The organism is Streptomyces cinereospinus (assembly GCF_042430725.1).
Taxonomy (GTDB): domain Bacteria; phylum Actinomycetota; class Actinomycetes; order Streptomycetales; family Streptomycetaceae; genus Streptomyces; species Streptomyces cinereospinus.
In genome coordinates this window covers 1-56,740 of sequence record NZ_JBHMCY010000044.1, presented here as the reverse complement: position 1 = coordinate 56,740, position 56,740 = coordinate 1, and the positions used below count along the sequence as shown (strand labels likewise).

Below are 56,740 nucleotides of genomic sequence, written 5' to 3'. Positions count from 1 at the left end.
TCGTCTGTGACCTCTGCCAACGTTGCGGGCTGCACTTCGACGCGGAGCATGGGCCAGGGAGTTGGGCCCTCAGCGCTCCCACCCGTCAAAAGCATGTGGCGAACAAAGGCACCTACCAGGAATTCGCGCTCAGCTAGACGGCTGATGTATTGCTGAAGGGTCTTCTCTGCATCCCGATTCTCTCGGACGCTTACAAGTTCCCCGGCTATGTCGAGGTAATCACGCAACAGATCCATGAATTCGATGATCAAATCTTCGTCGTCGTCATTCAGATGATCTGGCAGGGCGTACTCAAACGTGACGCTTTCCTTAACCATGTTCCAGAGCGGGTTTCCCCGCGTAATTAGCTGCAACACCTTGGGCTGAGGGAACAACGGATCAGGCACCAGCCTCATGCGGGTTTCTTCGGCTTCCGCCCTGGAACGCACCCACGCCTCATGCTCCGTTTTGATTAGCCGGAGCCGCTCCACAGTGAAATGGTTTGGCTGATCGTCCACCCGCTTGTGATCCTTGCTGCACAAGAGAATCAGGTTCGTGTGGTGGTTAATCAGATCCTCTGCCAGACCTCCTGCCCGGGGGCCGCCCTCTGAGCGTGCGACGATGTGCGCTTCCTCGCCAAATACAGAGGGGTCATCCGATGCAGTCCCAGGCGTGATCACCTGCGCTTTACAGATGGCGCAGAGGCCACCAGCCTGAACCCACAGAATCTTTCGGGTCTTCTCCGAAACGCCCATGCTTCAACCTCTCGCAAGAGAATGAAAATTCTGTCTGCCCCGTGCCCGCCGCCTGCCTGGTGGCCGGTGCGGGGCCTTTTTGTGTCCGTTGGCGGTCGAAAATGGGCACCTTTCGCCGGCTGAGGGTGGGTGGTGCTCTGACCTGCGCGTTTCCTGGGTGGCCACTTTGCGTCTGTGTGCGCTGCCGTGAACTAAGGGGGTGTCGGCTAAGCCGCCTGGTGCCCAGCGAGCAAGGCAGCGACTTCTGGCACTTCGGCGTACTCCTGCAACCGGCTGAGAATGACCCGCACTCGCTCCGCCACTCTTTCTGACGGTGTGTCAGCTCCCAGGGAAATGACCCGCTCGGCTACGGCTGCCGCCTCTTCTGGTTCGTTGGCATCAGCGAGCGCCACGGCCAACCAAGAGAGGTACAGCGCCATTTCCCGGGTATGCGTGGCGTCATAGGCGCTGAGGACTTCCCTGAGCAACGGCACGGCGCGCAAAGGCCGGTGAAGCTCCGTGTAGACGCGCGATTCCATAACCCTGAGTTCGCCAGCGTCCACCCAATACAAGTAGGCAGGTGATTCCGTCCCGGGGCTGTCTTCGCTGAGCGCCTGCCCAGCTTCCCCCAGTGCCCGCATGGCCTGTTGCCCGTGCTCGATTCCCCCGGCTTTCGTGTGCGCCCATGCCACCCGGTCCAGATACAGCGCACGGGCTTTCGGGGGTGCGTCGCTGCCAGCGTCATGCAGGGCCGCTTGTGCCAGCGTCACGCCTTCCGATTCACGCCCTGTGTTGCTGAGTTGGTAGGCGAGTGACCCGGCAATGTTCCCGGCAAGGGTGTGGTCTTCCGCCTGTCGAGCAGCGCTGATTCCTAGCCGGTAAATGCGCTCGGCTTCCGCGTGCTGTCCGGCATCGCTGGCAATCCATCCGGCAATCTGTGCCAACTCTCCGATTTGCCGCAGAAGTTGTCGCCCTACTTCTCCACTGAATGTGTTCTCTCGGTACAGCTTTACCGCGCGCCGAAGGTCCCGGAGTGCCGGGCGGATTAGGTCCCCGCCTGCCAACACATCATCAGCCAACCTGAGCCCATGCACGCGCTGTTGTAGGTCATCCACTTCCCCCATGCCGACGCGACGCCCTGAGCGCCCCTCTAGCGGGCTAAGGGGGTCCCCTTCGGGCAGGAAGTCATCCAGGGTCGGCAAAGGGGCCTCAGCGGGCTTCTGGGGCTCCCTGAGTGCTTCCACGGACACGCCTAGGGCGGCAGCGAGGAACGGCAGCCATTCGCGGGGCGTGCGCTTTCCTGTCTCCCACCGACTGACTTCCTGCCGTCCGACCGGATCACCGATCACTCCGGCTGCCCGACAGACCTCATGCGCTAGCCGTGACTGGCTCCAGCCGCGCGCTTCGCGCAGACGTTTGATGTTGGCCCCGATGCTGCTGCCCATGTGCCCATTCTGGCCGACAGTTGGCCTACAGGGGGCCGCTAGTCAGTGATCAATCCCCGAAGGAGTGTGGGACGCCGGACAGGCGACGTGAGGGGATGGCATGGCAGCGACCACAGCGACCAACACTGAGGCGGATTACGTGACCTACGCGCCTGACGGGTCCAGGTGTGCCGACTGCAATAAGGAGATCAGGCGACTTGAACCTTGCCGCCGCTTCACTGCCGAACGGCAGTCAGGTTCACCGGCCGCCGTTTACCGGCATTTTGAGTGCCCGGCATGACAGCACCAGCGAAGCGCACCAGCGCCCGTGTGAGCGCCTTACCGGACCCGGAGCTAGTCAGCCTCATAGACGACCCATCAGGGCCGTACGCGCACTCTCCTGACGGCTGGTGGGCGGAATACGGCGGAGCGCTCGACTCGGCTTCCGGGGTGGTCTACTTCCCGCCGACCGCTGAGCTTCCCGCCTGCCCGTTCCCGTGTACCAAATGCCGCGCCAAAGGGAGGCAGCGTTGAGGGATGTTGACCGCTGGCTGAGAGAACCCCGGCGCGGACCGGTCGACCCTGAGACATGCATTGTGTGCGCGTCACTTCGGGGGCAAGTCAAGGCAGCCGCCCGTACGGAAGATCCGTTGTTGGCAGTGGCGACGCTGTCAGCGATGCAAGTGCACCGGGAATTCGGTCATCAGAATTGGGTCAAGACGCCTGAGCCTGCCGCATGAGGCTGCTACGTGGGGCGCTGGTGGCGCTGGCTGCATTGGCATGGGCAGGGACGGTTGCATTCATCGTTGCGCGAGGGTTCGCCGCCTAGGCTCCCGCCCCTCCCGTGACTGTGGCGGCGCAGTGCGGGAGGGGCGGGCACAGCCGCTGGTCAGACGTGCGCGGTAACCTGGGGTTCCCTTGGTTCACGGGCAGGCGATGTCGCTCCAGATCTCGACACGCAGGGTCACGGCTCTCTCCGGCTCGTACGGCGGCGGAGGCTCTCCCCGCAGGTGCGGGAACGTCCGCGAGCGCGCGTTCATTCCTCGCCCGTTGTGCCGTCCCGAGGGGCGCGGCCGGCCGTGGCGGACCGCGGCCGGGCGTGCCCCTGAGGTGTCACCGCTCCAGCCGGCCGTTGAACCGCCGGGGCAGCCCCAGCGGGTTGTCGTCGCGCAGCTCCGGCGGCAGCAGCGCCTCCGGCGCCCCCTGGTAGACGACCGGCCGCAGCCACCGCTCGATCGCCGTCCCGCCCACCGAGGTCGACGTGGACGTCGTGGCCGGGTAGGGCCCGCCGTGGTGCTGGGCCGGGGCCACCGCGACACCGGTCGGCCAGCCGTTCACCAGCACCCGCCCGGCCAGTGGTGTCAGCTCCGCGAGCAGCTGCGGACCGCGTCCCTCGCCCGCGGCCTCCCGCGCCGACAGGTGGACCGTGGCCGTCAGGTTGCCCGGCAGCCGGGACAGCACGGCCGTCGCCTCGTCCTCGTCCGCGTAGCGGGCCACGACGGTGACCGGTCCGAAGCACTCCTCCAGCAGCAGGTCGTACGCCCCCTCCTCGGCCAGCTTGCGCGCGGGCACCGTCAGGAACCCCGCGCTGACCGTGTGCTCCCCGCCCGCGCCCGGCGTGACCGGCGACTCCACGCCGTCGAGCGCGGTCCGCTCGGCGACCCCGGCGAGGAAGTCGTCCCGCATCCGGTGGTCGAGCAGCACCCCGGCCTCGGTGCCGCCGACCGTCTCGGCCAGCGACTTCACCAGACGGTCCCCCGCCGCGCCCCGCGGCGCCAGCACCAGCCCCGGCTTCACGCAGAACTGCCCGACGCCCAGCGTCATCGAGCCCGCGAGCCCGCTGCCGATCTGCTCGGCGCGCTCCGCGGCCGCCGCCTCGGTGACCAGCACCGGGTTCAGGGAGCCCAGCTCGCCGTGGAAGGGGATGGGGACCGGACGGGCGGCCGCCGCGTCGAACAGGGCCCGCCCCCCGCGGACGGAACCGGTGAACCCGGCCGCCGCGACCAGCGGGTGCCTGACCAGCTCCACGCCGGCCTCGAAGCCGTGCACCAGGCCCACCACGCCCGCGGGGACGCCGTGTTCCTCGGCGGCCCGGCGCAGCACCTCGGCGACCAGCCCGGACAGGGCCGGGTGGTCGGGGTGGGCCTTGACGACGACCGGGCAGCCGGCGGCCAGCGCGCTGGCCGTGTCGCCGCCGGCCACGGAGAAGGCGAAGGGGAAGTTGGAGGCGGAGTAGACGGCGACCACGCCCAGCGGGACCTTGTAGCGGCGCAGGTCCGGGACGGGCGGCGTGGCGGAGTCGTCGGGGTGGTCGATGACGACGTCGAGGAAGGCGCCCTCGTCGACGATGCCGGCGAAGGCCCGCAACTGGTAGCAGGTGCGCGCGAGTTCGCCGGTCAGCCGGGCCGGGCCGAGGGCCGTCTCGGCGTCGGCGGCCTCGACGAGCCGGTCCCGGGCCGCCGCCAGCCGGTCCGCGGCGGTGCGCAGGAAGGCCGCGCGGACCGTGCGGCCGGCCAGGGCCCGCCGGGCGTCGTGCGCGGCCCGGACGGCGGCGTCCACCTGCTGGGCTGTGGCCTCCACCGCAACCTGTTCCCGCCGCTTCCCGGTACGGGGGTCGACACTCCAGACTGGTGCTGCTGCCACCGCGGGTCCCTCCCCATGGCTTGCCGTATGTCCTGCCGCCGTACGGATGTCGTCCACCGTGCGACGCGCCGACGTCGTTCGATATACTGAACGCCGTCTCGCAGGGTGAATGCGATGCGGAGACTATTTCCCGGCGAACGAAGGGGTCAAGGGCTATGCCGGCAGGCGAGACGGGCGGCGGGGCGCAGGTCAAGTCCGCGGTGCGGACCGTTGAATTGCTCGAGTACTTCGCGGGAAGCCCCGGCATGCACGCGCTGGCCGCCGTCCAGGAGGCGGTGGGATACCCCAAGTCGAGCCTGTACATGCTGCTGCGCACCCTCGTGGAGCTCGGCTGGGTGGAGACGGACGCGACGGGCACCCGGTACGGCATCGGCGTCCGGGCGCTGCTCGTCGGCACCTCGTACATCGACGGCGACGAGGTGGTGGCGGCGGCCCGGCCGACCCTTGACCGGCTGTCGGACGACACCACGGAGACCATCCACCTGGCGCGGCTGGACGGCACCAACGTGGTCTACCTCGCCACCCGCCAGTCGCAGCACTACCTGCGCCCCTTCACCCGGGTCGGCCGCCGCCTGCCCGCGCACTCGACCTCGCTGGGCAAGGCGCTGCTCAGCACCTGCTCCGACGAGCAGGTGCGCAAGATGCTGCCGGAGACCCTGCCCGCGCTGACCGAGAACACCATCACCGACCGGGAGCGGCTCATCGAGGAGCTGCACCAGGTGCGGGAGCAGGGGTACGCCGTCGACCGCGAGGAGAACACCCTCGGTCTGCGCTGCTTCGGCGTGGCGATCCCCTACCGCACCCCGGCCCGCGACGCGATCAGCTGCTCGGTCCCGGTGGCCCGGCTCACCCCCGCGCACGAGCAGATGGTGAAGGACGCCCTGTTCGACGCGCGCGACCGGCTGACGCTCGCCACCCGCAGACTGTGAGCCGGCGCCGCGGACGGACGGCTCACCGAGGGGTCTCCGAGGCGTTCCTGAGGCGTTCCTGAGGAAGGGATGAGAAAACGGACGGAAGGGAACGTTCCGTCCGGTGCCGGTCGTCTTCGGTGCGGGATGAACAAGACGATCAGGCGAGCCTCGGTCTTCACGCTGCTGCTGGTGCTGGTCCTGCTGGTCAGGGCCACCTGGGTGCAGTTCTACGAAGGCCGGGCCCTCGCGGACGACCAGGACAACCGGCGGAACACGATCAAGCTGTACAGCGAGCCGCTCGGCAACATCGTCGTGGCCGGCGAGTCGGTGACCGGCTCGGCCCGGACCACCGGCGGCGACCTGCGCTACAAGCGCACCTACGAGGACGGCGCGCTGTACGCGGCGGTGACCGGCTACAGCTCGCAGGTGTACGGCGCCACCCAGCTGGAGGGCGTCTACCAGGACCTGCTGGACGGCACCGACACCCGGCTGCGGACCGTGATGGACACGGTCACCGGCGGGCGCGCCGACCCCGGTGACGTGATCACGACGATCGACCCGGACGTCCAGCGGGCGGCGTACGAGGCGCTGGGCGACAAGAAGGGCGCCGCCGTCGCGATCGACCCGGCGACCGGGCGCGTCCTGGCGGTCGTCTCCACCCCCTCCTACGACCCGTCGCAACTCACCACGGGCGACTCGGACGCCTGGACGCGGCTCACCGAGGACGAGGACAAGCCGATGACCAACCGCGCGCTGCGCCAGCCGCTGCCGCCGGGGTCCACGTTCAAGCTGGTGGTGGCGGCGGCCGCGCTGGAGGACGGGCTGTACGCGTCGGTGGACGAGCGGACGGACAGCCCCGACCCGTACCCGCTGCCGCTCTCCTCCGACGAGCTCACCAACGAGAACCCGGACGCGCCCTGCGAGAACGCCTCGATCCGGGTGGCGCTCCAGTACTCCTGCAACAACGTCTTCGGCAAGATGGCCGTCGACCTCGGCCAGGACAAGGTCCGGGAGACGGCGGAGAGGTTCGGCTTCAACGACGCCGAGCAGGACATTCCGGTGCGCGCCTACCAGAGCGTGTACCCGGCGGACATGGACGACGCGGAGACCGCCCTGTCCGGCATCGGCCAGTTCGACGTGACCGCGACCCCGCTCCAGATCGCCCTGGTGTCGGCGGCGATCGCCAACGACGGCGAGCTGGTCCAGCCGCACATGGTGGCGCGGATCACCGACCACAGCGGCGACGTGCTGGAGGACTACGACGGCAGCGCCGCCACCCGGCGGATCGTCAGTTCCTCCACCGCCGAGCAGCTCCGGTCGGCGATGCAGACGGTCGTCGAAGAGGGCACGGGGTCGAACGCGCAGATCGCCGGGGCCACCGTCGGCGGCAAGACGGGCACGGCCCAGCACGGCGAGAACAACAGCGAGACGCCCTACGCCTGGTTCACCTCCTACGCCACGTCCGACGCCACGGACCGGCAGGTCGCCGTGGCGGTGGTGGTCGAGCAGTCGGACGCGGCGCGGTCGGAGGTCAGCGGCAACGGCCTGGCGGCGCCGGTGGCCAGGGCCGTGATGGAGGCGGCGCTGCGGTGACGCCCTCCCCGGGGGCGCGGGGGGACCGCGCGGCCGGCCGCCGCGAACCCGCACCGGCCGCGCAGCGTCCCGCGTCCCTCACTGCACGCCGAGGACCTGCTCGACCGGGTCGATCGCGAAGTACACCAGGAACAGCGCCGCGGTCCCCCACAGCAGCCAGTGCACCTCCTTCGCCTTGCCCAGCACCGTCTTGATGACGACGTAGGCGACGAAGCCCGCGCCGATGCCGTTGGTGATGGAGTACGTGAACGGCATCACGGCGATGGTGAGGAACGCCGGGACGGCGATGTCGTACCGGTCCCAGTCGATCTGCTTGACCTGGGTCATCATCAGGAACCCGACGGCGACCAGGGCGGGAGCGGCCGCCTGGAGCGGCACGATGGTGAGCAGCGGGGTGAGGAACAGGGCGAGGGCGAACAGGCCGCCGGTGACCAGGTTGGAGAAGCCGGTGCGCGCGCCCTCGCCGACGCCGGCCGCCGACTCGATGTAGGACGTGGCGGAGGACGCGGACGCGGCGCCGCCCGCGACGGCCGCCGCGCCGTCGACGAGCAGGACGCGGCCGAGGTTCGGTACCTTGCCGTCCTGGTCCAGCAGCCCCGCCTCGGTGCTGATGCCGACGACCGTGCCCATGGTGTCGAAGAAGTCGGACAGGATCAGGGTGAAGACCAGCAGCACCACGGTGATGACGCCGACGCCGGGCTCACCGAACGCGCCGAACAGGTCGAAGTCGCCGATCAGCCCGAAGTCGGGGGCGGCGACGACCCGGTCGGGCCAGGCGGGCGTGGTCAGGCCCCAGTTCTCGACGTCGGCGAGGGAGTTGACGACGATCGCGACGAGCGTCATGGCCACGATGCTGATCAGGATGGCGCCCCTGACCCGGCGGGCGAGCAGGGCGACGGTCAGCAGCACGCCCAGGCAGAAGACGAGCATCGGCCAGCCCGTGAGCGTGCCGGAGCCGCCCAGCTGCACCGGCACGGTGGTGTTCGCGGCGTCCGGGATCCGGCTGACGAAGCCGGCGTCGACGAAGCCGATGAAGGCGATGAACAGTCCGATGCCGACGCCGATCGCCTGCTTGAGGGCCTGCGGGATGGCGTGCATGACGGCCTCGCGCAGGCCGGTCACCACCAGGACGCAGATCAGCAGGCCCTCGACGACGATCAGGCCCATCGCGTCCTCCCAGCTCATCAGGGGAGCGATCTGGAAGGCGACGACGGCGTTGAGGCCCAGTCCGGCGGCGAGCGCGAGCGGCAGATTGCCGCCGACGCCCATGACGACGGTCATGACGGCGGCCACCAGGGCGGTGGCCGTGGTGAGTTGGGCGGGGTCGAGCCGCTCGCCGTACTTGTCCTCGGCGCCGCCCAGGATGATCGGGTTCAGCACGAGGATGTAGGCCATGGTGAAGAACGTGGCGAGGCCGCCGCGTATCTCCCGGCCGAAGGTGGATCCCCGCGCGGAGATCCGGAAGAACCGGTCGACGCCATTCGCCGCCGGGGGCGGGGCACTTGACCGGTCGGTCACCTTCTGCAAGTCGGACATGGCGGGTGCTCCCTGAGTCCTGATGATCGGTGCGCGGATGCTGGCTGGATTGTTCCCGCGTCGAACCGGTTTCAGGTGTTCCCCGTGTTACGGAATCGGGTTCGGCGTGTCATGCCGCGGCGTTCGGCCGCCGCACCGACCCATCGCTGACGCCGGCGCTTCCACGGCAGCGGCGAACGCGGCGGCACCGGCCGGGGCGAGGGCCAGGACCCGGTCTTCCGGCTCGCCGACGGCGCGGTCCTGGAGAACGCCGTCCTGGGCTCCGCCGACGGCATCCACTGCCGGGGCGGTTGCACCCTGCAGAACGTCTGGTGCTTCCGGCGGAGGAAGCCGGGATCGCCCTCTCGGGGCGGGTCTCACCGGCCGGGGCGCCACCCCGGGTCCCGGCCGCTCAGCCCGACCGCCCGGTCCAGCAGCGGCGCGTCCGGCGCGACGCCGACGACCGGGCCGAACAGGCCGCCGTCGCGGACCGGCTCGTCCGCGGCGGCGAGCAGGAGGGCGTACGCCGAGGACAGTGCGGCGGGGTCGGACGTGCAGGGCTGCCCGGTGGCGCGGGCCAGGTCCCAGGCGTGGATCACCAGCTCGTCCGCGGCGACCGCGCCCGCCGCGGCGCCGGACAGGTCCACGCCGCCGGCCCGGGTCGTGCCGGTCCAGGCGGCGGGGTCGCGCCAGGCTTCGGCGAGCTCGCCGAGCACGCGGGGCAGCTCCTCGCGCCAGCCGGGGCCGATGTCCGGCACGGCCGCGTCCGGGCTGGTGTCGGTGGTCGGGCCGAAGGCCTTGCGGCCGGCGTCCCGGAACGCGACGGACAGCCCCACGAGGTGCCCCAGCAGGTTGCGCACCGCCAGGTCCGGGCAGGGTGTCGGGCCCGCGAGCTGCTCGTCGGTCACCCCGGCGGCGAGGCGGGCGACGATCCTGGTCTGCGGGCCGAGGTCGAGGGGGGCCGGGTCGGTCATCGGTACTCCTCCGTAGACGGTCTCGTGAGAGGTGGACCGCCGACGGCACCGGAAGTCATCGACCCGCGGGCCCCTTGACGGACACGGCCGGGCTGCTTACCGTGTCCACGGATGTGAATGTCATGCACACATAGGACTGTTGGCCGATGGAGTCCCCCGCAAGGAGACCCGAGGATGCCCGCTCCCCGCACCGTCCTGCTCACCGGCGCCGCCGGCGGGCTCGGCACCCTGATGCGGGAGCTGCTCCCCGACCACGGCTACGACCTGCGCCTGTTCGACCTGCGCCCGGTCGAGGGCGCGCCGGACGCGATCGTCGCCGACCTCGCCGACAAGGAGGCGGTCCGCGAGGCCGTCCGGGGCGTCGACGCGATCGTCCACCTCGCGGGCATCTCCCTGGAAGCCCCCTTCGAGAAGATCCTGAAGGCCAACATCGAGGGCACCTACAACCTGTACGAGGCCGCCCGCGCGGAGGGCGTCCGGCGGACCGTGTTCGCCTCCTCCCACCACGCGGTGGGCTACACCCTCCGTCCCCAGGGCGACGACCCGCTCATACCCGTCGGCACCCCGCGCCGCCCGGACACCTTCTACGGCCTGTCCAAGTCCTTCGGCGAGGACCTGGCGCAGTTCTACCGGGACAAGTACGGCATGGAGACCGTCTCCGTGCGCATCGGCTCCTGCTTCCCGGAGCCGACCAGCGTGCGCATGCTCTCGGTGTGGCTGAGCCCCGCCGACGGCGCCCGCCTCTTCCACGCGGCGCTGACCGCCGAGGACGTCGGCCACACGGTGGTCTACGGCTCGTCCGCGAACACACGGCTGTGGTGGGACCTGTCCACCGCGCGGGCGCTCGGCTACGAGCCGCAGGACGACTCCGAGCCGTACGCCGCGCAGCTCGTCGCCGAGCAGGGCGAGCTCGACCCGGGCAACCCGGCGCACGCCCGCCTGGGCGGCCACTTCGTGACCGACCCGCCGATCTGGCCGTACTGACGAGATTCCGACCACAACAGAGCCGGTCGGGCACCGAACGGGCCCGTCCGCCCCCGCACTCGGGCACGGCTCACCATCACCGTCCCGCACCCCCCTCAACGGCGCGGAAACCCGCGTGACCAGCCACGACGCACCCGCGGACAGTGCGCGACCGCTCCCCGCACACCGGGGCGGACCCGCGACCGAACGGGCACACCCGGGCACTATCGCTTGCCTGACAGACCTGGTCACCGCCCCGTACCCGCTGTAGAACTTTCCCCCACAGGGCCCGAACGGGCAGTGCGGCGAGAAGGCGGGTGACAGGGATGAGCCGAACCGCGGAAGAGCGGCAGCGCGAGATCGTGCGCGCGGCCCGCGCCAGCGGGTCCGTCGACGTCACCGCGCTCGCCGCCCGGCTCGGCGTCGCCAAGGAGACCGTACGGCGGGACCTGCGCGCCCTGGAGGACCACGGGCTGGTCCGCCGCACCCACGGCGGCGCCTACCCGGTGGAGAGCGCCGGCTTCGAGACCACCCTCGCCTTCCGCGCCACCCGTCACGTACCCGAGAAGCGCCGGATCGCGGCCGCCGCGGCCGAGCTGCTCGGGGACGCCGAGACGGTCTTCGTCGACGAGGGCTTCACCCCGCAGCTCATCGCCGAGGCGCTGCCCAGGGACCGGCCGCTGACCGTGGTCACCGCGTCCCTGCCGGTCGCCGGCGCGCTCGCGGAGGCGGAGGGCTGCTCGGTGCTGCTGCTCGGCGGCCGGGTCCGCCCGGGCACGCTGGCCACCGTCGACCACTGGACGACGAAGATGCTCGCCGGCTTCGTGGTCGACCTCGCCTTCATCGGCGCCAACGGCATCTCCCGGGAACACGGCCTGACCACCCCCGACCCCGCGGTCGGCGAGGTCAAGGCGCAGGCGGTGCGGGCCGCGCGGCGCACGGTCCTCGCGGGCGCGCACAGCAAGTTCGGGGCGGTCAGCTTCTGCCGGTTCGCCGACGTCGGCGCGGTGGAGGCGATCGTCACGAGCACCCTGCTGCCCGCCGCCGAGGCGCACCGCTACTCCCTGCTCGGCCCCCAGGTCATCCGCGTCTGACCGCACCCACACCCCCTCTTCTCGGGCGCCCCCACGCCCGGCGGTATCCCCTATTTCACCAATTGTTCAGGAGCGACCCATGCGAACCCAGAGCCGACGGAGGCCGCGAGCCACACTCGCCGCGGCCGCCGCAGGGACGCTGCTCGCCCCGCTGCTCGCCGGCTGCTGGGTCGGGGCGGGCGGGGCCGGATCGGGCGGCGACTCGATCAACGTTCTGATGGTCAACAACCCCCAGATGGTCGAGCTGCAGAAGCTCACCGCCTCCCACTTCACCAAGGAGACCGGCATCAAGGTGAACTTCACCGTGCTGCCGGAGAACGACGTCCGCGACAAGATCAGCCAGGACTTCGCCAACCAGGCCGGCCAGTACGACGTCGCCACCCTGTCCAACTACGAGATACCGATCTACGCCCGCAACGGCTGGCTGAAGGAGATGGACCCCTACGTCGCCCGCGACCCGGCCTACGACGAGCAGGACGTGCTGAAGCCGATGCGCCAGTCCCTGACCGGCGACGACGGCAAGCTGTACGGCCAGCCCTTCTACGGCGAGTCGTCCTTCCTGATGTACCGCAAGGACGTGTTCCAGAAGGAAGGCCTGACGATGCCCGCGCGCCCCACCTGGACCCAGGTGGCGGACCTCGCCGCCCGGGTCGACGGCGCGGAGCCCGGCATGAAGGGCATCTGCCTGCGCGGCCTGCCCGGCTGGGGCGAGGTCATGGCGCCCCTGACGACGGTGGTGAACACCTTCGGCGGCACCTGGTTCGACCAGGACTGGAAGGCCCGGCTCGACTCCCCCGAGTGGGAGAAGGCGACGAATTTCTACGTCGACCTGGTCCGCGAGCACGGCGAGTCCGGTGCCGCCCAGTCCGGTTTCGCCGAGTGCCTCAACAACATGACCCAGGGCAAGGTCGCCATGTGGTACGACGCCACCTCCGCGGCCGGCTTGCTGGAGGCCGCCGACTCCCCCGTCTCGGGCAAGGTCGGCTACGCCCCCGCGCCGGTCGAGCGGACCGAGTCGTCCGGCTGGCTCTACACCTGGGCCTGGGGCATCCAGAACGCCTCCCGCAACGCCGACAAGGCCTGGCAGTTCGTCTCCTGGGCGTCCGGCAAGGAGTACGAGCGGCTGGTCGGCGAGGAGATCGGCTGGTCGAACATCCCGGCGGGCAAGCGGGCGTCGACCTACACCAGCCCCGAGTACCGCGCCGAGGCCGCCGCCTTCCAGGAGATGACGAAGGAGGCCATCGAGGGCGCCCGGCCGAACGACCCCGGCGTGCAGCCGCGCCCCGCGCCCGGCATCCAGTTCGTCGGCATCCCCGAGTTCACCGACCTCGGCACCCAGGTCTCCCAGGAGATCAGCGCGGCCATCGCCGGACGCCAGTCCGTCGAGCAGGCCCTGAAGAAGTCCCAGCAGCTCGCCGAGCGCATCTCCGAGGAGTACGAGGGACGATGACCGCCACCACCACGGCCCCCGTGGCCGCCCCGTCCGTGCACCCGGGCCCGGCCCGGCAATCGGCCCGGCTGCGCGCCTGGGCCACCCGGGCGCCCCTGCTGCCCGCCCTGATCTTCATGGTCGTCGTGACCCAGCTGCCGTTCGTGGCCACGCTGGTGATCTCCTTCTTCGACTGGAACGCCCTCTATCCCGACGCCCGCCGCTTCACCGGCGTCGACAACTACCGCCAGGTCCTCACCGACGCCGACCTGCGCGACTCGGTGTGGACGACGGTCCTGCTGACCGTGACCGTCGTCCTGGTCAGCCTGCTCCTCGGCCTGCTGCTGGCGCTGCTGCTGGACCGCCGGTTCAAGGGCCGCGGCGTGGTCCGCACCCTGCTGATCGCGCCGTTCCTGGTCGTCCCGGTGGCGGCGGCACTGCTCTGGAAGCATGTGCTCTACAACCCTGAATACGGCCTGCTCAACGGGTTGCTGCACTATGTGGGCGGGCCCCAGCCGGACTGGATCTCCTCCACCCCGCTGCTCGCGGTCGAGGCGTCCCTGGTCTGGCAGTGGACCCCGTTCATGATGCTGATCATCCTGGCCGGGCTGCAGAGCCGTGACCCGGAGCAGATCGAGGCCGCCCGGGTGGACGGCGCGAGCGGCTGGCAGATCTTCCGCCACCTCACGCTCCCGCACCTGCGCCGCTACCTGGAGCTCGGCGCCCTGCTCGGCTCGATCTACATCGTCCAGAACTTCGACGCGGTCTTCACCCTCACGTCCGGCGGCCTCGGCACCGCCAACCTGCCCTACACCGTCTACCAGAGCTTCTACCAGGCCCACGAGAACGGCCTCGCCTCGGCCGCCGGCGTCCTGGTGGTCATCGGTTCCATCGTCATCGCGACCTTCGCCCTGCGCGTGGTGTCGTCCCTGTTCCGTGAGGAGGTGAGCCGCGGATGAGCGGTACCGCCGTACGCGTCCGCCGAGTTCCCCGCAAGGGCGCCGGCCTGGGCCTGCTGGCCTGGCTGGCCGGCATCGTCTTCTTCCTGCCCGTCGCGTGGATGGCGCTGACGTCCTTCCACTCCGAGCAGGACGCGGCGACCAACCCGCCGTCCTTCGGGGCCGCGCTCACCCTCGACGGCTACCGCGAGTTCTTCGGTGCCGGCGGCGGGGCCAGCCCCTGGCCGTCCCTGATCAACTCGACGGTGGCGTCGGTGACCTCGACGCTGCTGGTCCTGCTGCTGGCGCTGCCGGCGGCGTACGCGCTGTCGATCCGGCGGGTGCGCAAGTGGACGGACGTGCTGTTCTTCTTCCTCTCCACGAAGATGCTGCCGGTGGTGGCGGGCCTGCTGCCGATCTACCTGTTCGCCAGGAACGCCGGGCTGCTGGACAACATCTGGCTGCTGGTCGTCCTCTACACCTCCATGAACCTGCCGATCGCGGTGTGGATGATGCAGTCGTTCCTGGCCGAGATCCCGGTGGCGGTGATCGAGGCGGCCCGCGTGGACGGCGCCCGCCTGCCCACCGTCCTGGCCCGGGTGATCGCCCCGATGGCCCTGCCCGGCATCGCCGCCACCGCGCTGATCTGCTTCATCTTCAGCTGGAACGAGCTGCTGTTCGCCCGGGTCCTGACGGGCGTGGTCGCCGAGACCGCCCCCGTCTTCCTGACCGGCTTCATCACCAGCCAGGGCCTGTTCCTGGCCAAGGTGTGCGCCGCGTCGCTCGTCATCTCCCTGCCGGTGCTCGCCGCGGGGTTCGCCGCCCAGGACAAGCTGGTCCAGGGCCTGTCGTTGGGAGCCGTGAAATGAAGGCCGCCGTCATCGAGTCCGTGGGCAGGGCCGTCGTCGCCGAGGTCCCGGACCCGACGCCGGGCCCGCGCGAGGTGGTCGTGGAGGTCGCCGCGTGCGGCCTGTGCGGCACCGACCTGCACATCCTCCAGGGCGAGTTCGCGCCGAAGCTGCCGATCGTCCCCGGGCACGAGTTCGCCGGCGCGGTGGTCGCCGTCGGCACGCAGGTCACCGAGGTGGCGCCCGGCGACCGGGTGGCGGTCGACCCGTCGCTGTACTGCCACGAGTGCCGCTACTGCCGTACCGGCCACAACAACCTGTGCGAACGGTGGGCCGCGATCGGCGTGACGACGGCGGGCGGCGCCGCCGAGTACGCGGTGGCGCCGGTGGCGAACTGCGTGAAGCTGCCCGAGCACGTCCGCACCCAGGACGCCGCGCTGATCGAGCCGCTGTCCTGCGCGGTCCGCGGCTACGACGTACTGCGCTCCCGGCTGGGCGCCCACGTCCTGGTCTACGGCTCGGGCACGATGGGCCTGATGATGCTGGAACTGGCCAAGCGGACGGGCGCGGCGAGCGTGGACGTGGTGGACGTCAACCCGGCGCGGCTGGAGACCGCCCGGCGGCTGGGCGTGTCGGCCGCCGCGGCGCACGCCGACGAGCTGGACCGCCCGCAGGGCTGGGACGTGGTGGTGGACGCGACCGGGAACGCGGCGGCCATCCAGGACGGCCTGGACCGGGTGGCCAAGGCCGGTACGTTCCTCCAGTTCGGCGTGGCGGACTACGCGACGCGGGTGACCATCGACCCGTACCGCATCTACAACCAGGAGATCACCATCACCGGCTCGATGGCGGTGCTGCACAGCTTCGAACGGGCGGCGGAGCTGTTCGCCAACGGCGTGCTGGACCCCGAGGTCTTCATCAGCGACCGCCTGCCGCTGAGCGACTACCCGCAGGCGCTGGAGCAGTTCGCGTCGGGGGTGGGCCGGAAGATCGTGGTGGTGCCGTAGGGAACCCGGACGGCCCGGGGGCGGGACGCCCCCGGGCCGTCCGGGCCGGGCCGCCGGTGACCCGATCGGCCGCACGGTAAGGGAACGGTAAAGCGGCCCCGGTCGTTCTCGGGGCATGACAGCTATGACCCCCGGCTCGAACATCCCTCTGTCCGCCGCCCGCGTGACGGTGGACGTCGCCGCACCGGTGCGGCTCGACGTATCGGGCCTGCTGCTCACCGCCGACGGCAAGGTGCGCTCCGACGACGACTTCATCTTCTACAACCAGCCCAGTGGCCCGGGCGTGACGTACCGCTCCGGCGGCGGCACCGCCCCGGACGCCATCACGGTCGACACCACCGCCCTCCCCCCGGGCATCGAGAAGATCGTCGTCACCGCCAGCCCGGACGCCCCGGGCCAGACCTTCCAGGGCATCGAACCGACGGCCACCCTCCGCAACGCCGACGACAACGGCGTCCTGGCCACGTTCACGCCCCCGCAGCTCGGCACCGAGACGGCACTGGTGGTCGTCGAGATCTACCTGCGCAACGGCGCCTGGAAGGCCCGCGCGGTCGGCCAGGGCTACGCCGACGGCCTGGCCGGCATCGCCACGGACTTCGGTGTGAGCGTGGAGGAGCCGGCCGCCCCGGCCCAGCCGGTCACCCCGCCCCCGGCGCCCGCGCGGCCCCCGGTGGCGCCGCCCGCCCCGGCCACGGACCCGCGCCTCACCGCTCCCCCGGCACCCGCCGCGCCCCCGGCCGCCCCGCCGGCCCCGGCCGCCGCCCCCGGCGCCGGGAAGATCAACCTCGACAAGGGCCGCGTCAGCCTCCAGAAGAACCAGACCGTCTCGCTGGTCAAGGGCGGCCGCCCGCTGCTCTCCCAGGTCAAGATGGGCCTCGGCTGGGAGCCGGCCTACCGCGGCCGGGACATCGACCTGGACGCCTCCGTCATCGCCTACGGTCCGCAGCGCAACCACATCGACAGCTGCTACTTCGGCAAGCTCCAGATCGTGGGCGGCGCCATCCGCCACTCCGGCGACAACCTCACCGGCGAGGGCGGCGGCGACGACGAGGTGATCACCGTCGACCTCGGCCGGCTGCCGCAGGAGGTCACCGGCCTGGTCTTCACGGTCAACTCCTTCTCCGGGCAGAAGTTCACCGAGGTCGCCAAGGCCTACTGCCGGCTGATGGACGCCGCCAGCGGCGAGGAGCTCGTCCGCTTCGACCTCACCAACGCCGAGGCGCAGACCGGCGTGCTGATGGCCAAGCTGATCCGCCAGTTCTCCGGCGAGTGGGAGATGACGGCCATGGGCGACTTCGTCAAGGCGCGCACGGTGCGCAACATGGTGAAGCCGGCGGCGCAGGCCCTGTGAGGGCCGGCAGACCGCCCCGCGCGACGGTCACGCGGGCACCGGCGGCGCCACGAGGACGGCGGCGGGTGCCCCGGCCGGGGAAGCCCCCGCCGCCCCGCCCCACGGGCTCTCCGCCGGCTCGCGGCAGATTGGCACGCGTTCCCTCAGGGGGCCGCGCGCAGGCCGTCCGTCAGCAGTGACAGGTAACGCCGGACGTCCGTCCCTGCCCCGCTCGCAAGTTCCGACGCCGTCGCCACCCCGTGCGTCAGCCGCAGCACCTCGATCGGCTCGACGTCGCCCCGCAGGGACCCCTCCGCCTGCGCCGCCCGCACCAGCCGCTCCGCGGCGCCCGTCAGGCGGCTCCCGCAGGCGGTGGCGACGGCCGAGCCGTCGTCGGTGACGGCCGACCCGAGCAGTGACTTCAGGCCGCGGACCCGGGTCAGGCCCAGGGCCAGCTCGTTGAGCCACTCCACCAGCGCCTCACCCGGCGGCAGCTCCCGGGCGATCGCGTCGGCGCGCTGCGCCAGCGCCTCGATCCGGTCGAGGTAGGCGGCCTCCAGCAGGGCCCGGCGCGTGGGGAAGTGACGGTACAGCGTGCCCGACCCGACCCCCGCCCGCTTGGCGATGTCGTCGAGCGACGCGCCCTCCCCGTGCTCGGCGAAGGCCTCCACCGCCGCCCTCAGCAACCGCTCGTAGTTGCGCCGGGCATCCGCACGCATGGGCCTGGCCTGCGTCATCCAGCAACTCCTCGCCTACCGGAGACTCTCCCCGCATGTTACGTCGCCCCGACCCGGCGACGCCTTCCTCCGGACGGCGCCGGGGACCGGCCCGGCACTGCCTGTCACCCCTCCCCGCCGGCTGCCGCCCACGGCCGGCCGGCGTCGCGCGCCGCCTCCGGCAGCGGCACCCTCCGGAACGCCGCGTCCGACAGCCCGCCGAACGTGTGCCGGTTGCCCGTCCCGGACGGCCCGTGGCCCGCCCGGTACCCGGCGAGGTTCCAGGTGCAGACCGGCCCTGTGCCGGGACCTGCCCGGTCGGGTCGCCGTGGCGGCTGTGGGCGTACTGCTCGTCGGTGACGATCAGCACCCGGTCGTGCTCGCGGTAGTGCCGGCGCACCGCCCCGGTGGTGTCGGTGCCGCCCAGGTCGCCGAACGTCTCCAGCACCCTGAGCACCGACTCCCCCGTGCGGAACGGCACCGGGTCGCCGCTGGACCGACGACGGGATGCGAACCCGCAGCCGTCCGGTCCGGAAGACGTGACCGTCGCCTGCGCACCGGGCGGGCACCCACCACGAGCTGCGCCTCCCGGGATCGAGCCGGCGGCGGCATCGGATTCCTCTGGCAGGAGAAGCAGCCGCCGCCATCGCACCGGGAGGTGCGTGACGTCGTGTTCTCACCGCGGGAGACGCAGCGCGGGACCGGCGAGTGAACGGGTCAGCGCTTCTGCCGCTTCCAGGGACCGGTGATGGCGAGCATGACGCCCGGCTCCTGGATGTTGGCGTAGAGGGTCCTGCCGTCGGGCGAGAAGGTGACGCCGGTGAACTCGCTGAACTCGGGCTCCTCAGCGGTGCCGATGTTCAGTTCGTTGCGGGCGATGGGGTAGGTGCGGCCGCTGTCGGTGGCGCCGAACAGGTGCTGCACGCCGTCGCCGTCCTCGGCGATGAGCAGGCCGCCGTACGGAGAGACCGTGATGTTGTCCGGGCCGTCGAAGGCGCCGTCCGCGGCGGGGTCCGGGTTGACGCCCAGCAGCACCTTCAGGGTGAGGGTGCGGCGCTTGGGGTCGTAGAACCAGACCTGCCCGTCGTGCTGGACGGGGCTCTCCTCACGGGCGTACGAGGAGACGATGTACGCGCCGCCGTCGCCCCACCACATGCCCTCCAGCTTGCGGGCGCGGGTGACCTGGCCGGGCCCGAACTGCTCGCGCACCGGGACGGACCGGGCGTCGCGGTCCGGGACGTCGACCCAGTCGACGCCGTAGACGGTGCCGATCCTGGTGGCGCGGGAGAGGTCGTCGACGAAGTGGCCGCCGGAGTTGAAGCACCTGGGCGCCTGGAGGACTCCGGCGTCGTCGGCGAGGGCGCGGAACCTCCCGGGGCCGTACGCGAAGCCCTGGGGCGGGGTCCAGCGGTAGAACAGGCCGTTGGGCTCGTCGGCGTCCTCGGTGAGGTAGGCGTGGCCGCGCCTGGGGTCGATGACGACGGCCTCGTGGTCGTACCGGCCGAAGAACGTGAGCGGCTTGGGGTCGCGGTTGGCGCGCCGGTCGCGGGGGTCGACCTCGAAGACGTAGCCGTGGTCCTTGGTCATGCCGTTCTCGCCGGCCCGGTCGGAGTTCTCCTCGCAGGTCAGCCAGGTGCCCCACGGGGTGGAGCCGCCGGCGCAGTTGTTGGCGGTGCCGGCGATGCCCACCCACTCGGCGACCTGGCCGTCGGGGCGCACCTCGACCACCGTGCAACCGCCGGGGGCGGCGGGGTCGTAGACCAGGCCCTCGGTGAGCGGGACCGGGTGGTCGTAGTCGGAGCGGGGACCGTCCATCTCGTGGTTGTTGACCAGCAGGGTGGTGCCGCGCGGGCCGGGGAAGGCCGCGGTGCCGTCGTGGTCGGCGGGGGTGAACTCGCCCGTCTCCAGCCTGGTCCGGCCGGCGTAGGTGAGGATCTTGTACGAGAAGCCGGCGGGCAGCGCGAGGATGCCGTCCGGGTCGGGCAGGAGCGGGCCGTATCCGACGCCGCCGTGCCCGGCCGCGGACTCCTCGCCCGTGGTCTCCGTCTCGGCGGACGCGAGGGCGCCGGGGGCGCTGGCGAGCGCGCCGACGGTGCCCGCCAGTGCCACGGCACCGGCACCGGTGATCGCGGTGGTCCTGGCGAAGTCCCTGCGGGTGAGCGACATGCTGTCTCCTGTGACGGGGGATACCGTGGAGGGCGGCGGACCTCGGTCGGCGCAACGGTGTCGCCCGGCCGTGAACGCCGCTTGAACACCGGGCGACACCGCAGGGCCCGCTTCCATGAATCCGTACGCCCCTCCCGGCGCTGCCGCCCCCGGCCCCGGACGGCGCGTCAGCCTCCCTGCTGGGACCGGGCCTTGAAGGCCGCCTTCCGGGCCTCCTTGGCGATCCTCTTGTCCGGGTGGATCCGCCCCATCGCCTCCAGCACGTCCGCGGTGGCCGGGTGGTCGACCCGCCAGGCCGCCGCGAAGAAGCCGCTGTGCTGCTCGGCGAGCCCCTCCACCAGGGCGCTCAGCTCCTCGGAGTTGCCCTCGGCGGCCAGCTGCGCGGCCAGGGTGTCCACGGTGAGCCAGAAGACCATCGCCTCGGACGGGACGGGCACGTCCGGGCGGCCGTGCTCGGTCAGCCAGACCCGGGCGAGCCCGCCCAGCTCCGGGTCGCCGAGGACCTCCCGCAGGGCGGGTTCGGCGTCGGCGCCGACCAGGGACAGGGCCTGCTGGCAGCGGAGCCGGCGCAGCGGGGCACCGGGGTCGGCGCCCCGGGCGGCGGCGAGCAGCTCCCGGGCGGCGGCGAGGGGTTCCCGGCGGGCCAGCCACTGCTCGGTCTCGGCCTGCGCGGCCCGGGGACCGAAGCCGGCCGTCCCGTCGAGCAGCGCGTCGGCGCCCTTGTCGGCCAGCTCGCCCACGGCGGGCGCCGCGAAGCCGGCCTCCAGCAGCCGCGCCCGCAGCCCGTACAGGCCGAGCGGGGTGAGCCGGACCATGCCGTACCGGGAGACGTCGGTGTCGTCGGCGGCCGCGGGTTCCCCCGCGCCCTCCACGCCCTCCGCGTCCTCCGCGTCCTCCTGGGCCTCCGTCAGCAGCGCCTCGTCGACCGGCCGGTACTCCACCAGCCCCGTCGGCTCCAGCACCCGGAACTGCTCGTCCAGCCGCACCATCGCGTCGGACACCTGCTCCAGCACGTCGTTGGTGGGCTCGGCCATGTCGCTCGGCACGAGCACCGACGCGGCCAGCGCGGGCAGCGGCACCGGCGCCCGGCCGGGGCCCTCCTCGCTGATGGTGAGCAGGTAGAGGTTGCCGAGCACACCGTCGAGGAACGCGGACTCCGCCGCAAGGTCCCGGCCCAGTGCCGCGTGGTCGATCCGGCCGTCGCCGTCCACCGCGCCGGCCAGGTCGTCCGGCTCGGGCACGCTCGCGTCGGCGAGCACCGTCTCCAGCACGCCCAGCCAGACGCCGAGCACGTCCTGCGGGGAGCCGGTGAGGTGCGCCAGCTCCTCACCCGCCGCGACCGTGCCGGCCGCCTGGTCGACGACCTCGACCAGCCCGGTGTCCACGGCCACCCGCCAGGCCTCGCTCACCAGCGCCGCCGCGTCGTCCCCGCGCAGCCCGAGCGCCTCGGCCGCCGCGGGCACCTGCTCGTCGGCCAGCAGGCCCCCGGCGTCCACGCGGGTGCCGGGTCCGGCCCAGCGGGCGAGCCGGGCGGCCCGGGACAGCAACGGCGTGGACAGCGCGTCGCGCGCCAGCTCCGCTTCGGAGGTCAGCCGCACCGGCGGCAGGGGGGAGCTGTCTGACATCGGGAGGATCTCCTAGGGCGCCTTGAGGGCCGTACCGTCTGCACGCCGTACGACCCCGGAAGTCGTCGTACGACACAGCCGCTCAGCCTAGACGGGTTTCACCCCATGCCGCCCGGTTCATCTCTCCGACGGGTGCCGTACATGGCCGAAACCTTGACAAGTGCCCTGAGGACACAGGAAATTGACGCGCGTAGAAGCCGGGGGGACAGGTGTTCACTCGTTCATGGTTTCTACGCGCGTCGTCACTGATCGCTGTTCCACCCTCGTCCCGGCGCTCACGTACGTCCCCGGAGGGATCCCGTTGCCGAGCAAGTCTTCCGCGCGCCTCGCCGCGCTCACCGTCGCCGCCGTCTGTTCCACGGCGTCCACCGTCGTCATCGCCTCGCCCGCGCACGCGGAAACGGTGCGCATCCATGACATCCAGGGCAGTACGCGGATGTCCCCGTACGCCGGCCGGCAGGTCACCGACGTGACCGGAATCGTCACCGGCGTGCGCGCCTACGGTTCGTCGCGCGGCTTCTGGATCCAGGACCCGGCCGCCGACGCCGACCCGGCCACCAGCGAGGGCGTCTTCGTCTTCACCAGCTCCACCCCGAGGGTCGCCGTGGGCGACGCGGTCACCGTCTCCGGCACGGTCACCGAGTACGTCCCGGGCGGCACCTCCTCCGGCAACCAGGCGCTCACCGAGATCACCCGGCCCACGGTCACCGTGGTGTCCAGCGGCAACCCGGTGCCCGCCGCCACCGTCATCGACGCGCGGTCCGTGCCGGACGCCTACACCCCGGCCGGGGACCCCGCGGCCAACGGCTCCGTCAACGGCCTGACGCTCCAGCCGCGCACGTACGCCCTGGACTACTACGAGTCCCTGGAGGGCATGAACGTCCAGGTCGCCGACGCCCGCGTGGTCGGCGCCACCGACCCGTACACCGAGCTGTGGGTGACGGTGAAGCCGCACGAGAACACCAGCGTCCATGGCGGCGCGGTCTACGGCTCCTACGCCGCGCAGAACACCGGCCGGCTGCAGATCCAGTCCCTCGGCGCGGTCGCCGACTTCCCGGACGCGCACGTCGGCGACACGCTCGCCGGCACCACCACCGGCCCGCTGGACTACAACCAGTTCGGCGGCTACACGCTGGTCGCGAGCGAGCTCGGCGCCCTGGCGCAGGGCGGCCTGGAGCGCGAGACGACCCGCAGGCAGGGGCGCGGCGAGCTGGCGGTGGCGACGTACAACGTCGAGAACCTCGACCCGTCCGACGCCACGTTCGAGGAGCACGCCGCCGCGATCGTGCGCAACCTCCAGTCGCCGGACATCGTGTCCCTGGAGGAGATCCAGGACAACAACGGCGCGCAGAACGACGGCACGGTCGCCGCCGACCGGACGCTGACCAAGCTGATCGACGCGATCGTCGCCGTGGGCGGCCCGGCGTACGAGTGGCGGGCGGTCGACCCGGTGAACAACGCCGACGGCGGCGAGCCGGGCGGCAACATCCGCCAGGCGTTCCTGTTCAACCCGGAGCGGGTGTCCTTCACCGACCGCGCGGGCGGCGACGCGACGACCGCGGTGGGCGTGACCAAGGAGCGCGGCAGGGCGGCGCTGACGGTCTCCCCCGGCCGGATCGACCCGGCGAGCACGGCGTGGGCGAACAGCCGCAAGCCGCTGGCCGGCGAGTTCGTCTTCCGCGGCAGGACGGTCTTCGTGATCGCCAACCACTTCACCTCCAAGGGCGGCGACCAGGGTCTCACCTCGCAGTACCAGCCGCCGGCCCGCAGCTCGGAGACCCAGCGCCACCTCCAGGCGACGGCGGTCAACGCGTTCGTGAAGCAGATCCTCGACACCCAGAAGAACGCGGACGTCGTCACGCTCGGCGACATCAACGACTTCGAGTTCTCCGACACGGTGAAGATCCTCGAAGCCGACGGCGCGCTGTGGTCGGCGATCAAGTCGCTGCCCCGCAGCGAGCGTTACTCGTACGTCTACCAGGGCAACAGCCAGACCCTGGACCAGATCCTGATCAGCCCGTCGATCCGGCGCGACTGCGACTTCGAGTACGACAGCGTGCACATCAACGCGGAGTTCCACGACCAGATCAGCGACCACGACCCGCAGGTGCTGCGGTTCCGTCCGTAACCGGACGGGAGCACGCGGAAGGCCGGCCGGTGTCCACCGGCCGGCCTTCCGGCTCGTAGGGACGTGGGACGTCGGCCGTCTACCGCCCGCCGTGCCGCCCGCGCAGCAGCATCGCCGCGACCAGCACCGCGCCGGCCGCCGCCCCGGCGACCACCAGCGGCCGCGGGTTGCGCAGCCCGGCCTGGACGACCGTGCGCACCGGCTGCGGCACGCCGTCGCGCTCGACGATCTCGCCGGCCTGGGCGGCCTTGCCCTGCACCGCGTGGGAAGCCTTCGCGGCCGTGCCCTGCACCGCGTGCGTCGCCTCGGCCGCCTTGCCCTGCACGACGTGGCCCGCCTTCGCCGCCTTGCCCTGCACGACGTGCCCGGCCTGGACGGCGGAGCTGCGCAGCTGGACGGTCATGGCGCCGGCCCTGTCCTTCAGGTCGGCGGCGCGTGCCCGGGCCCGGCCCTTGACGTCCGCCTTGGCGGCCAGTTCCTCCACCGTGTCGCCGAGCCGGCTCCGGGTCTGCTCTATCTGTCGGCGCAGCTCGTCCGGCCCCTTGGCGCCGGTCCCCTGCGTCGTCCCGTCTGTCATCGATGTGCCCTTTCCCTGATCTCCTCGACATCGGCCCTGACGCTGCCGAGGGTCGCCTCGGGCGTGGGGGGTGCTGCGCGGCGCAGCTGGGCGCGGCCGGTCGCGGCCAGAATCCCGGCGATCACGAAGAGCACGCCGGTGACGATCAGCGCCGCGGCCCAGACGGGCAGCGTCAGCGAGAGTGCGGCGGTGGCCGTGGCGGCGAGGGCGAGCAGCCCGGCGTAGGCGACGGCGCCCGCCGCGCCGAGGAGTCCGCCGCCTCGACCCGCGCGCCGGCCCTTCTCGGCCAGTTCCTCCTTGGCCAGAGCCACTTCCTGCCGTACGAGCTGGGAGAGTTGTTCGCTCGCCCGGCCGACGAGTTCGCCCACCGAGTGGTGGTCCTCGCGGACGGGCTTGGCGTCCGGGATCCCGGTCACGGTATTCCGCCTCCTCTCGGTTCGGAACACCCGGGTACCCGCGCCCGCCTCGGCTATCCCTGTCCGCGTGCGCCGGGCGGCGTCCGGCGCCGCCCGCCCGCTCCGCCGCAGTATGTGCAGAACTGCTTACGGATACGTCGTAGGAGATTTAAGTAGATCTGTATGATCGACGGGCCGACACTACTGCCATGACGACCACGCCCTCCCCCGTTCCGCCCTTCGGCCGCACTCTCTGCGCGATGATCACCCCCTTCACCGAGGCGGGCGCGCTCGACCTGGACGGCGCGCAGCGGCTCGCCGACCGGCTCGTCTCGCACGGCTGCGACGGGCTGGTGCTCAACGGCACGACGGGCGAGTCGCCGACCACCTCCGACGCCGAGAAGGCGGCGCTGGTCCGGGCGGTCCGCGAGGCGGTCGGGGAGCGCGCGGCGGTGGTCACCGGCGTCGGCACCGCCGACACCCGCCACACGGTCGAGCTCGCCCGGCAGGCCGGGCGGGCGGGCGCGGACGGCGCCCTGGTCGTCACCCCCGCCTACAGCCGGCCCCCGCAGGACGCCGTGGAAGCGCACTTCCGACAGGTGGCCGACGCCTCCGGCCTGCCGCTCGTGCTGTACGACATCCCGGCCCGCACCGGCACCCGCATCGAACCGGAGACCCTGCTCCGGCTCGCCGGCCATCCCCGCGTCGTGGCCGTCAAGGACTGCTCCCACGACTTCCTCGCCGCCCAGAAGGTGCTGGCCCGCACGGACCTGGCGTACTACGCGGGCTGCGACGAGCACAACCTCGCCCTGTACGCGGTGGGCGCGGCGGGCTGTATCAGCACGGTGGCGAACGTGCTCCCCCGTCACGTCCGTTCCGTGCTCGACGCCTTCGACGCGGGCGACACCGCCGGCGCGGCCCGCCGCCAGCACCGGGCCGTGCCGCTCATCGAGGCGATGATGTGCGCCGGTCTGCCCGGCACGGTCACCGCGAAGGCGCTGCTGGCCGCGCGGGGCCTGCCGTCGGGCCCGGTCCGCCCGCCCCTGCGCCCCGCGGGCCGCGCGGCGGCGGCCCGGCTGCTGGCGGCGTACGAGGAGGCGGCGGCCTGCGACCCGGTCCCCGGGTGAGGACCGGCGGCCCGCGCGAAGGCCGCGGCAGGAGGAGCCGGCGCCCGCGACGACGCGGGCCCGGGGCACCACCGCCCGCCGTGGCTCCACGGTCCGTGCGCGGTGGGGCCCCGGGCCCCGGTGCTCGCGGCGCGCCGGATCAGCTCGCGCCGTTCTCCGTCGTCCGCTCGTCGCCGACCAGCCGGAAGTGTTCCAGCACGTCCTCCAGCGGGTCGTCGACCTGGCCGACGTTGACCAGGCCGATCCGCGGGCCGTTGTGCGAGGCCGTGTTGGTCTCGTCGGCGTGCGCGACGCCCGCCGGCAGCCAGCACACCGTCGCCACGGCGGTCGCACCGGCCAGTCGACGCGCCACGCTCCTCGCCCGCTCGTTCGTCATTGCTCAGTCCTCGTCTCACCGCTGCGGCATCCGACCGGACACGGGGTGTCCACCGCATTCATCTGCCGGGGGCCGCCCGAGGACACGGAGGGTAATCCGTTCAAGTGATCGTCGTGAGCGACGGCGGACGTCAGTTGTGGCTGTGCAGTACGTCGTTCAGGCCGCCCCAGTCCGCGTTGTTCGGGCGGGCCTCGACGGTGCCGGTGACGGAGTTGCGGCGGAAGAGGATGTTGGAGGCGCCGGACAGCTCACGGGCCTTGACGATCTGGCCGTCGGGCATGGTGACGCGGGTGCCGGCGGTGAGGTAGAGGCCCGCCTCGACCACGCAGTCGTCACCGAGCGCGATGCCGATACCGGCCTCCGCGCCGACCAGCGAGCGCTCACCGATGGCGACCCGCTCCTTGCCGCCCCCGGACAGGGTGCCCATGGTGGAGGCACCGCCGCCGATGTCGGAGCCGTCGCCGACGACGACGCCCTGCGAGATGCGGCCCTCGACCATCGAGCTGCCGAGGGTGCCGGCGTTGAAGTTGACGAAGCCCTCGTGCATGACCGTGGTCCCGGCGGCGAGGTGGGCGCCGAGGCGGACCCGGTCGGCGTCGGCGATGCGCACCCCGGCGGGGGCGACGTAGTCGGTCATCCGCGGGAACTTGTCGACCCCGAAGACGCTCAGGTGCAGGCCGCGGGCGCGGGCGGCGAGGCGCACGGTCTCCAGGGTGTCGACGGCGACCGGGCCGAGGGAGGTCCAGGCGACGTTGGCGAGCAGGCCGAAGACGCCGTCGAGGTTCGCCTCGTTCGGCTGGACCAGGCGGTGCGAGAGCAGGTGCAGGCGCAGGTAGGCGTCGTGGGTGTCGAGCGGCTTGTCCTCGACGGAGGAGATGACCGTGCGGACCGCCACGACCTCCACGCCGCGCACCTCGTCCTTGCCGACGGCGGCGACGCCGTGCTCACCGAGCAGCTCGGCGGTGCGCGCCTCGTCGAGGCGCTCGGTACCGGCCGGTCCGGGCTCGGCGGCCAGCTCGGGCGCCGGGAACCAGGTGTCGAGAACAGTGCCGTCAGCGGCGATCGTGGCAAGGCCGGCGGCCACGGCGCCGGTGGTAAGAGGAGCAGTCGTGTCGGTCATGAGGGCAACCTAACCGGCGGGGGGCCGCCGATGCGAACCAGCGCGCGAACGTCTCAGGTGCCGGGCGGCGCGCCAGGGCGCGGCACCCGCCCCGGCACCTCCCGCAGCCACGCCCCGTCGTACGCCCGGCCCGTCAGCAGCACGTGCGGGCGGATGCCGTCCATCGTGGCCATCAGCGGGCGCCGCCCACGTCGAGCACCACGGGCCGGCGACGATCAGCGCGATCCCGGCGGCCTTGGCGACGGTCATGCCGTCGCCGAGGGGGAGCATGCCGGTCACCGCGATCGCCGCGGTGCCGGCGCCGGACCGGACGGCACAGGTGGCTTCCGCGGTGCGGCCGGCGTCCGGACACGGCAGTGGCCCCCGGCGGGGTGCCGGAGGCCACTGCCGTGTCCGGACGAGCGGTCAGACGTTGAAACCGAGCGCTCGCAGCTGGTCCCGCCCGTCGTCCGTGATCTTGTCCGGACCCCACGGCGGCATCCAGACCCAGTTGATGCGCAACTCGTTGACCAGGCCGTCCGTGGCGGACTTGGCCTGGTCCTCGATCACGTCGGTGAGCGGGCAGGCCGCCGACGTCAGGGTCATGTCGACGGTCGCGATGTTGGCGTCGTCGATGTGGATGCCGTAGATCAGGCCGAGGTTGACGACGTCGATGCCCAGTTCGGGGTCGACGACGTCCATCAGGGCCTCGCGGAGCTCCTCCTCCGAGGCCGGTTTCATCTCCACGGTCTCGCTCATGCCGTCTTCCTTTCGGCGTCGGCGTCGGCACCCAGCGCCTGGGCCGTCGCGTCCTTCCACGCCATCCAGCTCAGGAGGGCGCACTTGACCCGGGCGGGGTACTTGGAGACACCCGCGAACGCGACCGCGTCCTCCAGGACGTCCTCCATCGCGTCGTCCGGTTCGACCTTCCCCTTGGACTGCATCAGCTCCAGGAAGGTCTCCTGGATGCGCTGCGCGTCGGCCAGTTCCTTGCCGACGAGGAGGTCGTTCAGCACGGAGGCCGAGGCCTGGCTGATCGAGCAGCCCTGGCCCTCGTAGGAGACGTCGCTGATGGTCGTGCCGTCGTACTTCACCCGCAGGGTGATCTCGTCGCCGCAGGTCGGGTTCACATGGTGCACCTCGGCGTCGCCATCCCGCAGACCACGCCCGTGAGGGTTCTTGTAGTGGTCCAGGATGACCTCCTGGTACATGGAATCCAGTTTCACCGTTTCAGCACGCCCTTCAGCCGAAGAAGTTCCGTACGTGCTCCAGGCCGTCGACCAGAGCGTCGATCTCCGCCGGCGTGGAGTACAGATAGAACGACGCTCGCGTGGTCGCAGGAATTCCGTACCGCAGGCAGACCGGGCGGGCGCAGTGGTGGCCCACGCGGACCGCGATGCCCTGCTCGTCCAGGACCTGGCCCACGTCGTGCGGGTGGATGTCACCGAGGGTGAAGGAGATCGCGGCGCCGCGCTCCTCGGCCGTGGTCGGGCCGATGATGCGCAGGTCGGGAACCTCCGCGAGCCGCTTGACCGCGTACTCGGTGAGGGCGTGCTCGTGGGCGTGGATCCGGTCCATGCCGATCGAGTTGAGGTAGTCGATCGCCGCGCCCAGGCCGACCGCCTGCGCGATCGGCGGGGTGCCCGCCTCGAACTTGTGCGGCGCCGGGGCGTACGTCGAGGAGTGCATCGACACCGTCTCGATCATCTCGCCGCCGCCGAGGAACGGGGGCAGGTCCTCCAGCAGCTCCTGGCGGCCCCACAGCACGCCGATGCCGGTCGGGCCGCACATCTTGTGGCCGGTGAAGGCCACGAAGTCGGCCTGGAGGGCCTGCACGTCCAGCGGCATGTGCGGCGCGGCCTGCGAGGCGTCGACGCAGACCAGCGCGCCGACCTCCTGCGCGCGGCGCACGATCGCCTCGACGGGGTTGTGGGTGCCCAGGATGTTGGAGACCAGCACGAAGGAGACGATCTTCGTCTTTTCCGTGATGACCTCGTCGATGGTGGACAGGTCGAGCCGGCCGTCGTCCGTGAGGCCGAACCACTTCAGCTTCGCGCCCGTGCGCTGCGCCAGCAGCTGCCAGGGCACGATGTTGGAGTGGTGCTCCATCTCCGTGATGACGATCTCGGTGTCGGCGTCCACCCGGTAGGGCTCGTCGGCCCAGCCGAGCATGTTCGCCACGAGGTTGAGCGACTCGGAGGCGTTCTTGGTGAAGATCACCTCGTCGCGGCTGGGCGCGTTGACGAACTCCGCGACCTTGTCGCGCGCGCCCTCGTACAGCGCCGTGGCCTCCTCGGCGAGCACATGCACACCGCGGTGGACGTTGGCGTTGTAGCGCTCGTAGTACTCACTCAGGGCGTCCAGCACCTGGCGCGGCTTCTGCGAGGTGGCCGCGTTGTCCAGGTACACGAGCTTCCGGCCGTCGTGGATCTGTCGGTCCAGGATGGGGAAGTCCTTGCGGATCGCCTCGGTGTCGAGGAGGCCCGGCAACTGTGTCACGCGGATACGCCGCCCTTCGTGTATGCCTCGTAGCCCTCGTTCTCCAGCTTGTCGGCGAGCTCGGCGCCACCGGACTCGACGATGCGGCCGGCGGAGAACACGTGGACGAAGTCGGGCTTGATGTAGCGCAGGATGCGCGTGTAGTGGGTGATCAGCAGGGTGCCGACCTCGCCGGTCCCGCGGACGCGGTTGACGCCCTCGGAGACGACGCGCAGCGCGTCGACGTCCAGGCCGGAGTCGGTCTCGTCCAGGATCGCGACCTTCGGCTTGAGCAGCTCCAGCTGGAGGATCTCGTGGCGCTTCTTCTCACCGCCGGAGAAGCCCTCGTTGACGTTGCGCTCGGCGAAGGACGGGTCCATGTTGAGTCGCTCCATGGCCTCCTTGACCTCCTTCACCCAGGTGCGCAGCTTGGGTGCCTCGCCGCGGACGGCGGTGGCGGAGGTGCGCAGGAAGTTGGAGACCGAGACGCCGGGGACCTCGACCGGGTACTGCATCGCGAGGAACAGGCCGGCGCGGGCGCGCTCGTCGACGGACATCTCCAGGACGTCCTCGCCGTCGAGGGTGACGGTGCCGCCGGTGACCGTGTACTTCGGGTGACCCGCGAGGGAGTAGGCGAGGGTCGACTTGCCCGAGCCGTTGGGGCCCATGATGGCGTGCGTCTCGCCCTGCTTCACGGTGAGGTCGACGCCCTTGAGGATCTCCTTCGTGGCGTTGTCGGCCTCGACGGTGACGTGCAGGTCTCGGATTTCAAGCGTTGCCATGGGTGCCTCAGGACTCCTGGGTGAGGGAGACGAGCACGTCGTCCCCTTCGATCTTTACGGGGTATACGGGGACGGGGCGCGTCGCGGGGAGGCCGGACGGCTCGCCGGTGCGCAGGTCGAACGAGGAGCCGTGCAGCCAGCACTCGATCTGGCAGTCCTCCACCTCGCCCTCGGAGAGCGAGACGTTCGCGTGGGAGCAGATGTCGTGGATGGCGAACACCTCCCCCTCGGTACGGACGACCGAGACCGGCGTGCCGTCGAGTTCCACCCGCTTGGGGGTGTCCTCCTCCAGCTCGCTCAGCCCACAGGCGCGTACGAACGTCATGCGACCGACGCCTCCAGCTCCTGCTCGATCTTGGCGATCAGGCGCTCCTCGATGTCCGGGACACCGATCTGCTGGACCAGCCCGGCGAAGAAGCCGCGGACCACCAGGCGGCGCGCCTCGTGCTCCGGGATGCCGCGGGCCATCAGGTAGAACAGCTGCTCGTCGTCGAAGCGGCCGGTGGCGGACGCGTGGCCGGCGCCGACGATCTCGCCGGTCTCGATCTCCAGGTTCGGCACCGAGTCGACCCGCGCGCCGTCGGTGAGGACGAGGTTGCGGTTCATCTCGTAGGTGTCGGTGCCCTCGGCGGCGGCCTGGATCAGCACGTCGCCGATCCACACCGCGTGCGCCGCGTCGCCCTGGAGGGCGCCCTTGTAGACGACGTTGGACTTGCAGTGCGGCACGTTGTGGGTGACCAGCAGGCGGTGCTCCTGGTGCTGGCCGGCGTCGGTGAAGTACAGGCCGAACAGCTCGGCCTCGCCGCCGGGCCCGGCGTACTCGACGCGCGGGTGCAGTCGCACGACGTCGCCGCCGAAGGTGACGACCGCGGACTTGAAGGAGGCGTCCCGGCCGACGAGGGCGTTGTGCTGGGCCACGTGCACGGCCTTGTCGTCCCAGTCCTGCACGGAGACGACGGTCAGCTTGGCTCCGTCGCCCAGGACGTAGTCGACGTTGGCGGCGAGCACGGCGTCACCGGTGTGGTCGATGACGACGACGGCCTCGGCGAAGGCGCCCAGCTCGATCACGTGGTGGCCGTAGGCGACCCCGCCCTGGCCGTGCACGGCGATGCGGATCGGCTCGGTGAGGACGGTCTCCTCGGGGACGGTCACGACCGAGGCCTTCTCGAAGGCGGAGTACGCCTGGGCGGCGATCCGGTCCACCGGGGTGCCGGCCCTGCCGAGCCGCGCGTCGTCGCGGGCGACGGTCTCGACCACGACGCCCGCGGGGGCCTCGACCTCGACGCGCACACCGTCGCCGGTGGCGACGGCGGTGCCGTCGTGCAGCCCGCGCAGCCGCTCCAGCGGGGTGAACCGCCACTCCTCCTCACGGCCGTGCGGGACCGGGAAGTCCGTCACGTCGAAGGACGGGGGCGCGCTCATGCGCGAGACGACGGTCGACTCGGCGGCAACCGCGATCGAGCCGGCGGTGGTGGAACCCACCGGGATGTTCTGAGCCTCAGCCATGGCTGTCGGTCTGCTCTCTTCCTACGTCAGAAAAATCTGCTGCTGCTTCTCGGGCGGGCGGTCAGCCGACCGCGCCTTCCATCTGCAGCTCGATCAGCCGGTTGAGTTCGAGGGCGTACTCCATGGGCAGTTCCTTGGCGATCGGCTCGACGAAGCCGCGCACGATCATCGCCATCGCCTCGTCCTCGCTCAGACCGCGGCTCATCAGGTAGAAGAGCTGGTCCTCGGAGACCTTCGAGACGGTCGCCTCGTGGCCCATGGACACGTCGTCCTCGCGGACGTCGACGTACGGGTAGGTGTCCGACCGGGAGATGGTGTCCACGAGCAGCGCGTCGCAGAGCACGTTGGACTTCGCGCCCGGGGCGCCCTCGCCGATCTCGATCAGACCGCGGTAGGAGGTGCGGCCGCCGCCGCGCGCCACGGACTTCGAGACGATGTTGGACGAGGTGTTCGGCGCCATGTGGACCATCTTGGCGCCGGCGTCCTGGTGCTGGCCCTCGCCCGCGAACGCGATGGACAGGGTCTCGCCCTTGGCGTGCTCGCCCATCAGGTAGACGGCCGGGTACTTCATCGTCACCTTGGAGCCGATGTTGCCGTCGACCCACTCCATGGTCGCGCCCTCGTAGGCGACGGCGCGCTTGGTGACCAGGTTGTAGACGTTGTTCGACCAGTTCTGGATGGTCGTGTAGCGGCAGCGGGCGTTCTTCTTGACGATGATCTCGACGACCGCGGAGTGCAGCGAGTCCGACTTGTAGATCGGGGCGGTGCAGCCCTCGACGTAGTGCACGTAGGCACCCTCGTCGACGATGATCAGGGTCCGCTCGAACTGGCCCATGTTCTCGGTGTTGATCCGGAAGTAGGCCTGGAGCGGGATCTCCACGTGCACGCCCTTCGGCACGTAGATGAAGGAGCCGCCCGACCACACGGCGGTGTTCAGGGCCGCGAACTTGTTGTCACCGGCGGGGATGACGGTCCCGAAGTACTCCTTGAAGAGCTCCGGGTGCTCCTTGAGCGCGGTGTCGGTGTCCAGGAAGATGACGCCCTGCTCCTCCAGGTCCTCGCGGATCTGGTGGTAGACGACCTCCGACTCGTACTGGGCGGCGACACCGGCGACCAGGCGCTGCTTCTCGGCCTCCGGGATGCCCAGCTTGTCGTAGGTGTTCTTGATGTCCTCGGGCAGGTCCTCCCAGGACTCCGCCTGCTTCTCCGTGGAGCGCACGAAGTACTTGATGTTGTCGAAGTCGATGCCCGACAGGTCCGAGCCCCAGTTCGGCATGGGCTTCTTCTCGAAGAGCTTCAGGCCCTTGAGGCGGAGCTTGGTCATCCACTCCGGCTCGGACTTCTTCGAGGAGATGTCCCGGACGACGTCCTCGTTCAGGCCGCGCTTCGCTGCGGCGCCGGCCTCGTCGGAGTCGGCCCAGCCGTATTCGTACTTGCCCAGGCCCTCGAGTTCGGGGTGGGCAGTCTCCGTGGGGAGAGTCATGCGGGGTTCCTCCCGGCCGTGCTTGCAGTGTGGTGGGTCTTGGAAGTCTTGGGAACGAACGTCGTGCAGACACCGTCGCCGTGCGCGATCGTGGCCAGCCGCTGGACATGGGTGCCGAGCAGCTCGGCGAAGATCTCCGTCTCGGCCTCGCACAGCTGGGGGAACTGCTCGGCGACGTGGGCGACCGGGCAGTGGTGCTGGCACAGCTGCTCGCCGGTGGGCGCGCTGCGCGCCGTAGCAGCGTACCCGTCCACGCTGAGGGCCTTGGCCAGTGCTTCCGTCCGCTGCTCGGGGCCGGCCGACTCGACCGCCCTGCGGTACGCGCCGGCCTGGGCGGCGATCCGGGCGCGGGCGAAGGCGGCGACCGCCTCGCTGCCGCCCTCCCGCTCGGCGATCCAGCGCAGCGCGTCGACGGCGAGCTTGTCGTACGACTGGTCGAAGGCGTCGCGGCCGCAGTCGGTGAGGGCGAAGACCTTGGCGGGCCGGCCGCGCGTGCGCGCTCCGTAGACCCGCTGCTCGCGCGCCTCGACCACGTCGTCGGCGACCAGGGCGTCCAGGTGCCGGCGGACGGCCGCCTGGGTGAGCCCGAGCCGCCCGGCGAGTTCGGCGACGGTCGACGGGCCGTGGTCCAGGATGGACCGCGCGACCCGGTTGCGCGTCGAGCGCTCACCGGTCGCGAACTCCTCCTGAGCGGCCCCCGTGGGGGTCTCCCGAGCCTCGCCGACGTTTTTCACAACGCCATTGTTGCGTAATTCCTCGGAGGCAGGCAAGCGGCGTCCGGGGCGGCGAGGGGTGCCCTGCATCACTTAGGTAAGGCTCATCTGACCTGCGGAAACGATCTTTGATCGATCAGCCGTGCGTCCGCGGCGCACCGCACCGTGCAGAGGAGTTCCCGCACCCGCCCGCCGGACGGACCCGGCGCGAACCTAGACTCTGGACCCATGCGAAGTGAGCCCGTCGTCCAGGTGCAGGCCCTGGTGAAGCGGTACGGCGACAAGACCGCGGTGGACGGCCTGGACCTCACGGCCCGGGCGGGCGTCACCGCCGTCCTCGGCCCCAACGGGGCCGGCAAGACGACCACGGTCGAGACCTGCGAGGGGTACCGGAGGCCGGACTCCGGCACGGTGCGCGTCCTGGGCCTCGACCCGGTGCGCGACTCCCATGAGCTGCGGCCGCGGATCGGCGTGATGCTCCAGTCCGGCGGCGTCTACTCCGGTGCCCGCGCGGACGAGATGCTCCGCCACGTGGCCCGGCTGCACGCGCACCCGCTGGACGTGGACGCCCTGATCGAACGCCTCGGCCTCGGCTCCTGCGGCCGTACCCCCTACCGCCGCCTGTCCGGCGGCCAGCAGCAGCGGCTGGCGCTGGCCATGGCCGTCGTCGGCCGCCCGGAGCTGGTCTTCCTGGACGAGCCGACCGCGGGCCTGGACCCGCAGGCCCGCCGGGCCACCTGGGACCTCGTCCGGGACCTGCGCGCGGACGGCGTCTCGGTCATCCTGACGACCCACTACATGGACGAGGCCGAGCAGCTCGCCGACGACGTCGCGATCATCGACGCCGGCCGGGTCGCCGCCCAGGGCTCCCCCGAGGAGCTGTGCCGCGGCGGCGCCGAGAACACCCTGCGCTTCACCGGCCGCCCCGGCCTCGACGTCGCTTCTCTGCTCAAGGCGCTGCCCGCGGACTGCGCGGCCGCCGAGCTCACGCCGGGCACCTACCGGGTGGTCGGCAAGGTCGACCCCCAGCTGCTGGCGACGGTCACCTCCTGGTGCGCCCAGCACGGGGTGATGCCGGACCGCATCTCGGTGGAACGGCACACCCTCGAAGACGTGTTCTTGGAACTCACGGGTAAGGAGCTGCGCTCATGACCGGGCTCGGCGCATGGGCCGGCCGGGGGCCCGGGGGGCGCCCCCCGGGAGGTCACAGCCTGGAACTCACGGGTAAGGAGCTGCGCTCATGACCGGCACCGGTACGTACGTCCCGAGGCCCGGCGCGGCCCCGCTCCCCCGCATGATCGCGACGCAGGCGGCGCTGGAGACGCGGATGCTGCTGCGCAACGGCGAGCAGCTGCTGCTGACGGTGATCATCCCGACGCTGCTGCTGGTGCTCTTCAGCACCGTCGACGTGGTCGACACCGGCGAGGGCGCGGCCGTCGACTTCCTCGCCCCCGGCGTCCTCGCGCTCGCCGTGATGTCGACGGCCTTCACCGGCCAGGCCATCGCCACCGGCTTCGAACGCCGGTACGGCGTGCTCAAGCGGCTGGCGTCCTCCCCGCTGCCCCGGTGGGGCCTGATGACCGCGAAGACCGCGTCCGTGCTGGTCGTCGAGGTGTTTCAGGTGGTCCTGGTGACGGTGATCGCCCTCGCGCTGGGCTGGTCGCCGCAGGGCAACCCGTTCGCCGTGCTGCTCCTGCTGGTCCTCGGCACGGCCGCCTTCTCCGGCCTCGGGCTGCTGATGGCGGGCACGCTCAAGGCGGAGGCGACGCTGGCCGCCGCGAACCTGGTCTTCCTGCTGCTGCTCGTCGGCGGGGGCGTCGTGGTCCCGCTGGAGAAGTTCCCGGACGCCGCGCAGGACGTGCTGGGGCTGCTGCCCATCGCGGCGCTGTCGGACGGGCTGCGGGACGTGCTCCAGCACGGTGCCGGAACGCCGTGGGGCGACCTGGCGATCCTGGCCGTCTGGTCGGCCGTGGGGCTGACGGCGGCGGGCCGTTTCTTCCGCTGGGAGTAGCGCGCGGGAGCCCGGAGCGGACCCCTCGTGAACGCGTGCACAAGCTGCCCCCTACGATGGTGGGCGTGCCAAAGCTGACCCGCGCCGACGCCACAGCGGCCCTGCGCAACCCGCTCGCCTTCATCGCCGCACGCTGGACCCCCACCACCAGGACGGTTCGGCGGGCGGCCCTCGCCGCACTCGTCATGTCGGTGGTCATCGTCGTCACCGGCGGCGCCGTGCGGCTGACCGGCTCCGGCCTCGGCTGCCCGACCTGGCCCAAGTGCACGGCGGACTCCCTGGCCACCACGCGCGAGATGGGCCTGCACGGCGTCATCGAGTTCGGCAACCGCCTGCTCACCTACGTGCTGTGCGCGGCGGTCGGCTGGGCCATCGTCGCGGCCCGCGCGCAGAAGCCGTGGCGGCGCGGCCTGACCCGGCTGGGCTGGGCGCAGTTCTGGGTCGTCATGAGCAACGCCGTACTCGGCGGCATCGTGGTGCTGGTCGGCCTGAACCCGTACACGGTCGCGGCCCACTTCCTCGCCACCACGGCGCTGATCACCGTCGCCGCGCTGATGTGGCAGCGCACCCGCGAGGGCGACTCGGAGGCACGGCCGCTGGTCGGCAAGGCCGTGCGGCAGCTGGTGTGGTCCCTGGTCGCCGCGAGCGTCCTGCTGATCATGGTCGGCACGGTGGTCACCGGCGCGGGCCCGCACGCGGGCGACTCCAGCGACGTACCGCGCATGCCGGTGGACTGGGAGACGGTCAGCAAGGTGCACGCGGTGCTGGCGTGGATCGTGGTGACGCTGACCTTCGCCCTGTGGTTCGTCCTCAAGGCCGTCGACGCCCCGCGCGGCCCGCTGGACCGCACCCGCGACCTGTTCCTGGTGCTGCTCGCCCAGGGCGTCATCGGGTACGTCCAGTACTTCCTGGACCTCCCCGAGCTCCTGGTCGGCCTGCACATGCTCGGCTCCTGCCTGGTCTGGATCGCGGTGCTGCGCGTCGCCCTGTCCCTGCGCGAGCGCCCGGCCGAGCCCCCGTCCACCGCACCGGCCCCCGCGGAGTACGCCGCCACGCGCGCGTAGCGGCGCGCCAGGGCCGCCTCACTCCAGCCCGTACACCCGCCGCGCGTTCCCCGCCGCGATCAGCCCCGCGACCCGCTGGGCGTCGCCCAGGGACCAGGCGCCCTCGGCCACCCAGGTGCCCAGGACGCGGGCCAGGGCCTCGCGGAACAGGCGGGCGCCCACCACGTGCAGCTCGGGCAGGCCCTGGGCGCCGGTGGAGAACAGGATCTTGCCGAAGGGGGCCAGTTCCAGGATCTCGGCGAGCACGGTGGCCGCGCGGGCGCCGGTGCGCGCCAGCGCGGCGCCGGAGTCGGCGTAGACGTGCGGGAAGACCCCGGCGAGGTGGGCTGCGTGCCGGTGGTACGGGTAGCCGTGCAGCAGGACCAGGTCGGTGCCCAGGCCGGCGGTGGCGCGCACGAAGTCCGTCAGCAGCACCGGGTCCGTGCGGTCGATGCGCAGGCCCGGTGCGCCGAGCCCGGCGTGCAGCTGGAGGGGCAGTCCGGAGGCGACCGCGATCCACAGCAGGTGCCGCAGCAGCACCGGGTCGCTCAGCTCGCCGCCGACCCGGCGGCCGGCCAGCCAGCGGCCCGCCGCGCCCCGCACCTCACCCGCCCCCGGCGGCTCCGGCGCGAGGGCCAGACCGTGCCGGACGCCCGCGACCGAGGTGAAGGCGACGGCGTTCACGGCGGCCCCGTGCACCGACTCGGCGAGGTTCGCCAGGAACGACTCGACGGTGCCGGAGGTGTCGGCGACCTGCTCGGCCAGCAGCTCCAGGCGGACGATCTCGCGCGCCTCGGCGGTCGCGGCCGAGGCCATCTCGGCGGGTCCGGTGAGGTCGCCGGGGAGCCCGGTGTCCACGAGGTACGTCGTGATGCCGCTGCCGCGCAGCAGCCGCCGGGCCGCCTCCGGCACGCCGAGTTCACGGCGCCGGGCGAGGTAGCGGGCGGGCGGGCAGTGCGGTTCCAGGCCGAGCAGCGGGGGGCACCAGCGGCGTACCGCGAAGCCGGTCTGGGTGTCGAAGAGGGTGGTGCCGGGGGCGGGCGGGCCCTCGGTGCGGGCCAGCTGGGCCTCGAAGGTGCCGAGGCCCAGCTCCGTTCTGAGGACGCCGTGGCAGTACTGGTCCACGAGCGACGGCGTTTCGATCATCCGGACTCCCGCGACTGGGCCACGTACTCCTGCGGGTCCTAACGGGTGAACCGGGTGTCAGGTGTTGCGCCCGCCGCCCACCGGGAGAAGAGACGCCGGTCAGCCGCCGATCTGGATCCCGGCCATCCGCTTCCACTCGTACGGGCCGGTCTTCACCTTCGCCGCGAACTCACCGTCGAAGGCCTCGTGGACGGTGAGGCCGGACCTCTCCACCGCCTTCTCGGCGGTCGCGTACGACGGCGCCACCAGGTCGCCCCAGCCGCCGTCCTCGCCGACCAGCACGATCCGGGCGCCGCGCTGCCCGAGGTAGGCGACCTGGGCCTCCGCTCCGCCGTGGGCCCTGGCGAAGGCGCTGATCTGCTTGGTGAGCCGGTTCACCCGGCGCTCGTCCACCTGCTGCGTGTCTCCCATGGCCAGGATGCTACCCACGGGTAGACCGGACGGCGACGGGCAGGGTGCGTGACGCGTGCCTCAGGGGGCGGGTGCCGGAGCGCGCGCCCAGTGCCGCGGCAGGCGACGTTCGCCCCGTCGCGACGCCTGGCACGCACTCCCGCCGCACCGGACGAAAGCCCGAGTACGTCCCGTACGAGGGCTTCCGGCCGGCCCGCCGAGAGCACGCACCGGCCGCCGCTCCGTCACGGGCAGACGCTGCCTGCCGCGGCACTGGAGTCCCCGCCTGTGCGGGTGATGTCAGCCACCGGCGCGCAGCACGTCCGCCACGATCGGACCGGCGGCCTCGCCGCCCCGTCCGCCCTGCTGGACCATGGCCGCGGCGGCGAGATCGTCGCGGTAGCCAGTGAACCAGCTGTCCGCCTTGGTGTTGCCCGCGACCTCCGCCGAACCGGTCTTGGCGCCGGTGCTGCCGGACAGCCCGGACATCACGGGGGCGGCGGTGCCGCTGGTGGCGGCGCGGTTCATCATGGCGCGCAGCTGGGCCACGGTGTCGCCCGACAGACCCTGGGCCGTGGCCAGTTCCCGTCCGTCCAGGGCGCGCGGCACGATCACCGGCTGCCGGAAGACGCCCGTCATGGCGGTCGCGGTGACCGAGGCCATGTTCAGCGGGCTCATCTGCACCCGGCCCTGGCCGATCAGGTCGGCGGCGGTGTCCGGGCCGCCGGAGGCGGGGACCGAGCCGTCGAAGGAGGGCACGCCGACCTTCCAGTCGTCGCGGCCGAGCCCGAACCGGTCCTGCGCCTCCCGGGTCAGCGAGTCCACCGCCAACTCGTCCGCGAACTTGATGAAAGCGGTGTTGCAGGAGTTCGCGAAGCTCTCGGAGAGGGTGGCCCCGTCGTCCGGGGCCAGTTCGGCGCGGTTGTGGAAGGTCTGGCTCTGCCAGACCGCCGAGTCGGGGCAGGGCGCGGGCCCGTCCATGCGGGTGACCCCGTTGTCGATGAGAGTGGCCGCGCTGAGGATCTTCATCGTCGAGCCGGGCGCCACCTCCCCGAGGAACGCCGCGTTCCAGGCGTCCGCGCGGTTGTTGGCGACCGCCAGGATCTCGCCGGTGCTCGGCTGCACGGCGACGACGGAGGACTCGGCGTACCGCGCGACCGCCCGTTCGGCGGCGGCCTGCGCGGTCGCGCTCAGCGTCGTGCGCAGCTTGCCGGGCACGCCCTTGGCGAGCGTGAGCAGCGGGGTGTCGGCGGCTCCGCCCGTGTGGCGGACGGCGAGCTCGACACCGGGGGTGCCGCCGGCCCGGTCGCCGTAGCGGGCGCGCAGTTCGTCCAGGACCGGGCCGAGTGAGGGGTAGGTCTCCGGCGTCAGCACGGTGCCCGTGCGGTCCACCGCCTCGACCGGCGGGCTCGCGGACTCCCCGGTGACAAGGATGTCACCGTCCCTCAGAACGGGGTGCACCACGGACGGTTCCCAGTCCACCAGCGCCCGGCCGGTGGTCTCCCCGCGCACCACGGTGAGCCGGCTGTCGTAGGCCAGCGGCTTGCTCCGGCCGCCGTACGACACCGTCGCCCGCACCGAGAACGGCACGGTCGGCCCCTGCGCCCGGCCCGGGGTGACGGTCACGCCGGTGAGGTGCGCGTCCCGCCCGAAGGAGGTCAGCACGGGCTCGGCCGCCTCCGCGAAGTCGGTGTACGACGCGGCCCTGGCGCCCTGCCCCCGCTCCCAGGCGGCGAAGAACGCGCGGCTGGTCTCCGCGACCTCCGTGCCGCTCGGCGGCCCGGTCCGCACGGGATCGGGCTCGCTCGCGGTCGCTGTCGCGCCGTCACCGTTCAGCGCGGTCACGAAGTTGTAGGCGCCGTACCCGGCGCCGGTGACCATCGCGGTGAACACCCCGCCGACGACGGCGACCTTGACCCCCTTGCGCACGATGCGCTCCCTCCCCGTATCCGGTCTCCGCACTGTAGGCAGGGGCTGTGGGGAGTTGGGCGAGTGTTTTTCAGATTGTTAGCGCAGGGCCATACAGGTGCATATGCCTCAATTGGACACCCAAGTGGAGGAGGCGTACCAAGGAGATGAAGGCCCTGCACGGTACGAATCCGTGCTCTCCACAGCCCTTGAGGCGGGCCTTCAGCGCACTGTGCCCGCAAGGAGTCTGGTATGCGTACACGAAGAATCCTGGTCTCGCTCGTCGCCCCGCTCGCCTTCGCGACCGCTGTCGCGCTCCCGGCGGCCGCGGCTCCCCAGGCCGTCGCCCTCGACACGGCGGCGGTGGCGGCACCGGGATCGCTCGGCGCCGCCGCACCCGCCTCGCCCCGCGACTACCGGCGCGGCTACGCCGACGGCTCCCGGTGGGGCCTGCGGGACGGTGCCCGGGACGGCCGCCGGTGCGACTACCGCGAGCACTACCGCCCCTGGACCGACCGCGGCAACCGCGACTACCGGGCCGGTTACCGGCACGGCTACCGCAACGCCTACGAAGACGCGTTCGATCACGCCTCCTGGCGCTGCCACCACCGCTGACCCGCCACCCCGAGCCGCCCGGCCGGACAGGACCTAGACCCAGGTGTCCAGCCACATGCGGGACCGCCAGGAGTCGATCGGGACGGTCTGGCCGGTGTAGATCGGCCAGAAGTACACGAAGTTCCAGGCGATCAGCAGCACCAGCACACCGGCACCCGTGGCGCCGGCCACCCGGCGGGTGTCGGTGGAGCCGGGCGGGCCGGCCAGGGCGCCGATCAGCATCGCGACCGCCAGGCAGAGGAACGGCACGAAGACCACCGCGTAGAAGAAGAAGATCGTCCGCTCCTGGTACAGGAACCACGGCAGATAGCCCGCCACGATCCCGCAGGCGATCGCGCCCGCCCGCCAGTCGCGGCGGAAGAACCACCGCCACAGCACGTACAGCAGCGCGAAGCAGGCCACCCACCACAGCATCGGGGTACCCAGCGCCAGCACCTCGCGCGCGCACTTCTCGCCCGCGTCCGCCGGACAGCCGTCCGCGCCGGGAGCGGGGGACTCGTAGAAGTACGATACCGGGCGGCCGGTGACGATCCAGCTCCACGGGTTGGACTGGTAGGTGTGCGGCGAGGACAGGCCGACGTGGAACTCGTACACCTGGGTCTCGTAGTGCCACAGGCTGCGCCACCAGTCCGGGAACAGCCAGGACCAGCCGCTGTCCTCGCCGTCCGTCGCCGCCCAGTCGCGGTAGTAGCCGCCCGTGCCGTCGGAGGCGGAGAGGATCCAGCCGGTCCAGGACACCACGTAGGTGACGACCGCGACGGGGACCGTCGACAGGAACGCCCAGCCGAGGTCGCGCCTGATCACCGCCCGGTACGGGTGCCGGGCGCCCGCCACCCTGCGGGCGCCGACGTCCCACAGCACCGCCAGCACGCAGAACGCGGCCAGGATGTACAGGCCGTTCCACTTGGTGCCGATGGCCAGGCCCAGCATCAGGCCCGCCGCGACCCGCCACGGCCGCCACCCGATGCGGGTGCCCTCCGCCGTGGCGGCGTGCGGGCGGGCCCGGCCCTCGGCGTCCACGGGCAGCGCGGCGGCCAGTCTCGCCCGCGCCCGGTCCCGGTCGGCCAGCAGGCAGCCGAACGCCGCCAGCACGAAGAACATCAGCACGCCGTCCAGCAGCGCGGTCCGGCTCATCACGAAGTGCAGCCCGTCCACCGCCAGCAGCGCGCCCGCGAGGCAGCCGAGGAACGTGGAGCGGAACAGCCGGCGGCCGATCCGGCACAGCAGCAGCACCGACAGCGTGCCCAGCAGCGCCGTCATGAACCGCCAGCCGAACGGGTCGAACCCGAACACCAGCTCGCCCAGCCCGATGACGTACTTGCCGACCGGCGGGTGCACGACGTACGCCGCGTCCGTCGGAACGGGCACGTCGCCGTTCCGGGACAGGATCAGATCGTTGACGTTCTTGTCCCAGTTGACCTCGAACCCGCGGTGGACGAGCGCCCACGCGTCCTTGGCGTAGTACGTCTCGTCGAATATCACCGCCTTCGGGCTGCCCAGGTTCCAGAACCGCAGCACCCCCGCGAACAGCGTCACCAGCAGCGGCCCGCCCCAGCCCGACCAGCGGGTGAGCCGCTCGGCCGACGGGTGACCGACCCCGAGCGCCGCCCACAGCCGCGGGCCGGGCTCGGCGTACGGCGGCACGAGCCGGTCCCGGACGTCGCCGCGGGGGCCGGCCGGGGTGTGTCCGAAACGGCGCAGCCGCTGCTGCCACGAGGGCCGCTGCTCGTGGGAGGCCTGGTCCTGCCGGATGTCCGTGGAGGACGCGGTACTGGTCACCGCGCCATCGTAGGGAACCCTTCCGCGGGAGTCCCGTGGGCCGCCCCTGCGAGGATGGAAACGTGACAGGAACCCTTGTGTTGGCAGGCACCCCCATCGGCGACGTCGCGGACGCCCCGCCGAGGCTCTCCGAGGAGCTGGCGCGGGCGGACGTGGTCGCCGCCGAGGACACGCGGCGGCTGCGGCGGCTGACCCAGGCGCTGGGGGTGACGCCCCGGGGGCGGATCGTGTCGTACTTCGAGGGCAACGAGGCGGCGCGCACGCCGGAGCTGGTCGAGGAGCTGGTGGGCGGCGCGCGGGTGCTGCTCGTCACCGACGCCGGGATGCCCTCGGTGTCGGACCCCGGGTACCGGCTGGTCGCGGCGGCCGTGGAACGGGACGTCCGGGTCACCGCGGTGCCCGGGCCCTCCGCCGTGCTGACCGCCCTGGCGCTGTCCGGGCTGCCGGTGGACCGGTTCTGCTTCGAGGGGTTCCTGCCGCGGAAGGCGGGCGAGCGCCTGTCGCGGCTGCGGGAGGTGGCCGGGGAGCGCCGGACGCTGGTCTACTTCGAGGCCCCGCACCGGCTGGACGACACGCTCGCGGCGATGGCCGAGGTGTTCGGGGCGAGGCGGCGGGCGGCGGTGTGCCGGGAGCTGACCAAGACGTACGAGGAGGTGCGGCGGGGCCCGCTGGGGGAGCTGGCCGAGTGGGCGGCGGACGGGGTGCGCGGGGAGATCACCGTGGTGGTCGAGGGCGCTCCCGAGCGGGGCCCGGAGGAGATCGGCGAGGCGGAGCTGGTGCGGCGGGTGCGGGTGCGGGAGGAGGCCGGGGAGCGGCGCAAGGAGGCGATCGCGGCGGTGGCCGTGGAAGCGGGCGTGCCCAAGCGGGTCGTCTTCGACGCCGTGGTCGCCGCGAAGGGCACGCCGTGAGCCACGCCCGTGCCAACCGCCGGTAAAGGGTGACGGGACCTGGGGCAAGCAACCCCCAAGTCCCGCCCAACACTTCAGCAGGTCGCGTGCCCGGGGGCCCGTGCGGCGGTCCACTGGGGGACGGAACGCACCCGTTCCACCAGCGGATCACGGGAGCCGGCATGAACGAGTTCACAGAGCCAACCGGTCTGCGCGACGGGGCCACCGCCGTCGTCCACGAGTCCTACTCCTTCGCCTGCATGCGCTGCGGGCACGGGTGGGAGCAGGCGTACGAGATAGAGCACCACGTCGACGGCCGGGGCCACGCGTTCGTGCTGTACGTGGCGGACGGGCGGGTGGTGCCGTCGCCGCTGAGCCGGCCGGCGTGCGCCCGCTGCGAGGGGCACGTCGTGCGGATCATGCGCCCCGGCCGGGTGGCGTCGGCCCGGAACGCGGCGCGGCGGCCGTCCGCGGAGCCGCCGGCGGTGCCCCGGCAGCCGCACCACTGGCAGCTGTCCGGCCTCCTGCACCCGTTCCAGCGCAAGGCCGGCTGAGCTGATCGCGGGCATGCCCCTCTCGTACGATCGGGGCATGCCCGCCTCCCAGCCCGCCTCCCAGCCCGCCTCCGGGGCCGCCGCCCGGTCCGCCTCCGGCAAGGACGCCGCCCCGCCCCTCCCGCCGCCCCTGAACGTGCCGGTCGCCGACTCGCACACGCACCTCGACATGCAGTCCGGCACGGTGGCGGAGGGCCTCGCGAAGGCCGCGTCGGTCGGGGTCACCACCGTGGTGCAGGTCGGCTGCGACGTGGCCGGCTCCCGGTGGGCGGCCGAGACGGCGGCGGCGTACGACACCGTGCACGCGGCCGTCGCGCTGCACCCCAACGAGGCGCCGCGCCTCGTCCACGGGGACCCGGACGGCTGGTCCCGGCAGGGGGCGCGCGAGCCCGGTGGGGACGCCGGGCTGGACGACGCGCTCGCCGAGATCGAGCGGCTCGCCGCGCTGCCGCACGTGAAGGCGGTCGGCGAGACCGGGCTGGACCACTTCCGCACCGGGCCCGAGGGCAGGGCGGCACAGGAGCGGTCGTTCCGGGCGCACATCGAGATCGCCAAGCGGCACGGCAAGGCGCTGGTGATCCACGACCGCGAGGCCCACGCGGACGTGCTGCGCATCCTGAAGGAGGAGGGCGCGCCGGAGCGGACGGTGTTCCACTGCTACTCCGGCGACGCCGAGATGGCCGAGGTGTGCGCCCGCGCCGGGTACTACCTGTCCTTCGCCGGCAACGTCACCTTCAAGAACGCCCAGAACCTGCGGGACGCGCTGGCCGTGGCCCCGCTGGAGCTGGTCCTGGTCGAGACCGACGCGCCGTTCCTGACGCCCGCGCCCTACCGCGGGCGGCCCAACGCCCCGTATCTGGTCCCCGTCACGGTGCGCGCGATGGCGGCCGTGCGCGGCATCGGCGAGGACGAGATGGCCACCGCCCTCGGCGCCAACACGGCCCGCGCCTTCGGTTACCGCCCCACGGCGCACTACTCCGGGTAGCCGCGCCGCTTTGGAGAGTGACGACCGCTCCGCTAGGTTCTGGTGCCCGATCCGGACCCCTCTGGACCCCCTCCGGCCCCTGGAGCGCGTCGGCGTGAGCCACTCCCAGTTCGAGACCTACGGGACCTACCGGCCGTACGAGACCGTCGAGACGTACGGGCCGCCCCCGGGCCGCCCCGGCTTCGACGCGCACGGAGCCCCGCCGCTCCCGCACGCCGCCCCGTACCCCGCGTACGGCCCGGACGGCGACTCGTACGGGGACGTCCGCGGTGACACGTACGACGACACCCACGAGGATGCGTACGGCGATCCGTGCGGACCCGTGGGCGGCGACCCGGACGGCGGCGACGCGTACGCCGACACCTACCGGCCCGCCTACGAGACGGCCGAGCCCCTGCTGCCCCGGCAGAGCGCGCCGGAGCACCCCGCGCCCCTCGTGCGCCCCCGGGCGGACGGGCGGGCCGCGCGCCGGCGCAGGGGCCGCTACGCCGAGCGCCCGGACGCCTCCGTGCGCCGACTGCTGCCGCGGGCCCTGGTCATGGCGTTCCTCGCCGGCGGCACCACCGCCTTCGTCGCCGAGGACAAGGCCGTCGAGCTGACCGTCGACGGCGAGCCCCGCCGCCTGCACACCTTCGCCGACGACGTCGGGGAACTGCTCGCCGAGGAGGGCGTCGGGGTCGGCGCGCACGACGTGGTCGCGCCCGCGCCCGGCACGGAACTCGGCGACGGCGACGAGATCGCCGTGGCCTACGGCCGCCCCGTGCGACTCACCCTCGACGGCCACCGGCGGGAGGTGTGGACGACGGCCCGGACGGTGGACGAGGTGCTCGCACAGCTCGGGGTGCGTGCGGAGGGCGCCTACCTGTCCACCGCGCGCTCCCAGCGCATCGGGCGGGCCGGACTCGCCCTCGACGTGCGCACCGAGCGCTCGGTCACCGTCATGGCCGACGGCCGGGCCCGCACCGTCCGCACCAACGCCGCCACCGTCGGCGAGGCCGTCCGGCAGGCCGGGATCACCCTGCGCGGCGAGGACACCACCTCCGTCCCGCCCGGCAGCTTCCCGCGCGACGGGCAGACGGTCACCGTGCTGCGCATCACCGGCGGCCGGGAGACCCGGGAGGAGGAGATCCCGTTCGAGGTGCGGCGGATCGCGGACCCGGCGGTGTTCCAGGGCACCGAGACGGTCGAGCAGGCGGGGCAGCCGGGGCTGCGCCGGATCACCTACGCGCTGCGGACCGTCAACGGGGTCCGGCAGCAGCCCCGCCGGATCAGGACCGAGCTGGTGCGCGAACCCACCGCGCGGATCGTGAAGGTCGGCACCAGAGCGCTGCCCGCCTCCGTGCGGGGCGCCGACGACCTGGACTGGCAGGGCCTCGCCGTCTGCGAGTCCGGCGGCCGCCCCGACGCAGTCGACCCCTCCGGCACGTACGGCGGCCTGTACCAGTTCGACACCCGCACCTGGCACAGCCTCGGCGGCACCGGCCGCCCCCAGGACGCCCCGGCGGCGGAACAGACCTACCGGGCGAAGAAGCTCTACGTCCGCCGCGGGGCCAGCCCGTGGCCGCACTGCGGGGCGCGATTGCGGGGGTGAGCCACGGATAGGCTTGGGCCCGTGAGCAGCCCCTCCCCTGACGCCCTTCTGGGCCCCGCCGACGTCCGCGAGCTCGCGGACGTCCTCGGCGTACGGCCCACCAAGCAGCGTGGCCAGAACTTCGTCATCGACGCGAACACGGTCCGCCGGATCGTGCGCACCGCGCAGGTCCGCCCCGACGACGTGGTCGTGGAGGTCGGGCCCGGGCTCGGCTCGCTCACGCTGGCGCTGCTGGAGGCGGCCGACCGGGTCACCGCCGTCGAGATCGACGACGTGCTCGCCGCCGCGCTGCCCGCCACCGTCGCGGCGCGCATGCCGGAGCGCGCCGACCGGTTCGCGCTGGTGCACTCCGACGCCCTGCACGTCACCGAGCTGCCCGGCCCCGCCCCGACCGCGCTGGTGGCCAACCTGCCCTACAACGTGGCCGTCCCCGTCCTGCTGCACATGCTCGACACCTTCCCGTCCGTCGAACGCACCCTGGTGATGGTGCAGTCGGAGGTCGCCGACCGGCTCGCGGCGGCGCCCGGCTCCAAGGTGTACGGCGTGCCGTCGGTGAAGGCCAACTGGTTCGCCGAGGTCAAGCGGGCCGGCGCCATCGGCCGCAACGTCTTCTGGCCCGCGCCGAACGTCGACAGCGGGCTCGTCTCGCTCATCCGCCGCACCGAGCCGGTGCGGACCACCGCCTCGCAGCGCGAGGTCTTCGCCGTCATCGACGCGGCGTTCGCCCAGCGCCGCAAGACGCTGCGGGCCGCGCTCGCCGGCTGGGCCGGCTCGGCCGCGGCCGCCGAGGCGGCGCTCGTCGCGGCGGGCGTCTCCCCGCAGGCCCGCGGGGAGTCCCTGACCGTCGAGCAGTTCGCGCGGATCGCGGAGGCCGGACCCGCCAAGGAGAGCCAGTGAGTGTGACGGTCCGCGTCCCCGCCAAGGTCAACGTCCAGCTCGCGGTCGGCGCCGCCCGCCCCGACGGCTACCACGACCTGGCCAACGTCTTCCTCGCGGTCGGCCTCTACGACGAGGTCACGGTCACCGCGGCGGACGAGCTGCGCGTCACCTGCGACGGGCCCGACGCCCACCAGGTCCCCCTGGACCGCACGAACCTGGCGGCCCGCGCCGCCGAGGCGCTCGCCGCACGGTACGGCCGTACGGCCGACGTCCACCTGCACATCGCCAAGGACATCCCCGTCGCCGGCGGCATGGCGGGCGGCAGCGCGGACGGCGCGGGCGCGCTGCTCGCCTGCGACGTCCTGTGGGGCACCCGCGCCCCGCGCGAGGAACTCCTGGAGATCTGCGCCGAGCTGGGCAGCGACGTGCCGTTCAGCCTGGTCGGCGGGGCGGCGCTGGGCACCGGGCGGGGCGAGCGGCTGACCGCGCTGGAGGTCGGCGGCACCTTCCACTGGGTGTTCGCGATGGCGGACCGGGGACTGTCGACCCCGGCGGTCTTCCGCGAGTTCGACCGGCTCGGCGCGGGCACCGACGTCCCCGAGCCCGTCGCCTCCCGCGACCTGCTCGACGCGCTCGCCAAGGGCGACCCCGACGCGCTCGCCGCCACCGTCTCCAACGACCTCCAGCCCGCCGCCCTCTCCCTCTTCCCCGCCCTCGCCGGCACCCTCGCGGCGGGCCGCGCCGCCGGCGCCCTCGCCGCCCTGGTCTCGGGCTCCGGTCCGACCACCGCCTTCCTCGTCCGCGACCCGGAGTCCGCGGCCCGGGTGGCGGCGGCGCTGCACGCGTCGGGCACGTGCCGGACGGTACGCACGGCGTCCGGCCCGGCCCCGGGCGCGACGGTCCGCGCCGGCTGACCGGGCGTGACGGCCCGCACCGGTTGTCCGGGTGGGGTGGTCGCCAGCGTTTGTCCGGGTGGGGTGGTCTGCACCGGTTGTCCGGGCGTGACGGTCCGCGCCGGCTGACCGGGCGTGACGGCCCGCACCGGTTGTCCGGGTGGGGTGGTCGCCAGCGTTTGTCCGGGTGGGGTGGTCTGCACCGGTTGTCCGGGCGTGACGGTCCGCGCCGGCTGACCGGGCGTGACGGCCCGCATCGATTGTCCGGGTGGGGTGGTCGCCAGCGTTTGTCCGGGTGGGGTGGTCTGCACCGGTTGTCCGGGCGTGACGGTCCGCGCCGGCTGACCGGGCGTGACGGCCCGCATCGATTGTCCGGGTGGGGTGGTCGCCAGCGTTTGTCCGGGTGCGGTGGTCCGCACTGGCTGTCCGGGTGGGGTGGTCCGCACCGGTTGTCCGGGCGTGACGGTCCGCGCCGGCTGACCGGGGCGGAGTGTCCGGCCGCCGAGCGCGGGTCGCTCACCTGGCGGTGGCCGGCGACCAGCGGTACGCGTCCGGTCGCGCCGGCGACCGGCTCGACCGCCCGGCCGCCGCCCGCTGACCCGCGCGGCACCGGCCACCCCCCGGCGACCGTTACGCTGGGAGGCTGACCGATCCCCGCGAGCAGGAGCGAAATGGCCGTCAACCTGGTCAATGTCGAGAACGTCAGCAAGGTGTACGGCACCCGCGCCCTGCTGGACGGCATCTCCCTCGGCGTCTCGGAAGGGGACCGCATCGGCGTCGTGGGCCGCAACGGCGACGGCAAGACCACCCTCATCCGGATGCTGGCCCGCCTGGAGGAGGCCGACACCGGCCGCGTCACCCACTCCGGCGGCCTGCGCATGGGCGTCCTCACCCAGCACGACTCCCTCGACCCCGGGGCCACCGTCCGCCACGAGGTGATCGGCGACATGGCCGACCACGAGTGGGCGGGCAACGCCAAGGTCCGCGACGTGCTCACCGGCCTGTTCGGCGGTCTCGACCTGCCCGGCTTCCCCAAGGGCCTGGACACCGTGATCGGCCCGCTCTCCGGTGGCGAGCGGCGCCGGATCGCGCTGGCCAAGCTGCTCATCGAGGAACAGGAACTGATCGTCCTCGACGAGCCCACCAACCACCTCGACGTCGAGGGCATCGCCTGGCTCGCCCAGCACCTGCGCGAGCGCCGCTCGGCGCTGGTCTGCGTCACCCACGACCGCTGGTTCCTGGACCAGGTCTGCACCCGGATGTGGGACGTCCAGCGCGGAGTCGTGCACGAGTACGAGGGCGGCTACTCCGACTACGTCTTCGCCCGCGCCGAGCGCGAGCGCATCGCCGCGACCGAAGAGGTCAAGCGGCAGAACCTGGTCCGCAAGGAACTGGCCTGGCTGCGCCGCGGCGCCCCCGCCCGCACGTCCAAGCCGCGCTTCCGGGTCGAGGCCGCCAACGAGCTGATCAAGGACGTGCCGCCGCCCCGGGACAGCTCCGAGCTGATGAAGTTCGCCTCCTCGCGGCTCGGCAAGACCGTCTTCGACCTGGAGGACATCACCGTCCAGGCCGGCCCGAAGGTGCTCCTGAAGCACGTCACCTGGCAGCTCGGCCCCGGCGACCGCATCGGCCTGGTCGGCGTCAACGGCGCGGGCAAGACCTCCCTGCTGCGCGCCATGGCCGAGGCGGCCCGCACCCAGGGCGAGGCGCAGCCGGCCGGCGGGCGGATCGCCGTCGGCAAGACGGTCAGGCTGGCCTACCTCTCCCAGGAGGTCGCCGAGCTGGACGCCACCTGGCGGGTGCTGGAGGCCGTGCAGCGGGTGCGCGAGCGCGTCGACCTCGGCAAGGGCCGGGAGATGACCGCGGGGCAGCTGTGCGAGACGTTCGGCTTCGGCAAGGAGAAGCAGTGGACGCCGGTGGGGGACCTGTCCGGCGGTGAGCGCCGCCGGCTCCAGCTGCTGCGGCTGCTGATGGACGAGCCCAACGTCCTCTTCCTCGACGAGCCGACCAACGACCTCGACATCGAGACGCTGACCCAGCTGGAGGACGTCCTCGACGGCTGGCCCGGTTCGATGATCGTGATCTCCCACGACCGGTTCTTCGTGGAGCGCACCACCGACCGGGTGTTCGCCCTGCTCGGCGACGGCACGCTGCGGATGCTGCCGCGCGGGATCGACGAGTACCTGGAACGGCGCCGGCAGATGGAGGAGGCCGCCGCCGCCGCACCCGCCGCGGTGAAGCCGGCGGCCGAGAAGAGCGCCGCCGACCAGCGCGCGGCCAAGAAGGAACTCCAGCGGATCGAGCGTCAGTTGGACAAGGTCTCCGAGCGGGAGAGCACCCTGCACGCCCGGATCGCCGACCACGCCACGGACTTCGCGAAGGTGGCCGAACTCGACGCCGAGCTGCGGGAGCTGGCCGGCCAGCGGGAGGAACTGGAGCTGCGCTGGCTGGAACTCGCCGAGGACGCGTGAACCCGTGAAGGGGGCGTGAAGGCGCGTAACAAGGGCATCACGGGCCGGTGCTCCCTTGGGCACAGGGGTGCGCTCGGCCCGGTTCGCCGTCGGCCCCGGGTGATAGAAAAGGGCGGTCCGAGAACCGTCTGAGAATCACGGGTGTGGCGGGAACGCAGCGCCACGGGCGCGGTGCCACATCAGTCACAAGGGGGAACCGCTGATGACCCAGCCGCCCAACCAGCCGCCGGGTGGCGGCTTCGGCGCGCCACAGGACCAGCCGCCCGCCGGCGGCTTCGGCGCCCCGCGGGACCCGCGGCAGGCCGGCGGTTCCGGTGCCCCGCACGACCCGCGCCAGGGCACACCCCCGCCGCCGGCCCAGCCCCCGCAGGGCCCGCCGCAGCCGGGCTACGGCTACCCGCAGCAGCCCGGCCCCTACGGATCGCCCCAGCAGCCCGGGCCGTACCCCACCCCGGGCCCGTACGGCGGGCCGCAGCAGCCGGGTCCGTACGGCGCGCCGCAGCAGCCGGGCCCGTACGGCGGGCAGCCCGGCTACGGCTACCCGCAGCCGCCGTACCCCGGCGCCCCCGGCACGCCCCCCGGCCCCGGTTCGCGCGGCCCCTTCCGGGGCAAGCCGGCCCTGGCCGTCGGTGCCGCGGTGGTGGCGCTGCTGCTGATCGGCGGCGCCGTCTACGCCGTGGCCGACGGCGACGACGACAAGCCGGTCGCCGAGCGGAGCGACGACCCCGGGCCCACCGGGTCCGGCCTGCCGGTCAACCCCGGTGACGGCAGCGGGAGCGGCGGCGCCGACCCGGACGACCTCAACGAGGGCCGCAAGGCGGGCGAGGCGAAGGTGCTCTGGTACAAGGAGGCGCCCGACGCGCCCGGTTCCGGCGCCGACGCACCCGGCATGTGGATCACCGCCAGAACCGCGGTGAAGGCGGCGTACAAGGAACTCGTCGCCTACAACGTCGGCGACGGCCGCCCGACGTGGGACCCGATCGCCTTCCCGCAGGACATCTGCTCGGTCACCCCGCAGAAGACGGCCGACGACAAGATCGTCGTGGCGTACATGAACGGCTCCAGCGACCGCGCCGAGTGCAACCAGCTCCAGCAGGTCGACCTCAACACTGGCGAGAAGGGCTGGAGCGGCGAGGTCGCGGACGGCGCGCTGTTCGACAGCACGCTCTCCGTCGAGCTGACCCTGGCCGGCGACACGCTGATGGTGGGCCGCTCGCAGTCCGGCACGGCGTACGACGCCGCCACCGGCAAGAAGCTGTTCGACAAGAAGAAGTACGGCGACGCCTGCTACCCGGCCGCCTTCGCGGGCGGCAGCCGGCTGATCTCCGTGGCGTCCTGCGGCGCGGCCACGGCCAACGAGCACGACGAGATACAGGAGCTGGACCCGCGCACCGGCGAGGTGAAGTGGACCCGGGCCTTCACCGAGGGCTGGCGCGTCATGCGCACCTACTCCGTCGACCCGCTCGTGGTCTACAGCACCAACGAGGACGAGGACGCCTGGAACATCTCCACCCTGGACGCCAAGGGCGGCCTGCGCTCCCAGGTGCAGGTCGACGAGAGCTTCGCGCCCGCGTGCGGCTGGTCCGTCCTGCAGCGCGACCTGACCGGCTGCCAGGGCGTCGCCGCCGACCCGGACACCCTCTACCTGCCCACCGAGGCCACCGGCGGCGCCAACGAGATCGTCGCGATCGGCCTCGCCGACGGCGAGGAGAAGTGGCGGGTGACGTCACCCGCGGAGGAGTCGATGCTGCCGCTGCGCGTCGAGGGCGGCCGGCTGATCGCGTACGTCGAACCGTCGTACGACGCGGGCGGCCGGATCGTCTCCGTCCCGACGACGGGCGCCGGCCACCGGCCCACCACGCTCCTGCAGAACCCCGCGGGCACGGCGGAGATCGAGGACGGCTTCTTCTCGCGGGACATCGCCTGGGTGGACGGCCGCTTCTACATCTCCACCACCCGGCTGTCCGGCGAGGACGAGGCCAAGGAGAAGCTGATGCTCGCCTACGGCAAGTGACGCGCCCTGCCGACCCGTCCTGTCCCCGTCTCCCCGAGGTAGCCACGTCATGACCCAGCCGCCCCCGCCGCCGCCCAACCAGCCCCCGCAGCAGCCGCCGCAGCAGCCGCCCGCCTTCGGCGCGCCGCAGCAGCCGGGCACGCCCCCGGCGCCGCAGCAGCAGCCCGGGTACGGCTATCCGCAGCCGCCCCGGCCGCAGCCCGGGTACGGGAATCCGCAGCCGCCCCAGCCGCAGCCCGGGTACGGGAATCCGCAGCCGCCCCGGCCGCAGCCCGGGTACGGGTATCCGCAGAGCCCGCCCGCGGCCGGGCCGCAGCCCGGGTACGGACAGCCGGGCCACGGCTATCCGCAGCCGACCGTGCCGCTGCACCCGCAGGCCGGGCAGCCGGGCGGACCGGCCGGAGGCGGCAGGCGGGCGCTGAACGCCCAGGTGGCCATCGTCGTGGCCGCCGTGGTGGCGATCGCGCTGATCATCGGCGGCGGCGTCTGGTACTCCTCGTCGTCCGGCGAGGGCGGCAAGGACGACACCGCGAGCGCCGACGGGGGCGGCGACGGCAAGGGCGGCGACGAGGGCACCGCCAAGGGCAGCGAGAAGGCGCCGGCCGACCCGGGCTCCGAGGTGCTCTTCCAGATCCCGGCGCCCGAGGTGGCCGAGGACGACTCCGTGGTCGTCGCCGGCTCCTGGCTCACCGACACGGTGTACGCCAAGACCGGGGTCGCCGAGATCGTCGGCTACGACCGGGACAAGGGCACCGAGCTGTGGACCGTCCCGCTGCCCGGGCCGGTGTGCGAGGCCACCCGGCACGTCACCGAGGACGGGAGGACGGCCGTCGTCTTCCAGCCGAGGATGCCCGCCAAGAACTCCTCCGAGGGGTGCAGCCAGGTCGCGGCGATCGACCTGAACGCGGGCAAGAGGCTGTGGACCCGGACCGCCGGCTCCGGCGACCGGCCGATCCACTTCGACAACGTCACCGTGAGCGCGAGCACGGTCGCCGTCGGCAGCACGAGCGGCGGCGCCGCGTTCGACATCGCCAGCGGCAAGGCGCTGTGGAGCCCCAAGCCCGCGGACACCTGCTACGACGCCGGCTACGGCGGCGGCGCCAAGCTGGTCGCGGTGCGCAAGTGCGGTCAGTACGAGGCGCGGGAGCTGCACATCCAGACCATCGACCCGAAGTCCGGGAAGGTGATCTCGGAGTACAGGATGGCCAAGGGCATCGAGTACGCCAGTGTCGTGTCGACCGATCCGCTGGTGGTGGCGGCCGACGTGGGCGACTCGGCCGGGGACGGCAGCGGTATCTCGGACTTCTTCTCCGTCGACAACACCACGGGCGCGCTGCGGGCGCGGATCTCGGCGCCGGGTGACTCCTACGCCGCCGAGTGCGACGGGATCTCCCGCGTCGAGGACTGCACGGGGCTCGCGGTCGGCAACGGCCGGCTGTACGTGCCGACGGAGGAGCAGGACTCCTCCGGCGAGCTGGGCCGGACCAACTCGGTCGTCGCGTTCGACCTGGCGAGCGGCAGGCAGACCGGTCAGCGGGCGGACGCGGGCGACGGGTACACGATGACGCCGTTGCGGACGGACGGGGCGAACGTGCTCGCGTACAAGAGCGGGCCCTACGACAAGGGCGGGCAGGTCGTCAGCATCGACGGCGACAGCTTCCAGCAGGTCACACTGATGGAGAACCCCGGGACCGAGTCGGTGCGGGACGTGGAGTCGGGGATGGAGCCGGGGTACGGCGAAGTCCTGTACGCGCAGGGGCGGTTGTACATGTCCGAGGTGTACGCCAGCGGTTCGGAGGCGAGCGGGGAGGAGTACCTCGCCATCGCGTTCGGGGTGAAGGGCTGAGGCTTCGGCGGTCGTTCGGCGCGGCCCCGTCCCGGTTGCGGGGCGGGGCCGCGCGCTTACCGCGCAACACGCCTGAATCGCTGTCGAATTGGGGGAATTCGGCGATCCGGGGCACTTCTCGCCAGTAGGGGCGGCGCGACGTCGAACAAGCATGTAGCTTCCGGGGCATGACGGACGCCGGGCCGGGGGGCTGTCGTCCGGGGGGCTGTACTTGGTGTGTGCTGTGTGTGTTCCGGGTCTGTCCGTGGGGACCCTTGGGCATCCATAGTGGGCGTCCACTGGGGGGACTGGGGGTTGCTCGATGGGAGCGCGGCTCATGGTGGTCGACGACCACCGGTTGCTCGCCGAGGCGCTGGCCTCGGCGCTGAAGTTGCGGGGGCACCGGGTGCTGGCCGCGGCGGCGCCGGCCGCGGGGGCGGCGGAGCTGGTGATCGCGCGGGCGCCGGAGGTGTGCCTGTGGGGGACGGCCACGCCGGCCGAGGCGGGGGCGTTCGATCCCGTGCTGCGGATCAAGCGGGAGCGGGGGCAGGTGGCGGTGCTGGTGCTGGGGCCGGTGCCGAGCCCGCGGGGGATCGCGGCGGCGTTCGCGGCGGGGGCGTCCGGCTATGTGCGGCACGACGAGCGGATCGAGGGGGTGGAGCGGGCCATCATGAAGGCGCGGGTGGGGGAGGCGGCGGTGGCGCCGCAGCTGCTCCAAGGGGCCTTCGGTGAGCTGCTCAATCCCGCGGCGCAGCCGGACGACGAGGGGCAGCGGCTGTTGGAGATGCTGACGCCGAGGGAGGTGGAGGTGCTGGTCCGGGTGGCCGACGGGGAGGACACGCGGCTGATCGCGGCGGGGATGGGGATCGCGCCGTCCACGGCGCGTACGCATGTGCAGCGGGTGCTGATGAAGCTGGGGGTGGGGTCCCGGCTGGAGGCGGCGGCGCTGGCGGCGCGGACGGGGTTACTGGATCGGGTGGGGCCGCTGCCGCGTCGTGCGGATCGTGAGGGTGAGGGCTGATGCGGGTGCCTGCGGCGGGCTGTGCGGGTTCGGGGGTGGTGTCGGGTGCCTGCGGCGGGCTGTGCGGGTTCGGGGGTGGTGTCGGGTGCCTGCGGCGGCCTGTGCGGGGGGTGCGTGGTGGCTGTGGCGCTGTCTGCCGGTGGGTGGGTCGGGGCCGTGCCGGGGGGTGTCCGTC

At 72.5% G+C, this 56,740-nt stretch carries 49 protein-coding genes and 2 pseudogenes (1 of these 51 cut by a window edge); 26 read left to right on the top strand and 25 right to left on the bottom strand.

Annotated elements, in window-relative coordinates; translation table 11 throughout:
• The 3 genes from ACFF45_RS22255 to ACFF45_RS22245 form a co-directional block, all read right to left on the bottom strand.
• Window positions 1–734, bottom strand: partial view of an HNH endonuclease gene (locus tag ACFF45_RS22255; RefSeq protein WP_381348193.1) — the 5' portion only. 37 nt of this gene lie to the left of the window's left edge; the window shows 734 of its 771 coding nt (coding positions 1–734); it begins with the start codon at window positions 732–734; the stop codon falls past the left edge of the window.
• A gap of 206 nt (window positions 735–940) precedes the next feature.
• Window positions 941–2,158 carry a helix-turn-helix transcriptional regulator gene (locus tag ACFF45_RS22250; RefSeq protein WP_381348192.1) on the bottom strand — a complete coding sequence of 406 codons (1,218 nt, stop codon included), beginning with the start codon at window positions 2,156–2,158 and terminating at the stop codon, window positions 941–943.
• A gap of 1,092 nt (window positions 2,159–3,250) precedes the next feature.
• Window positions 3,251–4,780 carry an aldehyde dehydrogenase (NADP(+)) gene (locus ACFF45_RS22245; RefSeq protein WP_381348191.1) on the bottom strand — a complete coding sequence of 510 codons (1,530 nt, stop codon included), beginning with the start codon at window positions 4,778–4,780 and terminating at the stop codon, window positions 3,251–3,253.
• Between the two features lie 155 nt (window positions 4,781–4,935).
• Here ACFF45_RS22245 and ACFF45_RS22240 point away from each other — a divergent pair, with 155 nt between their 5' ends.
• Both ACFF45_RS22240 and ACFF45_RS22235 read left to right on the top strand, forming a co-directional pair.
• Window positions 4,936–5,709: an IclR family transcriptional regulator gene (locus ACFF45_RS22240; RefSeq protein ID WP_381348190.1), complete on the top strand. Its 774-nt coding sequence runs from the start codon at window positions 4,936–4,938 to the stop codon at window positions 5,707–5,709.
• A 126-nt stretch (window positions 5,710–5,835) separates the two neighbouring features.
• On the top strand, window positions 5,836–7,284 hold the full coding sequence (locus tag ACFF45_RS22235; RefSeq protein ID WP_381348189.1) for a peptidoglycan D,D-transpeptidase FtsI family protein: 1,449 nt from the start codon (window positions 5,836–5,838) through the stop codon (window positions 7,282–7,284).
• Window positions 7,285–7,362: 78 nt separating this feature from the next.
• On the opposite strand, the gene ACFF45_RS22230 is transcribed toward ACFF45_RS22235, so the two are convergent.
• Entirely contained in the window at window positions 7,363–8,820 is a 1,458-nt protein-coding gene (locus tag ACFF45_RS22230) for an NCS2 family permease (protein WP_381348188.1), read from the bottom strand.
• Window positions 8,821–8,997: 177 nt separating this feature from the next.
• On the opposite strand from ACFF45_RS22230, the pseudogene ACFF45_RS22225 reads away from it, so the two are divergent.
• A pseudogene (locus tag ACFF45_RS22225) lies at window positions 8,998–9,120 on the top strand (pectate lyase); the annotation flags it as partial.
• Between the two features lie 56 nt (window positions 9,121–9,176).
• Here the strand turns inward: ACFF45_RS22225 and ACFF45_RS22220 are convergent.
• Window positions 9,177–9,773, bottom strand: coding sequence for a TIGR03086 family metal-binding protein (locus ACFF45_RS22220; RefSeq protein WP_381348187.1), 597 nt, complete (start codon window positions 9,771–9,773; stop codon window positions 9,177–9,179).
• Window positions 9,774–9,947: 174 nt separating this feature from the next.
• Here ACFF45_RS22220 and ACFF45_RS22215 point away from each other — a divergent pair, with 174 nt between their 5' ends.
• From ACFF45_RS22215 to ACFF45_RS22185, 7 genes are all read left to right on the top strand, one after another.
• On the top strand, window positions 9,948–10,757 hold the full coding sequence (locus tag ACFF45_RS22215; RefSeq protein WP_381348186.1) for an NAD-dependent epimerase/dehydratase family protein: 810 nt from the start codon (window positions 9,948–9,950) through the stop codon (window positions 10,755–10,757).
• A 305-nt stretch (window positions 10,758–11,062) separates the two neighbouring features.
• The gene (locus ACFF45_RS22210) at window positions 11,063–11,830 is read left to right on the top strand and encodes a DeoR/GlpR family DNA-binding transcription regulator (RefSeq protein WP_381348185.1); all 768 of its coding nucleotides are present in this window, start codon (window positions 11,063–11,065) and stop codon (window positions 11,828–11,830) included.
• A 79-nt stretch (window positions 11,831–11,909) separates the two neighbouring features.
• Window positions 11,910–13,280 (top strand): ABC transporter substrate-binding protein, encoded by a 1,371-nt coding sequence (locus ACFF45_RS22205; RefSeq protein ID WP_381348184.1) that lies wholly within the window; start codon window positions 11,910–11,912, stop codon window positions 13,278–13,280.
• Window positions 13,277–14,218, top strand: coding sequence for a carbohydrate ABC transporter permease (locus ACFF45_RS22200; RefSeq protein ID WP_381348183.1), 942 nt, complete (start codon window positions 13,277–13,279; stop codon window positions 14,216–14,218). The genes ACFF45_RS22205 and ACFF45_RS22200 overlap by 4 nt, the downstream gene beginning before the upstream one ends.
• Entirely contained in the window at window positions 14,215–15,066 is an 852-nt protein-coding gene (locus ACFF45_RS22195) for a carbohydrate ABC transporter permease (protein WP_381348182.1), read from the top strand. The genes ACFF45_RS22200 and ACFF45_RS22195 overlap by 4 nt, the downstream gene beginning before the upstream one ends.
• Complete coding sequence (locus ACFF45_RS22190; protein WP_381348181.1) at window positions 15,063–16,052, top strand: zinc-dependent alcohol dehydrogenase family protein; 990 nt, start codon at window positions 15,063–15,065, stop codon at window positions 16,050–16,052. Before ACFF45_RS22195 ends, ACFF45_RS22190 begins: the two co-directional genes overlap by 4 nt.
• Before the next feature lie 124 nt (window positions 16,053–16,176).
• Entirely contained in the window at window positions 16,177–17,403 is a 1,227-nt protein-coding gene (locus ACFF45_RS22185) for a TerD family protein (protein WP_381348200.1), read from the top strand.
• 143 nt (window positions 17,404–17,546) lie between these two features.
• Here the strand turns inward: ACFF45_RS22185 and ACFF45_RS22180 are convergent, their stop codons facing one another.
• From ACFF45_RS22180 to ACFF45_RS22165, 4 genes and pseudogenes are all read right to left on the bottom strand, one after another.
• Window positions 17,547–18,119, bottom strand: a complete 573-nt coding sequence (locus tag ACFF45_RS22180) for a TetR/AcrR family transcriptional regulator (RefSeq protein WP_381348180.1) — start codon at window positions 18,117–18,119, stop codon at window positions 17,547–17,549.
• A 104-nt stretch (window positions 18,120–18,223) separates the two neighbouring features.
• Window positions 18,224–18,591 (bottom strand): annotated as a pseudogene (locus ACFF45_RS22175) (TROVE domain-containing protein); the annotation flags it as partial.
• Window positions 18,592–18,815: 224 nt separating this feature from the next.
• Window positions 18,816–20,264, bottom strand: coding sequence for an alkaline phosphatase PhoX (locus tag ACFF45_RS22170; RefSeq protein WP_381348179.1), 1,449 nt, complete (start codon window positions 20,262–20,264; stop codon window positions 18,816–18,818).
• A gap of 167 nt (window positions 20,265–20,431) precedes the next feature.
• Window positions 20,432–21,889 (bottom strand): hypothetical protein, encoded by a 1,458-nt coding sequence (locus tag ACFF45_RS22165; protein WP_381348178.1) that lies wholly within the window; start codon window positions 21,887–21,889, stop codon window positions 20,432–20,434.
• A 301-nt stretch (window positions 21,890–22,190) separates the two neighbouring features.
• On the opposite strand from ACFF45_RS22165, the gene ACFF45_RS22160 reads away from it, so the two are divergent.
• The gene (locus tag ACFF45_RS22160; protein WP_381348177.1) at window positions 22,191–24,017 is read left to right on the top strand and encodes a DUF8508 domain-containing protein; all 1,827 of its coding nucleotides are present in this window, start codon (window positions 22,191–22,193) and stop codon (window positions 24,015–24,017) included.
• A gap of 79 nt (window positions 24,018–24,096) precedes the next feature.
• On the opposite strand, the gene ACFF45_RS22155 is transcribed toward ACFF45_RS22160, so the two are convergent.
• Together ACFF45_RS22155 and ACFF45_RS22150 are read right to left on the bottom strand one after the other, a co-directional pair.
• Entirely contained in the window at window positions 24,097–24,594 is a 498-nt protein-coding gene (locus tag ACFF45_RS22155; RefSeq protein WP_381348176.1) for a DUF3618 domain-containing protein, read from the bottom strand.
• Window positions 24,591–25,010 (bottom strand): phage holin family protein, encoded by a 420-nt coding sequence (locus ACFF45_RS22150; RefSeq protein WP_381348175.1) that lies wholly within the window; start codon window positions 25,008–25,010, stop codon window positions 24,591–24,593. Before ACFF45_RS22150 ends, ACFF45_RS22155 begins: the two co-directional genes overlap by 4 nt.
• Window positions 25,011–25,198: 188 nt before the next feature.
• Between ACFF45_RS22150 and dapA the strand changes: the two genes are divergently transcribed.
• Window positions 25,199–26,116 (top strand): 4-hydroxy-tetrahydrodipicolinate synthase, encoded by a 918-nt coding sequence (dapA, locus tag ACFF45_RS22145; protein ID WP_381348174.1) that lies wholly within the window; start codon window positions 25,199–25,201, stop codon window positions 26,114–26,116.
• Between the two features lie 139 nt (window positions 26,117–26,255).
• Here the strand turns inward: dapA and ACFF45_RS22140 are convergent, their stop codons facing one another.
• From ACFF45_RS22140 to ACFF45_RS22095, 10 genes are all read right to left on the bottom strand, one after another.
• Window positions 26,256–26,492 carry a hypothetical protein gene (locus ACFF45_RS22140; protein ID WP_381348173.1) on the bottom strand — a complete coding sequence of 79 codons (237 nt, stop codon included), beginning with the start codon at window positions 26,490–26,492 and terminating at the stop codon, window positions 26,256–26,258.
• 130 nt (window positions 26,493–26,622) lie between these two features.
• Complete coding sequence (gene dapD, locus ACFF45_RS22135) at window positions 26,623–27,612, bottom strand: 2,3,4,5-tetrahydropyridine-2,6-dicarboxylate N-succinyltransferase (protein WP_381348172.1); 990 nt, start codon at window positions 27,610–27,612, stop codon at window positions 26,623–26,625.
• 405 nt (window positions 27,613–28,017) lie between these two features.
• The gene (locus tag ACFF45_RS22130) at window positions 28,018–28,350 is read right to left on the bottom strand and encodes a metal-sulfur cluster assembly factor (protein WP_381348171.1); all 333 of its coding nucleotides are present in this window, start codon (window positions 28,348–28,350) and stop codon (window positions 28,018–28,020) included.
• A complete protein-coding gene (gene sufU, locus ACFF45_RS22125; RefSeq protein WP_381348170.1) occupies window positions 28,347–28,817 on the bottom strand; it encodes a Fe-S cluster assembly sulfur transfer protein SufU in 471 nt (156 codons plus the stop codon). Before sufU ends, ACFF45_RS22130 begins: the two co-directional genes overlap by 4 nt.
• Before the next feature lie 16 nt (window positions 28,818–28,833).
• Window positions 28,834–30,090, bottom strand: a complete 1,257-nt coding sequence (locus tag ACFF45_RS22120; RefSeq protein ID WP_381348169.1) for a cysteine desulfurase — start codon at window positions 30,088–30,090, stop codon at window positions 28,834–28,836.
• Entirely contained in the window at window positions 30,087–30,851 is a 765-nt protein-coding gene (sufC, locus tag ACFF45_RS22115; RefSeq protein WP_381348168.1) for a Fe-S cluster assembly ATPase SufC, read from the bottom strand. The genes ACFF45_RS22120 and sufC overlap by 4 nt, the downstream gene beginning before the upstream one ends.
• A gap of 7 nt (window positions 30,852–30,858) precedes the next feature.
• Window positions 30,859–31,176, bottom strand: a complete 318-nt coding sequence (locus ACFF45_RS22110) for a non-heme iron oxygenase ferredoxin subunit (protein ID WP_381348167.1) — start codon at window positions 31,174–31,176, stop codon at window positions 30,859–30,861.
• Window positions 31,173–32,357 (bottom strand): Fe-S cluster assembly protein SufD, encoded by a 1,185-nt coding sequence (gene sufD, locus ACFF45_RS22105; protein ID WP_381348166.1) that lies wholly within the window; start codon window positions 32,355–32,357, stop codon window positions 31,173–31,175. The genes ACFF45_RS22110 and sufD overlap by 4 nt, the downstream gene beginning before the upstream one ends.
• Window positions 32,358–32,418: 61 nt before the next feature.
• Window positions 32,419–33,840, bottom strand: a complete 1,422-nt coding sequence (gene sufB, locus ACFF45_RS22100) for a Fe-S cluster assembly protein SufB (RefSeq protein ID WP_381348165.1) — start codon at window positions 33,838–33,840, stop codon at window positions 32,419–32,421.
• The gene (locus ACFF45_RS22095; RefSeq protein WP_381348164.1) at window positions 33,837–34,574 is read right to left on the bottom strand and encodes a helix-turn-helix transcriptional regulator; all 738 of its coding nucleotides are present in this window, start codon (window positions 34,572–34,574) and stop codon (window positions 33,837–33,839) included. Before ACFF45_RS22095 ends, sufB begins: the two co-directional genes overlap by 4 nt.
• A 207-nt stretch (window positions 34,575–34,781) precedes the next feature.
• Here ACFF45_RS22095 and ACFF45_RS22090 point away from each other — a divergent pair, with 207 nt between their 5' ends.
• The 3 genes from ACFF45_RS22090 to ACFF45_RS22080 all read left to right on the top strand — a co-directional run bounded on the left by ACFF45_RS22090 (window position 34,782) and on the right by ACFF45_RS22080 (window position 37,628).
• Complete coding sequence (locus tag ACFF45_RS22090) at window positions 34,782–35,705, top strand: ABC transporter ATP-binding protein (protein ID WP_381348163.1); 924 nt, start codon at window positions 34,782–34,784, stop codon at window positions 35,703–35,705.
• A gap of 88 nt (window positions 35,706–35,793) precedes the next feature.
• Entirely contained in the window at window positions 35,794–36,564 is a 771-nt protein-coding gene (locus tag ACFF45_RS22085) for an ABC transporter permease (RefSeq protein ID WP_381348162.1), read from the top strand.
• 56 nt (window positions 36,565–36,620) lie between these two features.
• The gene (locus ACFF45_RS22080; RefSeq protein ID WP_381348161.1) at window positions 36,621–37,628 is read left to right on the top strand and encodes a COX15/CtaA family protein; all 1,008 of its coding nucleotides are present in this window, start codon (window positions 36,621–36,623) and stop codon (window positions 37,626–37,628) included.
• A gap of 18 nt (window positions 37,629–37,646) precedes the next feature.
• Here the strand turns inward: ACFF45_RS22080 and ACFF45_RS22075 are convergent, their stop codons facing one another.
• The 3 genes from ACFF45_RS22075 to ACFF45_RS22065 all read right to left on the bottom strand — a co-directional run bounded on the left by ACFF45_RS22075 (window position 37,647) and on the right by ACFF45_RS22065 (window position 41,072).
• Window positions 37,647–38,753, bottom strand: a complete 1,107-nt coding sequence (locus ACFF45_RS22075) for an amidohydrolase family protein (protein ID WP_381348160.1) — start codon at window positions 38,751–38,753, stop codon at window positions 37,647–37,649.
• A 99-nt stretch (window positions 38,754–38,852) separates the two neighbouring features.
• Window positions 38,853–39,164 (bottom strand): hypothetical protein, encoded by a 312-nt coding sequence (locus tag ACFF45_RS22070; protein ID WP_381348159.1) that lies wholly within the window; start codon window positions 39,162–39,164, stop codon window positions 38,853–38,855.
• 279 nt (window positions 39,165–39,443) lie between these two features.
• Window positions 39,444–41,072, bottom strand: coding sequence for a penicillin-binding transpeptidase domain-containing protein (locus tag ACFF45_RS22065; RefSeq protein ID WP_381348158.1), 1,629 nt, complete (start codon window positions 41,070–41,072; stop codon window positions 39,444–39,446).
• Window positions 41,073–41,303: 231 nt separating this feature from the next.
• On the opposite strand from ACFF45_RS22065, the gene ACFF45_RS22060 reads away from it, so the two are divergent.
• Window positions 41,304–41,666, top strand: coding sequence for a hypothetical protein (locus tag ACFF45_RS22060; protein WP_381348157.1), 363 nt, complete (start codon window positions 41,304–41,306; stop codon window positions 41,664–41,666).
• Window positions 41,667–41,699: 33 nt separating this feature from the next.
• On the opposite strand, the gene ACFF45_RS22055 is transcribed toward ACFF45_RS22060, so the two are convergent.
• Entirely contained in the window at window positions 41,700–43,445 is a 1,746-nt protein-coding gene (locus ACFF45_RS22055; protein ID WP_381348156.1) for a dolichyl-phosphate-mannose--protein mannosyltransferase, read from the bottom strand.
• 62 nt (window positions 43,446–43,507) lie between these two features.
• Between ACFF45_RS22055 and rsmI the strand changes: the two genes are divergently transcribed.
• The 10 genes from rsmI (at window position 43,508) to ACFF45_RS22005 (ending at window position 56,565) form a co-directional block, all read left to right on the top strand.
• On the top strand, window positions 43,508–44,353 hold the full coding sequence (gene rsmI, locus ACFF45_RS22050) for a 16S rRNA (cytidine(1402)-2'-O)-methyltransferase (protein WP_381348155.1): 846 nt from the start codon (window positions 43,508–43,510) through the stop codon (window positions 44,351–44,353).
• Between the two features lie 161 nt (window positions 44,354–44,514).
• Window positions 44,515–44,886 (top strand): hypothetical protein, encoded by a 372-nt coding sequence (locus ACFF45_RS22045; RefSeq protein WP_381348154.1) that lies wholly within the window; start codon window positions 44,515–44,517, stop codon window positions 44,884–44,886.
• 37 nt (window positions 44,887–44,923) lie between these two features.
• Window positions 44,924–45,871, top strand: coding sequence for a TatD family hydrolase (locus tag ACFF45_RS22040; protein ID WP_381348153.1), 948 nt, complete (start codon window positions 44,924–44,926; stop codon window positions 45,869–45,871).
• A gap of 94 nt (window positions 45,872–45,965) precedes the next feature.
• On the top strand, window positions 45,966–47,462 hold the full coding sequence (locus ACFF45_RS22035) for a resuscitation-promoting factor (protein WP_381348152.1): 1,497 nt from the start codon (window positions 45,966–45,968) through the stop codon (window positions 47,460–47,462).
• 21 nt (window positions 47,463–47,483) lie between these two features.
• Window positions 47,484–48,359 (top strand): 16S rRNA (adenine(1518)-N(6)/adenine(1519)-N(6))-dimethyltransferase RsmA, encoded by an 876-nt coding sequence (gene rsmA / locus ACFF45_RS22030; protein WP_381348151.1) that lies wholly within the window; start codon window positions 47,484–47,486, stop codon window positions 48,357–48,359.
• Window positions 48,356–49,255, top strand: a complete 900-nt coding sequence (locus ACFF45_RS22025; protein WP_381348150.1) for a 4-(cytidine 5'-diphospho)-2-C-methyl-D-erythritol kinase — start codon at window positions 48,356–48,358, stop codon at window positions 49,253–49,255. Before rsmA ends, ACFF45_RS22025 begins: the two co-directional genes overlap by 4 nt.
• A 650-nt stretch (window positions 49,256–49,905) precedes the next feature.
• Complete coding sequence (locus tag ACFF45_RS22020) at window positions 49,906–51,705, top strand: ABC-F family ATP-binding cassette domain-containing protein (RefSeq protein WP_381348149.1); 1,800 nt, start codon at window positions 49,906–49,908, stop codon at window positions 51,703–51,705.
• A gap of 202 nt (window positions 51,706–51,907) precedes the next feature.
• On the top strand, window positions 51,908–53,719 hold the full coding sequence (locus ACFF45_RS22015; RefSeq protein WP_381348148.1) for an outer membrane protein assembly factor BamB family protein: 1,812 nt from the start codon (window positions 51,908–51,910) through the stop codon (window positions 53,717–53,719).
• A 49-nt stretch (window positions 53,720–53,768) separates the two neighbouring features.
• Complete coding sequence (locus ACFF45_RS22010; protein ID WP_381348147.1) at window positions 53,769–55,565, top strand: outer membrane protein assembly factor BamB family protein; 1,797 nt, start codon at window positions 53,769–53,771, stop codon at window positions 55,563–55,565.
• A gap of 301 nt (window positions 55,566–55,866) precedes the next feature.
• Window positions 55,867–56,565: a helix-turn-helix transcriptional regulator gene (locus ACFF45_RS22005; RefSeq protein WP_381348146.1), complete on the top strand. Its 699-nt coding sequence runs from the start codon at window positions 55,867–55,869 to the stop codon at window positions 56,563–56,565.
• Window positions 56,566–56,740: the final 175 nt, after the last annotated feature.

Coding starts and splice junctions, on each gene's coding strand:
- ACFF45_RS22240 (WP_381348190.1), top strand. CDS start 4,936: ATGCCGGCAGGCGAGACGGGCGGCGGGGCGCAGGTCAAGTCCGCGGTG.
- ACFF45_RS22040 (WP_381348153.1), top strand. CDS start 44,924: ATGCCCGCCTCCCAGCCCGCCTCCCAGCCCGCCTCCGGGGCCGCCGCC.
- ACFF45_RS22090 (WP_381348163.1), top strand. CDS start 34,782: ATGCGAAGTGAGCCCGTCGTCCAGGTGCAGGCCCTGGTGAAGCGGTAC.
- sufD (WP_381348166.1), bottom strand. CDS start 32,357: ATGGCTGAGGCTCAGAACATCCCGGTGGGTTCCACCACCGCCGGCTCG.
- ACFF45_RS22210 (WP_381348185.1), top strand. CDS start 11,063: ATGAGCCGAACCGCGGAAGAGCGGCAGCGCGAGATCGTGCGCGCGGCC.
- ACFF45_RS22205 (WP_381348184.1), top strand. CDS start 11,910: ATGCGAACCCAGAGCCGACGGAGGCCGCGAGCCACACTCGCCGCGGCC.
- ACFF45_RS22085 (WP_381348162.1), top strand. CDS start 35,794: ATGACCGGCACCGGTACGTACGTCCCGAGGCCCGGCGCGGCCCCGCTC.
- ACFF45_RS22235 (WP_381348189.1), top strand. CDS start 5,836: ATGAACAAGACGATCAGGCGAGCCTCGGTCTTCACGCTGCTGCTGGTG.
- ACFF45_RS22130 (WP_381348171.1), bottom strand. CDS start 28,350: ATGAGCGAGACCGTGGAGATGAAACCGGCCTCGGAGGAGGAGCTCCGC.
- ACFF45_RS22155 (WP_381348176.1), bottom strand. CDS start 24,594: ATGACAGACGGGACGACGCAGGGGACCGGCGCCAAGGGGCCGGACGAG.
- ACFF45_RS22140 (WP_381348173.1), bottom strand. CDS start 26,492: ATGACGAACGAGCGGGCGAGGAGCGTGGCGCGTCGACTGGCCGGTGCG.
- dapD (WP_381348172.1), bottom strand. CDS start 27,612: ATGACCGACACGACTGCTCCTCTTACCACCGGCGCCGTGGCCGCCGGC.
- ACFF45_RS22195 (WP_381348182.1), top strand. CDS start 14,215: ATGAGCGGTACCGCCGTACGCGTCCGCCGAGTTCCCCGCAAGGGCGCC.
- ACFF45_RS22070 (WP_381348159.1), bottom strand. CDS start 39,164: ATGGGAGACACGCAGCAGGTGGACGAGCGCCGGGTGAACCGGCTCACC.
- dapA (WP_381348174.1), top strand. CDS start 25,199: ATGACGACCACGCCCTCCCCCGTTCCGCCCTTCGGCCGCACTCTCTGC.
- ACFF45_RS22190 (WP_381348181.1), top strand. CDS start 15,063: ATGAAGGCCGCCGTCATCGAGTCCGTGGGCAGGGCCGTCGTCGCCGAG.
- sufB (WP_381348165.1), bottom strand. CDS start 33,840: ATGACTCTCCCCACGGAGACTGCCCACCCCGAACTCGAGGGCCTGGGC.
- ACFF45_RS22045 (WP_381348154.1), top strand. CDS start 44,515: ATGAACGAGTTCACAGAGCCAACCGGTCTGCGCGACGGGGCCACCGCC.
- ACFF45_RS22230 (WP_381348188.1), bottom strand. CDS start 8,820: ATGTCCGACTTGCAGAAGGTGACCGACCGGTCAAGTGCCCCGCCCCCG.
- ACFF45_RS22020 (WP_381348149.1), top strand. CDS start 49,906: ATGGCCGTCAACCTGGTCAATGTCGAGAACGTCAGCAAGGTGTACGGC.
- ACFF45_RS22010 (WP_381348147.1), top strand. CDS start 53,769: ATGACCCAGCCGCCCCCGCCGCCGCCCAACCAGCCCCCGCAGCAGCCG.
- ACFF45_RS22060 (WP_381348157.1), top strand. CDS start 41,304: ATGCGTACACGAAGAATCCTGGTCTCGCTCGTCGCCCCGCTCGCCTTC.
- ACFF45_RS22215 (WP_381348186.1), top strand. CDS start 9,948: ATGCCCGCTCCCCGCACCGTCCTGCTCACCGGCGCCGCCGGCGGGCTC.
- ACFF45_RS22075 (WP_381348160.1), bottom strand. CDS start 38,753: ATGATCGAAACGCCGTCGCTCGTGGACCAGTACTGCCACGGCGTCCTC.
- ACFF45_RS22185 (WP_381348200.1), top strand. CDS start 16,177: ATGACCCCCGGCTCGAACATCCCTCTGTCCGCCGCCCGCGTGACGGTG.
- ACFF45_RS22015 (WP_381348148.1), top strand. CDS start 51,908: ATGACCCAGCCGCCCAACCAGCCGCCGGGTGGCGGCTTCGGCGCGCCA.
- ACFF45_RS22080 (WP_381348161.1), top strand. CDS start 36,621: ATGGTGGGCGTGCCAAAGCTGACCCGCGCCGACGCCACAGCGGCCCTG.
- sufC (WP_381348168.1), bottom strand. CDS start 30,851: ATGGCAACGCTTGAAATCCGAGACCTGCACGTCACCGTCGAGGCCGAC.
- ACFF45_RS22220 (WP_381348187.1), bottom strand. CDS start 9,773: ATGACCGACCCGGCCCCCCTCGACCTCGGCCCGCAGACCAGGATCGTC.
- ACFF45_RS22110 (WP_381348167.1), bottom strand. CDS start 31,176: ATGACGTTCGTACGCGCCTGTGGGCTGAGCGAGCTGGAGGAGGACACC.
- ACFF45_RS22180 (WP_381348180.1), bottom strand. CDS start 18,119: ATGACGCAGGCCAGGCCCATGCGTGCGGATGCCCGGCGCAACTACGAG.
- ACFF45_RS22170 (WP_381348179.1), bottom strand. CDS start 20,264: ATGTCGCTCACCCGCAGGGACTTCGCCAGGACCACCGCGATCACCGGT.
- ACFF45_RS22005 (WP_381348146.1), top strand. CDS start 55,867: ATGGGAGCGCGGCTCATGGTGGTCGACGACCACCGGTTGCTCGCCGAG.
- ACFF45_RS22200 (WP_381348183.1), top strand. CDS start 13,277: ATGACCGCCACCACCACGGCCCCCGTGGCCGCCCCGTCCGTGCACCCG.
- ACFF45_RS22165 (WP_381348178.1), bottom strand. CDS start 21,889: ATGTCAGACAGCTCCCCCCTGCCGCCGGTGCGGCTGACCTCCGAAGCG.
- ACFF45_RS22250 (WP_381348192.1), bottom strand. CDS start 2,158: ATGGGCAGCAGCATCGGGGCCAACATCAAACGTCTGCGCGAAGCGCGC.